Origin of the sequence: Alicyclobacillus sp. TC (assembly GCF_016804365.1) — a bacterium.
In the GTDB taxonomy this organism is placed as follows: Bacteria; Bacillota; Bacilli; order Alicyclobacillales; family Alicyclobacillaceae; genus Alicyclobacillus_I; species Alicyclobacillus_I tolerans.
Genome location: NZ_CP044434.1, coordinates 978,397 through 1,036,067 on the forward strand (window position 1 = coordinate 978,397; position 57,671 = coordinate 1,036,067).

Below are 57,671 nucleotides of genomic sequence, written 5' to 3' on the forward strand. Positions count from 1 at the left end.
CGACGAAACCTCGTCGTCCTTGGGATTCCCGAGGAATGGGCAGTCCTGATAAGCGGTTCACGCAAGGGCTACTGGAGACTCTCAAATACCCCACAAATGAATAAAGCCCTCGGTCTTGCCTATTGGCGTGACCGAGGACTGGTTAGCTTAGTTGAGCGATACGATGTGATTCGTTCCACAACATGAACCGCCGTATACCGAACGGTACGTACGGTGGTGTGAGAGGACGGGGGTTAGTCACCCCCTCCTACTCGATTGGATGAAAATGCCAGTTTTTTAAAACAGAAAGGAGCAAGGTGAGTTTATCGAAAGATTTCAGTATGCATGTACATCCAAGCATCAGTTGCGGTTTTTTGTCCTTGTAAAACACAATCTGGAATACCTACACCGCCATCGTAAGAAGCACCAGCTACCAGAAATCCTGGTGTATGAGTTGCTATGTGTTGCTTAAATGTGCGAATTCTCTCGCGATGCCCGACCAGATATTGTGGCATCGCTTCTTGCCAACGAGTTATATGTGTAAAGTATGGTGACGCCTGAATCCCCATTAAATCCTCTAAATCTCTGCGCACTTTTTGTAAGATTTGTTTGTCATCTAGTTTTAGAATTTCCTGTTGACCGCTTCTTCCCACATAACAGCGAATCAATGAAAAACGTCCTTGAGTAGTATGAGGCCATTTGCTAGATGTCCAAGTGGCAGCCGTAATCGCTCTATTTTCTAGACGTGGAACAACAAAACCAGAACCATCTAAAGAATGATTAAGTTGATCGGGTGTGTAGCCAAGTAAGATGGTAGCTGTGGAAACAGCAGGGACATTTAGCCATTGGTTGCTGCCGACTGGAAGTAGTTTGTTTGCCGCTTTGAGAAGATTTTGAGTATCCGTTGTCCATAAAACGCAATCAAATGAAAAATGTTCATAAGCAGTGGACAGTTCATAGCCACCTGTTTCTAGACGCTGAATTTCAAGAATCGGAGTACGGAGATGAAATTGAGCGCTGTCGGAAAGTACCTCGGAGAGCCTGTCAATTAAGGATTGCAAGCCGCCGCGTAACGTGATAAAGGCACTTCTTCCACTTGTCGAAGCAGTGGTAGGGTGAGCAGTTTTACGTAATCCTAAAATAACACTTCGATATTTTTTTTCTAGATCTGCAAACTGGGGAAAAGTAGCTTGTAAACTCAAATCGTCAACTCTTCCTGCATAAATACCTGCTAAAAGAGGCTCGCAAAGCGAGTCTGTCAATTCATCGCCAAACCTGCGTCGAAGAAAGTGACCTAGTGATTCGTCTGATGGGTCCTCGCGTTTAGGTAAAACGAGATCGGAAAAAACACGTGTTTTCCCGGCGGCAGACAGCAGAGGGGTTTCAAGGAAAGGTGTGAAATGAATAGGTATGCCCATTTGTGTGCCGCCTGGCATATGTACCAATTGTCCGTTTTTGACAATATAGGTTTGGCGAGCGTTTGGATTTTGTTCAATAATCTCGGATTCTAGCCCTAAGTCACGAATGAGCTGAACACCCGCTGGTTTCCGGGCCAACATGGAATCAGGACCGGCTTCGAGAACAAGATTTTGTTCACGATAGGTGAGAATTTTGCCTCCTAGTCGTGAAGAAGCCTCAAAAATATGACAATCTATTTCCTCTTTCGCCGCGTCCGCCAGCTTGAGCAGTTGGTAAGCGGCCGTCAGGCCGGTGATTCCACCGCCAACAATTGCAATTTTGCGGCGCATCAGGCTGTTTCATCTCCTTTATTTTCGCGTTCGCGCACGACTGCTGCCAGAGCTTTTAAAAATTCTCTATCATCGTTCATTTGATGAGTGCGTTCCAGTCGAATACCGAGTTGCGCAGCGAGTTGTTTGGCTTCAATGTCAATGTCGTAAAGTACTTCTAAATGATCGGCGACAAAACCTTGTGAGCAGGAGAGAACATTACGACAACCTGCTTTGGCAAGTTCGCGCAACTTGTCCAGAATATCCGGTCCAAGCCATGGTTCGCCAGTTTGACCGGCACTTTGCCAGGCAAACGTATAATGTTTGAGTTGTAACATACGTGCTACTGCTTCACCTGATTCTTTCAGTTGATCTGGATATGGGTCTCCGATTTGAAGGATTTTTTCAGGTAACGAATGAGCGGAAAAAATAGTGGTTACTTCTGCGTTGGAAGAAAATTTTTGCAACCCTTCGGCAACCCGGTTGGCTAAAACTTGCAAAAAAAGTGGGTGCATATGCCATGAATCAATAAGCCATAATTTTGGGCCACCGAGCGACGCGGAGGCTGTCAGGGCTGTTTTTTGGTATGAGCCGATGCTCATTGTTGAATAGTGAGGAGCTAGGACTATTCCCACGGCTTCTTCAATACCATCATGGTTCATAGCTTTCACGGCATCTTCAATAAAGGGAGACGTGTGTTTCAGGCCAATATAAGGTCGGACCTTTCGCCCACCATCAGCATTGAGTATCTCCGCTAAGCCATACGCTTGGCGTTCTGTTATGGCTGCTAACGGTGAAACGCCGCCTATGGCTTGGTAACGTCTTGTCAAATCATCTAACTGTTCTTGACTGGGTGGTCGACCGCGGCGAATGTGCGTATAATAGGGTAAAATCTCTTCTGCCGATCGCGGTGTTCCATAGGCCATTACCAACAAGCCTAACGCTTCATTTTTAGCCATTCGTGCCAACTCCTCTACTATTTTTTCTATTGAGCAGAAGATGTCAATTGTTGAGCAAGCCATTCCTCACTATAAGTGTGAACAAATTCTGTGAGTCTTTTTAAAATTTGTATGTCTACTGAAGGTCGCACACCATGTCCTAAGTTGAAAATATAGCCGGGGTGTCGTAAGCCTTCTTCCAGAAGTTTACGAGTTTCTGCTTCGAGTACGTTCCATGGCGCCTGCAATAGAGCAGGATCGAGATTTCCCTGCAGAGCAATTTTCGTTCCGAGTCTCTCACGAGCTCTACGAATAGGAACTCTCCAGTCTACACCAATGACAGACGCACCCGCACGTTGAAACTGAGTCAGCAATTCACCTGTTGTGACACCAAATAGAATTAACGGTACACCAAGCGGACGTAATTCATCAAAAATGTGTTTCATGGTTGGGTATACATAAGTTTCATAAGCATCGGGAGACAGTGAACCGACCCAGGAATCAAATAACTGAAGAGCCTGCGCTCCTGCTTTGACTTGCGCCTTACCATAAAGGATGATCATCTCGCCAAGCTTGTCCATCAGCATTTTCCAAACATCCGGTTGGCTATACATGAGCCGCTTTGTTTCAATGTATTCACGCGATGGACCGCCTTCTATCATATAACTTGCCAATGTAAAAGGGGCACCTGTAAATCCAATCAGAGGAACATGTAATTGATGACGAAGTCGTTCAATGGTTTCCAATACATACCAAAGATCTTGGCCGGGTTCAAACAGACGTAAACGATTGACATCTTCCTTACTGCGAATCGGGGTTTCAATGACAGGACCAATATTTTCTTTGATTTCAAAATCTAATCCCATGGCACCAATCGGGATCATGATATCAGAAAACAAAATGGCAGCATCAACGCCCAATTTTTCAACAGGCATCCGTGTAACATCAGCACAAATTTGCGGACGTTGACAAATTTCTACTAGTGAGTATTGTTTGCGAATTTCTCGATAGTCGGCATCATAACGGCCAGCTTGGCGCATATACCAAACGGGTGCGCGTGAAACTGGTTCACGTACGCAGGCTTTGAGAAAAATAGAATTTGAGATAGACATCGAATTTTAGCTCCTCTAAAGAATTCCTCTTTTCGTTATACCGTTTGTAAGCAATGCTCCGCAACTTAAGGTATCTGACTTTATTCGTTTCCTCATCTGGTTTCGTCAAACTGTCATCTTTGTCTGGAGTGAATCCATCCAATCTTTTTACTTGCAGTTCTTTAGGAGATAAAAAAACATTTGCAGTCTGCAGCGGGCATTCTATAATAAGGGAAGAGGTTATCAGGCAAATTGTCTGAAGCATTCTGGTCATGATCCGGTGTGCCTACTTGAGGGCCCGCAAAGCGAGGAGGATTCCTATGAGTTTGGAATTGGATTTTTATGCAATGATGGTGCAGCCGATGCGGGATGAATTGACGCAGCTTGGCTTTCAAGAGCTTCGCAATGCACAAGAAGTGGACGAAGCTATGAAGGATAAACAGGGTACCATGTTGGTGGTGGTCAATTCTATTTGCGGATGTGCGGGTGGAATTGCTCGTCCAGCCGTTGCCCTAGCTTTGCATAATGATAAAAAACCTGATCGTCTGGTGACGGTATTTGCTGGACAAGACAAAGACGCAACAGCACGTGCCCGTGAATATTTTGAAGGAATGCCACCATCATCACCGTCTATGTTTCTCTTCAAGGACGGAAAGTTAGTAGGAGTTTTACACCGCAGTAATATTGAAGGCAGCGATGCACATCATGTTGCAGCTCACTTAGTGGCTTTGTTTGACGAATATTGTGCCTGACACAACTTGAGCTTTCTCCATACCCATTGATATCCGATAGGGCGGCAGTTATGCCGCCTTTTTCTGTTGAGTGGTTTGGATAATGATTGGACAATTCCCTTCTATTGAACGTAAACTATAGGAAAAACAATGAGGTGACTATCAGTCTATGCGCGTTCTGGTCGCACCAGACTCTTATAAAGGTACTTTATCAGCCGTCACTGCAGCTGAATTAATGGCAAAAGCGCTGAAACGTGTGCAAAAAACAATGGAAGTTGATCTTGCACCCATGGCTGATGGCGGTGAAGGAACGCTGGAAGTTTTACAAAAAAAACTTCATGCTCAAGTCATTCGAATTCATGCAATGGATGCATTTGGAGAACCACACAGCTCGTATTATCTGATACAGGACCACACGGCCTACATTGAACTTGCCAATATCTGTGGTTATGTTCCTCTGAAGGGAAGTGAAAAAAGCAAATTAGAACGTGCCCTGCAGGCCAATACTTATGGGTTGGGCCAGGTCATTCTTGATGCCTTGATGCGTGGAATCACAGAGATTGTGCTCGCGCTTGGAGGAAGTGCATCGACGGATGGAGGTTATGGGTTGCTTGCAGCGCTCGGGGCGCAGTATCTAGATGATACTGATGATCGGCTTTCTGGTAAAGACGCACGAGAGCTTGAACGAGTACGAACCATTTCGCTCCAGGGAGTTCATCCGGCTGTCTACCATGTGAATTTCACAGTATTGGCCGATGTGCAAAATCCGTTGACAGGTATCAACGGTTCAGCTACTGTCTATGGCCCACAAAAAGGTCTTACTTCGCCTGAAGCGATTCAAAAAAGAGATATGGAATTGTCACGTTTTGCTAGTTTGTTGGAAAATAGTCTACATATCTCGCCGTTAGCGCAAGAACCTGGCATGGGTGCTGCTGGTGGAGCAGCTTTACCGTTATTTGCCTTCGGCAAGGCTACTCGTGTTGCAGGAGCGAATTATGTGGCAGAAAAACTGGAGATTCCTGATAGAATAATGAATGCGGATTTTGTGATTACAGGAGAAGGACAAGTAGATGCCTCTACCAGAGAAGGCAAAGTGCCTGCCTATATGGGACAGCTAGCCAGCCAAATGAATAAAAGTTGTGCTGTGGTTGCAGGACGTTTTGGAGAGGGGCATGAACGCCTTTTTGAATGCGGCGTCAGTTATATGGTAGAAGCTGCACCCACTCATAGTGAAGATGATTCCCCGGCGCTTCGCCTGCAACAAGCAGTCATTCAGGTAGCTCAAGAAATGATACGTGAGCTGGAACATAGTCAGCGCACTAAGAAAGGAGACCTCACACATGAGTAATGCACCGGTTACCTTGGATGGTTGGTATGTATTGCATGATTTTCGGAGTATTGACATTGCAAGATGGCAAGCGGCTTCTGCTGCTGAGAGAGTCAACGCATTAACTGGGTTTCATTCACTTATCCAGGAGTATGAGCGTGTCAATGAATCACAGACTGGAAGTTTTGGCATGTTTCGTGTTGCTGGGCATAAGGCAGATATACTACTATTGCATTTTCGCCCAACCATTGAAGAAATGATAGAAACAAAGGAACATTTGCAGCAAACCGCCATTGCCTCCTATCTTGAACCTGTTCATTCCTACTTATCAGTGGTTGAGCTAGGAGGGTATCTGGCCAAACCTGGGGTTGATGTAGAGACAGATCCCTATCTGCAGAGCAGGCTGAAACCAGCCATGCCAGACATGCCCTACCTTTGCTTCTATCCTATGTCGAAAAAACGTGAAGGACAAGATAATTGGTATACTCTTGACAATGAGGAACGTGTCCGCTTGATGCGAAGCCATGGCCAAATTGGCCGCGAATACGCAAATAAAATTAAGCAAATCATCAGTGGTTCTATGGGTTTCGACGATTGGGAGTGGGGTGTAACTTTATTTGCCCATGATCCGCTTGAGTTTAAGAAGATTGTTCAAGAGATGCGTTTTGATGAAGTCAGTGCAAAATACGCAGAGTTTGGACCCTTTTGGGTGGGGAAACGTACCGATGCTCCGACCATGGTCCAGGTATGGAGAAATATGCCGCAACGCATGATGGGTCGAAAAAATTTTGAATAAGGTAGATGATTTGCGTGAACCGTGTCATCCATTGGAAACAACCTTGGTTAAAAGTTGAGGATGCTCTGGGGCAGATTAAAAATATCTTCTGTGTAGGCAGAAATTATGTCGATCACGCAAAAGAACTCGGCAATGACGTGCCTGAACAACCCATGATTTTCGCCAAATCGACACATGCTCTGCATAGTGCCCACGAGCTTTTGCAGTTGCCTACAGATATGGGAAGTGTTCATCATGAACTGGAGTGGGTGTTGTGGATTGATTCAGATATTCACTCGGCTGCAGATTTTCCTTCCGCTATTGGTGGTGTTGCACTTGGACTTGATTTAACTTTGCGCGATGTTCAGAGTCGCTTGAAAGCGGCAGGACATCCTTGGGAGTTAGCTAAAAGTTTCCCACAATCAGCTGTGCTGACAGATTTTTATCAAGTGGAAGATTGGCAGGAATTGTTGCATACCTCTTTTTCATTAGTGCGTCAGGGTCAAATTCTGCAGCAAGGAAAAGCTGAGGATATGATCTTTGATTTTCCGACTCTGCTTGAGTACGTGGCCAGGTATTTTGGGCTGGCAAAGGGAGATATTCTGTTTACAGGTACACCAGCAGGCGTGGGGCCAGTGCAGCCTGGTGACGAATTGGAATGGCGTATCGCAGAGAAAACGATTGCCAAGACGAAGGTGCAAGAGAGGTAGTTCATGAGCAGAACACGGGGAATAGAATCGTATTTAGAGGCTGTATATATTTTGGAGAGCGAAGGAGAGGAACCTTTACCGTCCAAAGTAGCTGACTATTTGTCTGTAGCCAGGCCAACTGTCACGCAGACCATGCAACGGTTGACCGCTCTTGGATTGGTAGAAGCGGGGGACGGTAAGCCAATTTCTCTCACGGAAGAAGGTCGTCGACGGGCAGAGGCGATGGTTCGCCGTCATCGCCTTTTAGAACGTTGGTTAACCGATCATTTAGGTCTCGATTGGGCTGATGCTCATGTAGAAGCAGAGCGCTTGGAACATTCTATCTCTCCAATGGTGGAAACACGTCTTTTTGAATTACTTGGACGTCCGACTACTTGTCCACATGGAAATTTGATTCCAGGTACGGGTGCATCTAAAGTAGCAGGGATCCCCATTACAGATTTGGAGCCTGGAGAAGAGGCTGTTGTTGTAAGAATCATGGAACTTGCTGAAGAAGATCTTAATTTGCTGCGATATTTTCATCAGTCAGGCGTTGTTCCTGGCGCGTTGGTGACTATGGAGCAGCCAGCCAGTCCTTATGACGTGGGAATTACTTTGGTCACTCGTCAACATCCAGGTGCCACTCCACAATACGCTTCTTTAAATCCGCAGGTTGCAAGACGAGTCATGGTGAAAAAGCAAACAGCCGAATAAGTTTTATGTTTTTCGCAAATGCTCCTCTCGTCTACAGTTGCGAGGGAGTGTCGGTATGAGAATTTATAAAGATCATCGCAAAATTGGTTGGCTAAGGCGGTTTGTTGCCGCCTTTAGCCTCATGATTTTTGCTCTCTTTTCATCAGGTTTTTTATCTTCTTCTCAATACGCTGTTCATTCATCGTTGGTTCAAGCTGCCTCGCGTCAAGCGCGTGCAGAACGATTGCACCCCCCCATGTGAATGCGCGTGCAGCAATTGTTTACGATGCAACAGACGGACAAATTCTGTATGCTAAATCGGCTGACCATCCTTACTATCCGGCAAGTACAACCAAGTTGATGACGGCCATTCTCTTGGTCACGCATACACAGCCGGACGATCCGATTTATCTTGGTCCTAAAGCGGCTCGACAAGCCAAAGTGCGGCTTGGTGTCAAACCAGGCACCACCATGACATCTGATGAAGCGTTGCGAGCTATTTTGATGAAAAGCGCGAATGATGTGGCCTATGCTATTGCTGAGACAGTTGGTGGTTCTCAGGAAGGTTTTGCTCGCATGATGAATCTCAAGGCGCGCTTGATTGGCTGCCGTAACACCTCTTTTGTAACTCCAAACGGATTGCATGATGATGATCATCGTTCTTCAGCGCATGATATCGCTCTGATTTTAGCGGAAGCTATCCGTTATCCAAGAATTATCAATGCTATGCAAACCACGCATTGCACAGTAGCAGGGAAATTGGTGCAAAATGGAAATCGTCTAATATATGTAAAACAAGCTCCCTTTGGTGAAATCATTGGTGGTAAAACGGGATTTACTTCAAAAGCGATGTACTGCCTTGCTTTTGCAGTTCGCCAGCACGGCCATGTGCGAATTTCTGTGGTTCTTGGCGCTCCCCGTAAGAGCCTTATGTATTCGGAAACTCGACGTCTTTTGACTTGGTCTAATAAAATATTGCCATCTCCCAGTCGTTCATAGGGAATCGAGACAGGCTAAGAACACATACGCTTTGCTAAAGGCGCACTTGAACATTCGGGAATGGAGGTTCAGCATGTGCAGCGTTCAGTGGCAATTGCGTACGTGTTGTGGTTTTTTCTTGGATATTTAGGAATTCATCGGATTTATTGTGGAAGAGTTGGCAGCGGAGTCACGATGTTGATACTCTCAGTTTTGGGTACACTTACGGTAGGAGTTGGTATAGGTAGATTTTTACTTTTTATCGTAGGTGTGTGGTGGCTCATTGATTTATTTCTTACAGCGGGAATGGCTATGTCCTACCGAAAATAGAAATGGAGAGGTTGATGGCCGAGGGCAAGCTTTGACATACTGGCAACATAAGCTTGCCCTTCAAACATGAATTTGCTAATCTACAACACGGTAGTCTTCGTTGGAAAGGAGGCGTTACCGTGCTGAAAATTAGAGATGTTCAACTGGACAATCCTGTTATTCTTGCCCCTATGGCTGGTGTGTGCAATCCGGCTTTTCGCATATTGGCCAAGGAACTAGGAGCAGGGATGGTTTGTGCGGAGATGGTCAGTGATAAAGCGTTAGTTCATGGAAATCAAAAAAGCCAAAAAATGTTGACCATATTGCCAGATGAGCATCCTGTCTCTCTACAACTGGTGGGTTATGACAAGGAGTCAATGGTAAAGGCGGCTGAAATGGTTGGCGAAACGAATGCAGATATCATTGATATCAATATGGGTTGCCCAGTTTTGAAAATTTATAAAAACGGATCGGGCGCAGCATTAGCGCGTAATCCTGAATATGCCGCATCCATTGTCAAGGAAGTTGTGGAGCGGGTAAACAAGCCTGTAACAGTAAAGTTTCGCAAAGGTTGGGATGATGACCACGTCAATGCTGTGGAAGTTGCACTGGCTGTAGTTGAGGCTGGGGCGTGTGCGGTTACTTTGCATGGTCGCACTGCTAAACAGATGTATACAGGTTATGCAGATTGGTCTATTATTGCCAGTGTCAAACAGGCTGTCAATGTACCGGTTATTGGTAACGGAGATATTGCTTCGCCAGAAGACGCCTATCGTATGATGATGGAAACTGGATGCGATGGAGTCATGGTCGGTCGAGCTGCGCTTGGTAATCCGTGGATATTTAGAGAAATTGCACATTTTTTAGAAACTGGTCAAAAAATTGAAAAACCTGGGGTGGATGAACGCATAACAGTTGCCTTGCGCCATTTAGAATTGCTAGTGGCTGAAAAAGGTGAAGTTGTGGGTGTCAAAGAGATGCGTAAGCATGCTGCTTGGTATATCAAAGGTCTGCCCGGCTGTGCAGAAATGCGTAATTTTATTAATGAACAGACAACTTTAGCAGGCATGCGCAATACCTTATTGTCCTATCGACAGGAAATTCTGGCGGTAAGTTGAGTTGCTGATTTGCACATAAGGAAACCGCGACTCTTAAGAACTGCGGTTTTTTGTCAGTACCCCCTGCATTGGCGGGAATCTAGTGGTGTGAGAGGTTGGGGGGCTATGCGCCCCTCCTACTCGATAGTCTTAATATACAACGCCAGGCGCAGTGGTTGCTGCAGCTGCAGCTGTGTAACCAGGAACCAAAAGGAAGAAGAGGACAAAGATAATCAAAAATACGACTGCCCATTGTGTATAACCACCAAATGCTCCATACATACTGATATCATCCTTTCTAAGTTTAGGTTTGAGGGTGAACAGCGACTCTGTGAAGAACTTTGGCGTTTACAAAGTATTCTTCGTTGTCGCAGAGTCTGGTATATAGTATGGAGAAGGTGTAGAGTTGGAGTGGGCGACGGCCTGCATCAGTTTGATTTCTACTCGTCGAGAGCTTTTCCCCTTGTTTCCCGGCCAAAGAACAGTACAATCAAAAAACCAAACAACGTCACTAAGAAGAACAACCCAAAGATATTCTCAAACGTAACGTGGGTGGCGAGCAGATAACCTGTCAAGAAGGGAGCCACTACCCCACCCAGTCGTCCGAAACCAGCTGCCCAACCCATTCCGGAAGCACGGGCGCGAACAGGAAACTGTTCAACAGTAAACACATAGGTACCGGCGAAGGCGGCCAGCATAAAAAAGGATAACAGTAATCCAAACAGAATTAACATGGCCGTTGATTGAGCAAAACCAAAACCGAGCGCAGATAGAGCAGCGAGCAACATAGCAGGCAATAATGTCCATTTTCTCCCGATTTTTTCGACAAGCCAAGCAGCGGTAAGATAGCCGGGAACTTGAGCAAGTGTCATAATAAGTACATATCCAATCGAGTGGACTAGCGAATAACCATGTAAGGCCATGACGGATGGCAGCCAAAGAAACATACCATAATAGGCAAAGTTCATGACAGCCCAGAGGATCCATGTGACCATGGACTGTTTGGCTAGATGTCCGCTCCAAATAAGACGAAATGTTTGTCTAATGTTTAGACGTTTTTCTAATTTTTGATATTTCGAGGTTTCTGGAAGTGCTCGGCGTAAAACAAGTGTGTAAAGTGCGGGAAGTGCTCCAAGTGCAAATACAATGCGCCATCCGAGTGTGGGTAAGACAAAAAAAGACAAGAGTGCAGCTACCAATGAGCCTACAGCCCAAAATGTTTCCAAATAAACCGCTCGACGAGCGCGTACTGATTCAGGAGACATTTCTACGACATACGTCGTCGCCACTGGTAATTCGCCACCGAGGCCAAGGCCAACAAAAAAGCGTAGTACAAGAAAGATGCCAACTCCCATAGCCAAGGCAGAAAGTCCTGTAGCAAGACTGTAGATCAGCAAAGTAATCATAAAAAGCGATTTTCTTCCAAATCGATCAGCCATTGCTCCAGCCAATGCAGAACCTATTGCCATACCAATTAAGGACATACTGCCGAGTAATCCGGACATCGTTGGGGCCAAGTGCCAATTTTTCTCCAATGAGAGTAGAACATAGGAGAGCAGGCCAACGTCCATGGCGTCAAACAGCATACCAAGTCCAGAGACAGTAATCATTTTTCGAGCCGAAATGTTTGGAACGGCCAATCTTTCTGCCATATCCAGCATCTCCTTTCTGTAGTTTTCCGTCCCAACCGTTGGTCTATTACAGCGCATTTTGGCAAACGCATTGGGGGATATACCGTCATATGAATATTGGCTGAGAAACGTGATTTCTGCCTAAAGATAAAAATGCTGCACATGGTTTATAAGTAAGACGAAAAATGGTCGGAGATAAAGGAATGGATTCTTATGACTACAATTGAGTTGTGGATTGGCCCGGCCGGATCGGGAAAAACAGAAGAACTTGCCAGAGTTGCGGCTGAACAGCAGAACCAATTTCCGTTCGGTCCGCCTGTATACTGGATTACACCAACAGCAGTGGCCTTTGTGGCGGAGCAGCAGTTATTGTCCACAGTCAAAGCTGCAACGCGTGTCCAGGTATTGCCATGGGAGCGTTTTGTGGAGACATTATTTTTGCGATCCGGCAAAAAACCACCACGTTTCAATCAAACTGGACGACGGCTATTGCTGAGGCAGGTTTATGAGCAGGTAGCACCTTCGCTTCATCTGCTCCGTCGTGTGCAACCTTCTATTTCCTATCTTGATGCCATACTTGCAGTTTTTGAAGAGTTGACAGCATACGGCGCTCCATTGCATCGAATGGATGGCTGGTTAGAGTCGGCAGCGACTGAACTGGCATCTGTAAGTCATAGAGGTATGCGTCAACGAGGTCAATTGTTGCTTGATAAATTGCGTGAATTGACGATTCTCTATCGTGGATATCAGTCGGCTCTAAATCATTTGGGAGAAACTCAATTTTCAGAAGTGATTCCCTTAATAAAGGAAGCATCGTGGATACAAGGAGGAAAATTTTATTTTGACGGGTTTCTGGAATGGACACCAGCCATGCTGGCAGTGCTTCAGGAATTAGCGGAAAAAGCGGATGATATAGTCATCACCTTGCAAGGAGATGAACGTTTTTTCCAATCCAAAGAGGTACAAGCAGAGCTTGACAAAGTACGCAAAGGAGAAATTCCGCTGCACTCTCTGATGGATACCTTGCTTTCTATGCCAGAAGAAACAGCATGGCAATGGTTAAATCTACGTTCTTTGCTTTTAATGGAGGATGCCTTTACGGCAGAACGGGTGCGTTTTCGGTTTTTTTCTGATAAAGCTGAAAATCGTTTGGGTGAAGTGATGAGTTATAACAGTGTCGCAGAGGAATTGTACGCTGTAGCAGGTCGAATTTTACAACTTGCGGTGGAGAAGGACGCAAATTTTTCTGACATTGCCGTAGTTTTACCAAGAATGGATGAATATCAAGCGCAACTTGAAAGAATTTTTTCTTTGTTCCAGATCCCATACAACTTAGATGTTTTTTCTAAACTTTCTTCCCATCCTCTCGTACGCTATCTCATTTCATCTTTGCAATGCTTTCAATACGATTTCTCTTATGAATCTATGTTGAATTGGGGACCTGCTGAATTTTCCGGGATGAGTGACGAGATGCTGGATAGGCTCAAGAGTTACATCGAAACTTATCGTGTTTCTGGACAGGACATTTGGTTTTGTTCAGAACCTTGGCGGTTTGCATCCTTTCGAGAAAGTGTGAATAGAGAAGATTTTGCGGCTCAAGAAGATGCAAGAATGGACGAGTTGCGCCGTAGAGTGGTTGAGAGGCTGACGCCGCTTGCCGTATTTCGTCAGGCTGAACTCACGCCACATCAAGCTGCGCTTGCCATTTGGGATTTTCTGAATACTTCTGGTGCAGGATCTGTGATGGCGCAATGGATTACGGAACCGAAAAGTACGGAAGAATTACAAGTTGCTAGCCAGCACGAACAAGCATGGGATAAGCTGATATCCTTATTGGATAATCTTCACGTTCTATCGACGGAACATCCAATTTCCAATTCAAGCTTGCAAACGATTCTCTTGACTCATTTGCAAGAAGAGCCTTTGGCTGGCATCCCTGCTGGGCTGAACCGTGTATTGGTCACAACATATGAGCGGGCACGTTCTTGGCGCAAACCCTATGTATTTGTACTTGGATGCCATCAAAAAAATCTACCTGCACAGCGAGATAAGCAAAAATTATTGCAAGATGAAGATCGTTTGCTCTTTTATCAACTCTTCCATCATTCGCTTGGCTGGACAAGTAAAGAACAAAGAATGGCAAGTCAGGAAGAAGCTTATCAATTGATGACCCGTGCGAGTTGCAAAACCACTTTTACATGGTCTCGTTTTACAGAGGATGGAAGTGAGACGAGCCTATCCAATTATCTTCATCCAGCATTCTGTAAAGCTTATTGTCATCTACAAATCGGCGTGACAAAAGCTGAAAAAGAACATGCGGATGTTGTTCAAACCATCTGGTTGACACCTAATGCCGCTCAAGAAAGATTGTTTCGTGAATTGAGTGCTGCGTCGCACGGAGAGTCTATAGGCAGTTTGCCGTCGCTTCTGGAATGGTATATTCAGCAATCTCCCGATAGAGAAACCGAGAAATGGCAGGGCTTTCGATTTCAACTGGCATCCAAAAACTTACCTGAGGAACTTATGGAAAAACTTTGCGGCAGTGTTTTGGAGACTAACGCTCACGCGATTGAAAGCTATTATGCTTGTCCCTATCAACACTTTTCTCGTTTTATTTTGCGACTTCCAGAACCTCGCCTTTCGCTATCACGGGATGCGCGCGAGCGAGGCAATCTGTTGCATGAAGTGCTTTCTGTATATACTCAAAAATTCACAAAGAGTCCGGAGTTGTGGCAATCACTGACCCGTGAACAATCCTTGTTTTTTATGGAAGAGACATTACAACAAGTGTTGCATACCGCTCTTTATTCGGTATGGGAAAGTGAGCCGTTGAAGCAGGCAAACTTGCCGCATATTCGAAAGGTTTTAGAACTTGTTGCTGAATTGCAGTCTGAGGCTTCAAAGTACAGTTCTTTTAGACCGGTGTTGAGTGAAGCTTCGTTTGGTATGCCGAACGAAGCTGGCAGCATCATTTCTCCTTTACAAATTGTCGATGAGCAAGGTAGATTGACGAAAATTCGTGGTCGGGTCGATCGCGTTGAAGTAGATCCAGCACGTCAACTGTTTCGGGTTATCGATTTTAAAACCGGAAAGAAAAAAATGGATTTTAATTTATTTTTTCATGGTTTGCAATTACAGTTGCCACTTTATGGTCTGGTCTTGGAAAAAGCTAGTCAGGACTGGTGGAGTGAACCGCTTAGCTTGGCAGCCTTACATTATCAGCCACTTCATGTTGAGAGTAAATTATTGTGGGTTCCAGAAGATACGGCAAAAGCACGGCAGTCTATGATTCAATCTTTGCGCAGTTCTGGTTGGATTAAAGGTGATAAAAAAGTAGTAGAAGCTCTTGACCGACGTTTGATGCAAGGTGCTGCTACCCCGCTGTTTACAAAAGTTATGACTAAAAAAGAAGAATTTGATCAACGTGCACCGATCTTTTTGGAAAATATGTGGGATTGGATGAAAGAGCATGCCATTGAGAAGGTCAGCGCTTTTTCTCGTGAAGTGCGGCAAGGGAGTGTGGCTGTGACGCCTTATCGTCTTCCTGGTGGTCAAATGGCATGTCGCTATTGCAATTTCCAGCCGCTTTGTCATTTTGAACCTCATCATCACGGAAATGTAGTGCGACGTTTAAGTCAAGTGACGAAATCTTCATTTTTCCTAGACGAAAATCAACAGGTCCTTGGGAAAGAGAGTGAAGCGGATTGAATTCCTGGTTACTGCCGTCTTTTACCACCAGTCAACTGCAAGCCATCACAGCTAAAGAAGGCGATACCCTGGTTTTTGCGGGAGCCGGATCGGGCAAAACTTCGGCGCTAGTGGAGCGAGTGCTTTATATGTTACTGAACGAACCGGAGATGAGTATGGAGAGAATGCTGCTCGTGACTTTTACAGAAGCAGCAGCGGAACAGATGAAGGCACGAATTGGCAAACGTCTGCAGGATTGTCTGCAAGGACCATTGACAACAAGTGAACGCCGCAAAGTCTTGCTCGCCTTGCGGCAGTTACCGTATGCGCAAATCTCCACTCTTCATGCTTTTTGTAACGAAGTCGTCAAGAAAAATTTTTTATTACTTGGTATTAGCCCTGATGTACGTTTGATGGACGAAGCTGAGCAACGTTATATGTGGCATCAGACGGCGAATGTTGTGGTGGAAGACCAGTTGCAGAATCCGCCGGTGCAACTCCTCATAGATTCTCTAGGTCTTCAAGCGGAAAAGCTTGCTGAAGTCTTAATGGATTTGTATCGTTTGGCGGTCAGTCAACCTGAACCTATCGCTTGGTTGACGCGAATTCAAGAACAATTCGCTGCAGGTGAACAATTGGTAGATGAACCTTGGTTTAAAGATTTTTTTCAATGGGTAGCTGATGGTGTGGAAGAATCTGGTATTTATTTACGCAAAGCATGCGATTTGGCGTCTATGGATGAATCTTTGCAGCGTTATCATGATTCTCTTGAGCAAATGCTCCTGCTTTGGCCCTCCTTGTCGAAGGCGCTTACTGACAGGAAGATAGAGGACGTTTCTGCGTCTATCGAGGAAATGCTCAACCGTACTGGAAGACCGGCTGTCAGAGGAAGTGCGCCTTATATTGAAGAGATAAAACTGTTGCGCAATGAAGCTATGAGCTTATTGAAAAATCGTCTGGAATTGTTGAAGCGAGGCAGCATCGCACTTCATAGTGATCTGATGATTTTAAAACCAGCCGTCGACCAGTTGATCGATTTGACAAAGTTGTATGCTGAACGGCTTTGGAAAGAAAAGTTGATCTTGAATGTATTGGATTTTCATGATTTAGAACAATTAGCGTATCAGGTTTTAAGCAGATCGGATACCGCTGAGCGCCATCTTCTCCAGGAACAGTTTATTGCCGTGTTTATTGACGAATATCAAGACACGAGTCCTATACAAAATCAGATTCTCCAAGCGATTCGTCGGCCTGATGGCAACCTTTTTATGGTTGGAGATATTAAACAGAGCATATATCGATTTCGTATGGCAGAACCGAGTTTATTTCTGGAAGCTTTCACTGAAATGCGTCGTGATCGACCGTCGTCAGTGGTTTATTTGCAAGAAAATTTTCGCAGTCGAGTGGAAGTTGTAGAATTTGTGAACTGGTTGTTTCGTCATTTGTTTCAAGAAGATACCGTAGGGTTTGTTTATGACGAACAGGCCGAGATGCGAGCGGCAGGTCAATATCCGGATGGTCAAGGTAGTGTAGAAATACATTTGATTGAAAATACTCATCAGCCAGAAGATCGAGAGGCAGACCAAGATGATGAAGAGGGTTCTGCAGATTGGCAAGATCTTTTGAACTTTGAGAAGGAAGCTCATTATGTGGCTTGGCAAATTGCTGCCATGATTGGCAAAATCCCTGAACAAATGCCTTATAAAGTTTGGGATGGCGAACAGCAGCAGTTGCGAACAGCGCTTGCTTCAGATGTTGCCATTTTACTGCGTTCACCAAAGGGACGAACGGGCGCGCTGGTCGATGCGTTATTCAAATATGGCATTGCTGCACAAAGTGACGAACAAGAAAGTCAAAAAACTGGACTTGAGATTGTCTGGTTACATGCTTTAATGGCAGTTCTGGTCAATGCTCGCCGCGAGTTTGATCTCGCTGTACTCTTGAAATCGCCGTTTGTACGTTTACAGGATCAACAATTAGCGGAAATCAGGACGTTACCATTTCGCCATCTGACAGAAGCAGTTCGTCTGGCAGCTTCGGCGCAGGAATTGCCTGACGGTAGTCTAATCAGCGAGCAGACACGAAGTGACCTCAGGCGTTTTCTGAGTCAATTACAATCATGGCGTCATGCCTTAAAGGAACGTCCCTTTTCTAACGTACTTCGTCAAATTGTTGCCGAGACCAACTATCTCGAATATGTCCTTGGAATGCCTGATGGTACTTTTCGTGCTCAGCAAGTGGAGGCTTTTCTGAAACGTGCTGATAAATTTGTTGAGGGGCATGCCGATCATCTTAGTGATTTTTTGGCTGTAGAGGAGCGTCTGCAAGGCATGGCTTCTCCATCGGTGACACAGATGGGTGAAGGAGAAAACAATGCGGTACGAATTCTCTCTATCCACAAAAGTAAAGGACTAGAGTTTCCAATTGTTTGGATTGCTGGGCTAGGCTCTGGTTTTAACCGTAAAGATTTAAAACGATCGCTGTTTTTGCACCGACACTATGGGATTGGTCCGCAGATGCGCGATATATTATCGATGCAACGCTGGAAAACAGCCGTCCATTTGGCTATGGAGCATCGAGAAGAGGCCGAGATGATGGCTGAAGAAGCGCGTATTTTATACGTTGCTATGACAAGGGCAAAAGAGCATTTGCGTATTTCTGGTTATTTACCTAAAAGTGAGAATCGTATAGCAGAGTTGTTGCTGCAATCTGAATCTAACAGTTTCTCCGCCGCTTTTCGCCACGCAGCAAATATGGGGGAATGGTTTCTTTTAGCCTTTTGTCGAACTGCTCCCTTGCGAAATCTTGTCGAGAGTCAATTGGAACAATCAGGAGAAGCTAAGAGCATGCAGTGGGAGAATTTTAGAGTTAAGGTGATTCCACAGTCCTCTCTGGAATCCATGTTTGTCCATCAAATTGAAGAAAAAGGGAAAAATTCCAACCCGTCGTTGCGACTGAAGGATTCAGAGTCAGTGAGTGATTGGTTGCACCGCTTGAAAAGTCAGTTCACTGATAGAAATTCCTTGACCGTTCGAGTGGTTGAACCGCCCCAATCGTTTGATTTTGCAGCCAAAATTTCCGCCACGGAGCTGCGGAGGTTGGTCCGAAAGCAAGAACAAACACTTTCGAGTGGGAGAGCAGAGCAACTTTTAGCCAAACCCATTTTTGCTATGGATGGCACTATAAGTGGGCGCCATCGCGGTACAGCATTCCATCAAGTCATGTTGCATTTACCGTTTGCTGAAAAACTGTCAGAAGAGAAGTTGTGTGAAGTTTTAAATGATCTGGTGGCCGAGGGTAAAATCACAGAAGACATACGTTTATCTGTAGATCTTTCGTCCATTCAACAGTGGTTGAACAGTGAATTGGCAACTCGGTTGCGTCACGCTGAAATCGTATTGCGAGAGCAACCGTTTTTCGGCAAATTATCTCTTTTCTCTCAAGGCACTTCAGATGTAGATCCGTTTGTCATTATTCAGGGTGTGATGGATGTGTTGGCAAAAGATAAACGGGGTTGGTTTGTGGTGGATTATAAGACCGATCGCGTTCAAAAACAGGGTATACAACACTTGCTGAAAGACTATCAACCGCAGATTGAAGTTTATCGACGGATCGCCCAAAATGTAGTTGGTGAAGATGTTCAAGCTTATCTGTATTTCGTGGATGCAGCCGTTACATGGGAGGTACTGCCTATTTCACTGGAGCAGATGCTAGGAAGTGGTATTCTGAGAGAGGATATTTAGGTAAAACAGAGGACGACATCACATAAAATAGGGCAGACATGAAAAGTCCGCCCTATCCGTTCGTTGTCCTACGAGATGTTTGTTAGCCTCGGTTTAAGAAGAAGCAAGTTTTGTGCGCAACATCTCATTTGTAGAAATTTTGTCCTTTAAATCAGAAAGCAGACTTTCGGCAAGAGAAGGAACAGCCATAGCGAAGGATAGATTCGCGCGCAACCATCCTTCCAGGTTTCCAATATCGTGACGAGTGCCCAGAAAAGGATAAGCTTCAACCAAATTTTTTTGCGCCAGAGTTTCAATGGCGTCTGTGAGTTGAAGTTCCCCTCCCAGTCCAAGCGGTGTCTCTTCAAGGATGTCAAAAATACTGGGTGGCAAGACATATCGTCCTAGTACAGCCAAATTAGATGGGGCATTATCGGAGTTTGGTTTCTCGATTACAGATTGCACGGCGAAAGTACCACTGGAAGGGTTGACGACTCCAGATGGTTTGACGATTCCGTATTTGGATACATCTTTCGCTGGCACTTGTTGCACACCAAGCAATGCCTTGTCGCCCTGTGTATAGTTAGATATCAATTGGGCAGTGACAGGCACTTCTGCCTGAATAATATCGTCTCCGAGGAGAACAGCAAACGGCTCTTGCCCAATGAATGATTTGGCGCAAAGAATAGCGTGTCCCAGCCCGAGTGGAGTTTTTTGACGCACATAATGGATGTCCACCATGTCTGAAATTTTTTTGACCTCTGTCAGCATGCTGGATTTTCGGCTTTGTTCTAAATGAAATTCCAATTCAGGAGAACGATCAAAATGGTCTTCAATAGCTTTTTTCGCTCTGCCAGTAATCAGCAGGATTTCTTCAATACCTGCGTAAACAGCTTCTTCAACAATATATTGAATGCATGGTTTATTCAGGATGGGCAACATCTCTTTTGGAACAGCTTTCGTTGCTGGCAACATGCGAGTTCCAAATCCGGCAGCAGGAATGACTGCTTTCCGCACTTTCATGCCCGCACACCTCCTTCGCGCATTAAAAAAATGAAGAAATTAATCCATGGATTGGTTGTTCATTTTGATATTCACTGAGCATCATTATACTGCACCAAAGACGTAACAGCTAATTCTAGGCACTTCGACATGATTGTGGAGAATCCTGCAATGGTAGTTTTTCATTCAATTCAATGGATACTCTGCGAGTTTTCAATTTTGAACTTCCATCAAAGGAGACAAAATAATGTCTGAATGGACATGGTTGCATCAATATTTTCCTATTGCTGATATAGAGTTGATGGGTCCACCCATTCCTGCCAAAGCGGCTAATGTTTTAGTCCGAACGGTACGACAAGTGAGTTCAGGGGAGGAACGTACATTTACAGTTCGTGTGGCCCCGCATCCAGTCGCTCCATTTCAACATCATCCCTGGCTACAGTCATTTTCAGAAAATGAATTGTTATTCCCCGGAAATGCAGTGCGGGATTTTCGCATAAATATCTATAAAGATTTGAAGGAATTGCCGCCTTTTCGAAAATAATCAGTCACAAATAGATAAATGTGACCTATAATATGATATAAATACTGGATCGACACGATATATTGTGTCATAATTAAATTGGGAAACAAATAGAACCATTGATGAATCAGGAAGGTGTGGATGCGCTCAATGAGGACGCAGCAATTGCAACCCGCTCAATTGGTGGAAGAAGCCATTCGCAGAAATGAAGGTGTACTTTTGTCGAATGGTGCACTATGCGCAGAAACTGGTCAATTTACCGGAAGATCGCCGAAGGATAAATATTTTGTCTCTTCTCCAGGTTTTAGTGCTCCTCCGGATATGCATCGGTGGTTATCTGAAGAGGTTTTTGAAAGTCTTTTGCAACGAGCCATTCTTCACCTTGAAAATACAGGTGCGTATCAATTTGATGCGATTGTCAATCAGCATCCTAAATATGCGGTACCCATTCGCTTCTATACAGAATTTGCTTGGCATAATCTGTTTGTCCAAAATCTATTTTTGCCGGGTCAACCAGATGCGGAACCAGTCTATACGGTTTATGGTGTACCCAATATGAAAGCCAATCCAGAATCAGACGGTACTCAGTCTTCCACATTTATTGTGATTCATCCAGGTAAAAGAATTGTTTTAATTGGTGGTACAGAGTATGCTGGAGAATTGAAAAAATCCATTTTTACACTGATGCATCATGATTTGGTCAGCCGTGATGTACTTCCTATGCATTGTAGCGCATCGTTAGGTCAACATGGAGATGTAGCACTCTTTTTTGGTTTGTCGGGTACTGGAAAAACAACACTCTCCGCTCATCCTGAGCGCTCGTTGATTGGCGATGATGAGCATGGCTGGGGAGACGATGGTGTATTTAATATGGAAAATGGCTGCTATGCAAAGTGTATTGGATTGTCAGAAGAGAAGGAGCCGGATATTTACCGCGCCATTCGTTTTGGAACTGTACTTGAAAATGTGGTTTACGACGAATATCGCCATCCGCTCTATCATGATGATTCAAAGACGGAAAATACGCGCGCAGCCTATCCACTAGAATTTATCGAAAAATCTACTCCCGAACCGAGAGCAGGCCATCCAAGCGCTATTGTTTTCCTTTCTGCTGATGCAACGGGTGTGCTTCCCACAGTTGCTCGTTTGCAACCCGAAGATGTGAAACGCCATTTCTTGCTCGGATATACAAGTAAATTAGCAGGAACGGAGCGGGGGGTAACGGCTCCGGAACCTACCTTCTCTGCTTGCTTTGCAGCTCCCTTTATTACAGATTCTCCTAGTCGATATGCGCAAATGCTGATGGAACGTGTGCAACAGCACCAGGTTCCTGTTTATCTATTGAACACAGGCTGGCCTGGTGGCGGCATTGCACGCACAGGCAGAATGCCTCTCGTCAGTACACGCGCTATAGTGGATATGATCCTGAGCGGACAGTTAGCAAATGTGGAATACCGCCGAGACGATGATTTGATGATGGATATCCCTGTTGCTCTCGACGGTATTGAGTCGCGCTATTTACATCCTGAGGAAGGTTTTACAGATAGTGACGCCTACATGAAGGAAAAAACGAAGCTTGTTCAAGCGTTTCAATCTCGATTACAAACGCTATTGCCGAAAGGAACGGGAGAGTGGACAGAGACAGGGCAATTGGCGTCTATCAAAGCTTAAATTTTGGCGGCTGAGAAACCTTTCATCACATGGAAATCCAGACCTGACAGCTTGGTTAGCTGCTGGTCTGGATTTTTCATTCAGTGTGCTATATTTCAGTGAGTGATTTTAGGAAAAGGCAAGAGGAAGAATTTGTATATTTACCCAACTTTCTTTCTTTAGCTGAGATTCTTGACTTTTCATGATAGCTTGACAGTCAGCTAAACCACGTACTAAGCCTGGTGACTGTTGTTCACTTGGCCAAACATGCCATACTCCGTCTATGATGCGTGCTTTAGAACGCAAAAAACGCACATGTGGAACAGATTTTAAATGAATATCTTCGGCCAGTCGCGCACGTGTTTCAAAAAGGTGGATTTGTTCGCTTTGGCTGTACAAAATGGCCGGACGAAGAAGCACATGGTACTGGATATACATAGCAGATGGATTGCCAGAAAGACCAATCAGTTTACACTGGTTCACTTTTCCTGCTACAAAGGGTCCACCTGGACGCATAAGCACACGAGAAATCGATAATTTGCCTGCTATATTTTCTAGAATGCTTGGTACAAAGTCAAAATCGCCTTTGGAAACACCGCCTGTTAGAATAACCCAATCTGACGTATGGACGGCATTTTCAATCGCCTCTTGCAATTTTTCACGCTGGTCGGGAATGTGAGCGTGTCTTACAATGTGTGCACCGTCGGCCCGCAAAGCGTTTTCCAAAAACATGCCATTAGAGCCATAAATCTTTCCTGGTAGAAGCGGCGTTCCAGGTGAAATAAGTTCAGATCCGGTAGTGAGAATACTGACACGGGGCTTATGGAAAACTCTTACCCGTTCTTGACCAAAGGCTGAAAGAATGGCTAAGTGCTCAGCGTATAGGCGAGTGCGTGCCGGAATTAACAGTTCTCCAGGTTTGCCGTCCATCCCCGCGTTTTGAATGGATTCACCGCGAGCTGCAATCTCCAGTATACGAATCATATTTCCCTGTTTAAGCACTTCACACCATTCATGACGAACTACAGCAGCTGTTCCTTCAGGTATAGGTGCACCCGTCATAATTTTATAGCAAGTACCAGGTTGCAACTTCTCCGTCGGCCAGTCTCCTGCCGCCAATCGCCCCATCACTTTCAAAGGTTGATTGCCTTGTCGATCCGCTTCTGTGACTGCATAACCGTCCATCATAGCGCGGTGGAATGGAGGTACATGGGTCTGCGAGAAAACTTCTTCTGCTGTAATTCGCCCTAAAGCTTGAGCAATAGGTAGAGATTCCGCCTCATTTTGGCTGGAAGCTGCAAGTTCCAATATACGTTGTAAAGCTTCCTCATAGTCTATGGGAACCATTTTTGACATATCTATTCGTCCCCGAATTCAGTTGGATAAAATCTCTTCAATTCTCTCCAATGCGTCCGTTGGCAGAGTGCGTCCAACGGCTTTAACATTTTCTACAATCTGTTCAGGGCGCGACGCACCAATTAAAGCAGAACTTACGCTTGGTAAGCGCAGTACCCAAGCAATCGCTAATTGTGCTAAGGACATGCCTAGATCATTGGCGACCTGAATCAAAGACTCAATTTTCGTCAATTTATCCTCAGTTAAGTAGCGTTCTACAAAATGGCTCACTCGTTCCGTTGTGGCTCTTGAACCAGAAGGCAATGGCTGTCCTTTTCGATATTTTCCGGTCAATACTCCTTGGGCAAGTGGAGAAAAGACAACTTGTCCAATACCCGCTTCATCACAAACTGGAATGACATCAGATTCGATGTATCTCTGGAACATGTTGTAGACAGGCTGGCTCGCAGCTAGTTTATGTAAGCCGAGTTCTTTTTGGATGCGGCGTGCGTTTGCGATTTCCACGACGGGCCATTCACTGATACCAGCATAGCGGACTTTACCTGCTATAACGAGATCGTCCAGAGCACGAAGCGTTTCTTCTAAATCAGTGTTAGGGTCGAAACGATGGCAATACAAAATATCGACATAATCAACACCGAGAGACTTTAAGCTTTCATCGATTTGAGCCATAATATGCTTGCGGGACAATCCACTTTCGTTAGGGCGTTTGCCAATTGGAAAATAAACTTTGGTTGTGAGTACATAACTTTCTCTTGGATAAGGTCGCAACGCCTCACCCAGTACAACTTCTGCGGCGTGTGGCACAGAGCCGTAAACATTTGCGCAGTCAAAATGGTTAATCCCCTGCTCGTAGGCTTCTTTCACACAGGCCATAGATGCTTCACGTTCGGTGACAGTTCCGTATGTGAGCCAACTGCCAAGCGCAATTTCTGACACTTGCAAACCTGATTTTCCTAATCTGCGATACAGCAACGCTGACATCCCTCACTTTTGGGGTCAAACATGCTCAATAAGCGCTCGAACCCTCTTTTGAATAGGTCTCTATTTTAGGTATGAAAAAAGACCTTGTATTTATTTTAGCGAAGTTATGTAAGCAGGCGCAAACAAAAAACAGACTTCGCAACGGATTGGCACTTTGCGCATCAGCATGCCCTGTGGTAGTGTACTGGTGAAAAGAGGTAATCTACAAAAGGAGACAGGATAAATGGCTTCATCTTATCAACAACCACCAGCAATGCAACTTCAAGATGGCTCTCGATATGAAGCTCTCGTTAAAACGAATAAAGGTGAATTTACCATTGAGTTGTTTGCTTCGAAAACTCCTTTAACTGTGAATAATTTTGTTGCTTTGGCGCGGGACGGATATTATAATGGAGTAATTTTTCACAGAATCATTCGTGAATTTATGGTGCAAACAGGTGATCCGACAGGTACGGGAGCTGGTGGTCCAGGCTATCGCTTTCGAGACGAGTTGCCGCCTGTAGAACCTTATGGCCCAGGAATAGTGGCGATGGCCAATGCTGGTCCAAATACAAATGGCTCGCAATTTTTTATTTGTACCGGCTCTCAATGTCAACATTTAAACCGCCAACCGAATTATACGGTATTTGGCAAAGTCGTTCATGGCATGGATGTAGTGCTGAAAATAGCGGCTACACCTGTAAGACGATCTCGTTCAGGTGAAATGAGTGAACCGGAAGAAAAAGTCATGATGGAATCAGTGGAGATTTTGCAGTACGACGCTTGATGGGTTGCTTCTCACGCGACACCCTATGCGCAAGGTAGGAAACGTGAAGAGCAAGGAGATGAGGTAATCTGAGCAGAGTCGCATTTGTGACAAGCGGCGGCAAGGGTTTAGGTCATGCAACAGTTCGCTGTCTGTTACGGGCTGGTTTTGATGTCGCTTTTACATATGGCAAGAGTCGTAAACAAGCAGAAGAACTTGTTGCAGAAGCTGAATCTCTGGGTCGGCGGGCAATGATGATAGAAACGGATCTGTTTAGTCGAGCAGAGACGGTAGCAGCGGTACACAAAGCTATTCAGGCGTTTGACAGGATCGATGCCTTGGTTCACAATTTTGGTCCTTTTGTTTTTGAACGAATTCCCCTCTCTGATTATTCGGATGAGAGCTGGCAAAAGTTGCTTGATGGCAACTTGAGTAATTTTTTGTGGATTTATCGTGAGGTATTGCCTGGCATGCGGAGTCGAGGTTTTGGACGCATCGTCACGATTGGCTTTGCCGGTGCTAAAGATGCAGTGGGATGGCGTTATCGAGCGCCCTATGCGGCCATAAAGGCAGGTTTGGCATCACTGACACAATCGATTGCTCGAGAAGAACGACAAAATGGCATTACTGCCAACATGGTTTGTCCCGGAGATATTCGTGGGGCCAATAAAAGTAAGCTGATTGAAGAAGTGTTCGAATCAGATAATCCTTTAGCCCGACCGCCTGTGGGAGAAGATGTGGCACGTGTGATTGCTTTCCTTTGCGCAGATGAGAGTGCGCAAATCAACGGCACCATTACAGAAGTAACCGGAGGCTACGATATACTTGCCTATGATGATGGCACGGATGTAGTTACCGAAACCATTCAATATATCGAAGGAGATAAGGTTTGGGTGGTTCCTTGGCAGAAAACTGCCCATATAGAAGAAGTGATTAAGATTCCCAATCGCCTTACTACTTACAAACTGAAGTCAGCAGAGGGGATGTCTGGGCAGTTTACAGCATACCAATTGCAGCCCGTGTAGAGATCCATTTCTGTGCAACGGCCATGCTGTCTTCGGCGAAAGCATCTTAAACATGAAGCAAATTCCCGAAAAGGCAAAGACTTTTTCGGAGCACCTGAAAAGAGGTGGCAACGATGGCCCATGCGGATACTCTACGGCGCTATTTTCCGGCTGTTCAGCAACAAGTCTATTTGAATACAGGCTCCAATGGCGCTCTGCCGGAAAGCAGCATACAGGCTATGCAGTCGGTGCTTGAATATCTGTTGCACAATGGTCGAAAGAATACGGTTTATGCTCGTGAAGTACAGCGGGTTTCAAGTACCATTAAAGAAATGCTCGGTCAAATGTTGGATGTGCCGAGTCATAGTCTCGCTTTAACGGAGAGTACTACACATGGTATCAACATTATTCTTTGGGGCATAGCGCTGCAACCAGGCGATGAGATCATTGTGAGCGATTTAGAACATGAAGGTGTTCTGCTGCCACTCTTTGTCCAGCGGGATAGGCGTGGAGTGGTTATCAAACGCTTTTCAACTGCAGGAAGAAAAGAAGATTGGCTTCCATCGCTGACTCGTATGATTACTCCACGTACGCGAATGATAGTTGTTTCACATGTTACCCATCTGATGGGAAAACGCTTGCCGGTTGAAGAAATTTCCAAAATTGCGCACGATCACGGTATCTATTTGTTGGTAGATGGTGCGCAGGGAGTAGGGGCAGAGAGAGTCTCCCTGCGTCAGATGGGCTGCGATTTCTATGTGTTTCCTGGACATAAATGGTTGTGTGGTCCTGATGCAACAGGAGCCTTGTATATCCGACCTGACTTGCAAATTGAGATGTTTCAAACGTTTGTCAGTTCCTCGTCTTTGGCAGGCTCTTCGGCACAATCTTTTTCAGCTGACGGAAGCTATCTATGGGCAGAAGGGGCGGCGCGTTTTGAGCACTTGCATGCAGATTTACTTCGTTTGTCTGGGTTGCTAGAGAGTCTAAAAGTCATTCATATTCAAGCAGGACTCGATTTTATTCAAGCTCGCATTGCTGGATTGACATCTCGATTCATGGATGGATTATTGGAGCTCCCTGAATGGCAGATTCTTACCCCCAGAGATGCTCGAGCTGGATTGATTCACGTCCGGTTACCCAGAAATGTTTCTTTGGACGCTTTGCAACAGATGTTTCATCAGCGCGATATCGATGTCAAACTGTTTGCGAAAGAACGAGTTTTGCGTGTAGCACCGTCTTTTTACAACAATGAAGACGATGTGGATCGATTCTTACATGCACTGTTTGAATTTACGGAAAGTAAATAAGACCATGTTTTTAGATGGCTACTCGTGAGAGAATTTTTTCTTACCTCGTTAGGCAGGTAAAGGACTGTGGGGGCTATTACCTGCCATTTGCGTCATTTTAAACGAACACATATTTCGTAGATTATTTTCGTCCCGGGTTGGATATCGAACTAAGTGCAATTGAACCGTTGTTTGTGCGACAGAAAATTTCTGTATGTGAAGAAGTATCGGATACTAGACGATGAAAACGTACAGAGTTTTTAAACGCTCCTAGCTCTCTCTCAGATGTAAATTCGTTTTCATCAAGTTGGATAGAACCTACAGATGTGCGCAGAGTGCCTGACACTTGTCCTTGATGATGTATACCTGAAATCTCTATTTTGCCGTTTTTGGTATTTGCAGTAAGATGTTCTGTTTTGGAATGAATGGAATCAAACAACTGGATACGACCATTAAAACTCTCCAATCGAATCTGTTCTGCATTTACACCCTGCAGTATAATCGCCCCGTTTAAAGTTTCTACATGCATGGTCTTTACATCGGTATTTAGCGCATCAATTGCACCGTTATGAGAGTGAATACGCAAATGCATTTCCACGTTTTTAGGTACAAAAATATCGATATGAGCACGTAGAAGTAAATTTTTATCACGAGTGTTGGCTAAACGCAATCGGCTAGAACTCTCTGTTTGAGTATTTTCCAGGCACTCTGCAAGATATGTTTTGGCATCTTCTTGAGTTGCCTGGCGCATAGTAGCATGGATATAGACACGCGAGTACGGCTCTGACCACCCCTCCACATGTACTTCTCCATTTTGCAGAGAGAAAGAGAGATCTTTTATGGATGGTGGCAGATGTAACTCATGAACGGCTTTGACGGTGTTTTGCCAAAATAGCCATTCTTCGCCCTGTTGTTCGATATTTCGCCGCAAGTCGGTCATAGAATCGGCAAGAATGGTTTTCAGTTGGGAACCCCACTGTTTCCATTCCTGTGTTGCCTTATCAATGTGTGTACTAAGAGGCGGCAGTGTGAAAGTGCGGACAGTTTTTTGATCGATTGCTTGCAGTAGACGATGTGCTTCATCGGCGTTGATTTTACCATTTTCGAGCATCTCGAGAATTTTCATGCGTTCTGAGTCGTGTTGAGCCATGTTCAGTTGTCTCTCCTCTCAGTTCTTCCAGCGCTTCTTCAACAGTAACTTCACCGGCTTCCAGGCGTTCTAGAACAGATATGGTTTCTGTGGCCGGAAACGTTTGTTCTGAGGTCCAACCGAGATCTTTAAGAATTTGATCTAATCGTGATCGGACTGTTGGGTAAGAAATGTTTAATGATTTTTCTACTTCTCGTATGTTGCCACGACAGCGGAGAAATGTTTCCACAAAATGCAGTTGTTCTTCACGCAGGTTCCACAAAGGAGAGGCGTAAAAGTCTCCTTGAATGCGGGTTGCGCAATGAGGACAGGCGAGTTCTGTCACACGCAAACTGCCATGGCAGGCGGGACAGGATTTCGGCAAAGTGTACGGCATAGAATCCCTCCTGAAGAGATATTAACAATGTATTTAATAATATTCAATATCGTCATTGAATTTGTTTATAAATGACCCTGTTTAAAGTTTGTTTTTAAATGAATAAAAGCCAATTCGTCTAATTTGCCATAGTACAGTACAATGGAGAAGTAAATGATTGAAATTGAGTGAAAAAAGAGGGATAACTATGAGCGGTCAAAGAAACGTTTGGATTCTTAACGGAATGCGTACGCCGTTTGGCTCGTTTGGCGGCTCGTTAGCCACCGTGCGCGCTACTCAACTAGGTGTCATCGCAGCCAAAGCAGCATTGGAAAAAGCGAATGTGGAGCCGCAAGATGTGGATAACGTTGTCTTTGGCAGCGTTATTCAAACGGATGGTGGATCAGCTTACCTAGCTCGCCATATTGGATTAGACGTTGGGGTTAAACAAACTGTACCTGCTTTAACGGTCAATCGTCTCTGTGGTTCAGGTTTGCAAGCGGTTGTTTCCGCAGCAGCGAGTATTCAGCTAGGCGATAGTGAAGTAGCGCTTTGCGGCGGTGCAGAGTCCATGAGCCAGTCACCTTACGTCTTACGCCAGGCTCGTTTTGGTTATCGTATGGGTGATGCGAAAGCAGTCGATATGCTGTCGGAAATTTTGACAGATTGTCGAGGAGATTTACCTATGGGCATTACAGCTGAGAATCTTGCTGAGGACTATGGGATTACGCGTGCAGAACAAGATGAATTTGCTCTTTTAAGTCAGGCAAGAGCTGCGCAAGCACAAGCATCAGGGCGTTTGGCTCAAGAAATTGTCGGTGTACCAGTTCATACGCGTAAAGGCGAGATGATAGTGGATCAGGATGAGCATATCCGTCCCGATACGACACTTGAGGCTCTTGGAAAATTGCGTCCTGCCTTCCGAACGGACGGTACGGTTACAGCGGGTAATGCTTCCGGCATTAATGACGGTGCAGCTGCTCTTTTAATCGCTTCAGATACGGCGGTGGATGCCCACGGATATCAACCGTTAGCCAGACTGGTAAGTACAGCAGTTGTGGGGGTCGATCCGTCACGCATGGGTATTGGTCCTGTGCCTGCCATTCAGCTTGCTCTGGAACGTGCAGAGTGGAGTTTGTCGGATGTTGATTTATTTGAGGTTAATGAAGCTTTCGCTGCTCAGTATTTAGCAGTCGAGAAAGCTTTACAACTTCCGCGTGACAAAACCAATGTAAACGGTGGTGCGATTGCATTGGGACATCCTGTAGGAGCGAGTGGGGCACGCGTATTGTTGACACTTATCCGTGAGCTTCAGCTTCGCGGACTCAAACGTGGTGTTGCATCGCTTTGTATAGGCGGTGGGCAAGGGATTGCCGTAACTGTTGAACGCGTATAGAAGAAATTAGCTGTTTAGTACCCGGCGTAATCCTTTTGGATACAAATTGTTAAGTCGCCCCGGTACAGCCTTGGCAAAACCAAGGGGTACGGCATCAAGCCAGGTTAAAAGCAAGTACCCCCTTTGATTTGTAGAGATAGCCATGGCCTCTCCGCGTAAATAAGCCAGAGCTTCTTGCCCCGGTAAATCTAGAGACTTTGCAAATGCGCTAGGATGTGCGCCGCTTGCAAGAGCTTGGTGAGGTATAAGCTTTCCCTCTCGAAGATGCGCCAGGGCAAGACCGGGGCGCAAGGTTTTGACAGGGACTAAGGGTTTCGGCAATGGAGATTGGGAAAAGAGTACATTTCCCTGTTGGATGGGGAATCTCCATTCATCAGGTATGGATGCTTGCCAAGTTTCGTTAAGAAAGTCGAGCCATAGATGAGTCGAGTCCTTTGGGTTCGACTTTGTTTTTTCTCTTTGCGGTGATTTCTTTATAGAATGATTGAATGATGTAGTTTGAGACGGAGCTACTTTTTCTAAAAGAGCAATAAAATGTCCTTCTCCTGCTAGCAAATGAGGCCAGCATCGACGCACATGTTTGACAATGCCCGGATGAATACCGGGAATATCAAGCCCCAAACTCCAATTGGGTAAGTTGTTAATCGGCAATAAGCGTAAGGGAAAGTGTTTCAATAGCCAGTCTATCATCCACTCGTTTTCTATAGGGTTCAGAGTACATGTGGAGTAAACAAGTCGTCCACCAGGTTTGAGCAGTTTGACTGCTTCATGGAGGATGTTTTTTTGTCGTTCAGCGCATTTGGCAGGTAGTTCTGGATTCCATTCTTGGCGTGCCTCCGCAGATTTGCGAAACATTCCTTCACCAGAACAAGGTGCATCTACCAGAATAGCATCGAATATTTCTGGCCAAGCAGCAGCAAGAATCGAAGGATCGGATTGGGTAACGGTTGCCTGAACGCCACATCTTTCTAAATTTTCTGCGAGTACCGTGACACGTTCAGGATGTATTTCATTAGCGACTAACCAGCCACTCCCGTGCAATTTTTTTCCTATTGCTATGGATTTACCACCAGGAGCTGCACACAGATCGAGAATCCATTCGCCTGGCTTAGGCTGCAGAACTTCAACAACGCCCATGGCTGACGGTTCTTGGACATAGAAGCAGCCAGTTTGGTGAACGAGGGTCTGACCTATCTTTACTTCTTCGGGGAGATAAAATCCATCTTTACACCAAGGAACCTGATTTTGTAGCCATGTTGTCAATTCGTCTGGTAAAGTCGGTAATTTTTCCATGGCATATATAGGGATTTGCTGATTTCCTAATGGCTTCTCAGCAGTTTCGATTTCAAACCGTTGCAAACGTGCTCCGCGAATGCGCGGCATATATAAACTTTGCGTAAAATCTTTGAGAAAATTCAGGGAAACATAAGGAGCTAACGTTTTTGTAAACGTTTGGATAACATCGTCCATTCTTAGTGGGAACCAACCTTTCTTTGGCTTGAGTATTTGTAGAAGACCTATTCTATCTCGTGAAAAACGACTTGTCTTCACCAAATGTGGCGTGTATCATGTTGCGGTAGATTTTAATACGCACCAATATGTACAAAGATTGTACACTTTCAAGATGAGTGAAATTGTTATCTTGTCGTCCGGAACGCTTTGTGAGAGGAGAATGCAGCATGTTGACTCAACCAACGCGTGAACTGGTTGTGGTTCCTAATCCACATCCAACGCGTGTTTATACGGTAGAAATGGACTGCCCAGAATTTACTACGCTTTGTCCTATGACAGGACAACCTGATTTTGCGACCATCTATATTCAATATCAACCTGGAGAACATCTGGTTGAACTCAAGTCGCTTAAACTTTATCTTTGGTCATTTCGAAATGAAGCTCACTATCACGAGGACGTGACCAACCTCATTCTAAACGACTTCGTGGCTGCTGCCAAACCGCGCTATGCCAAAGTGGTAGCAGATTTCACAGTGCGCGGGGGAATTCATACAAAAGTAACTGTGGAGTATTCAGAAACAAATTGATTGATATTGGGATGAATGAAAAAATTGGCCCCGATTCATCTGCTAAACGACTGAATCGGGGTTTAATTCATAGTTTTTACCTATCGATAAAGTACATGTTCAGTTCTCTTGCGGAGCATCAAGACTATACTCAGGTGGCCATGGATGATGGCGGACTATTGATTGAATGTGGTTCTGCTCATCAACAAAAACGACTTTGGCCTCCAGTGAATCCCATTCTTCATCGGAAATCCATGCTGTAGAAAGCACGATAATCGTATCACCCGGTTGAAAATGCCGAGCCGGAGGACCATTGAGGCAGACAGTACCAGCGCCTTCTGTACCTGGTATGGCATAAGTGTGCCAGATAGTTCCGTTTTGCAAATTAGTAATTTGAACCATTTCATGTGGGCGAATGTCGGCCGCTTTCATTAACAGCGGATCGAGCGTAATAGAGCCCATATAATTTAAATCCGCCTGTGTGACGGTAATTCGGTGTAGCTTGCCTTTGCAGACATGACGAAGCATGAAAATCCTCCTTAAAAAATAGGTTCACCGACAAAGTTGGCTTCTATTTACTGACTCTCCTCAACAACACTCCTCTGCATATACTGTGGCGATGTGACGGCTACGGTACGAAACGGAGTGTGGGTTCTCAATGCTCAACAATCAACCGGTGATTGGCGTTGCCACCACCACAGGATGCAGAAAACAAGCAGATGGTCACATTCGCCCCGCCTCTTTTTATTGTCAAATAGCTGAGCGGGCAGCCGAATATGGAACACAAGTTTGTTTGTTCGATCCGGCTCAAGCGCATTGGAAAGCAGAAAAAATGGAAGCTTATTTTCCTGTTTCAAAACGTGCGCCCTATGGACATTGGAACAAAAAAGAGGTTTCGTTGCCTAGTGTAATTTATGAAAATATCTTTGTCCACTTGAATATTCGCGGATATTCAGATGAACTGAGACGTCAGGCAACTTTGCGGGGAATACCTCTTTTTAATCCAGTATTGCCAGGCAAGTGGCGTATGGCGGAGTGGATGCGGTCGTCTGGTTTAGACAAATACATGCCAGAAACAGAAAAGTTGAAATCGACTGAACAATTGCTGGATCGTTTGCGGCATTGGGATACAGTTTACATCAAGCCGACAGGTGGATATGGGGGGGTTGGAGTCACTCGTGTCCGCAAATTGGGACACAATAGATTTGCCGTAGCTTGGGATCGTTCACAAGGAAGTATTGCGCAAGTGCGTAAAGAGATGGATGAACGCAAATTACGGGATTGGGTCACAACCCGACTTCGACGACCGCATCTGTTGCAGGAAGGAATTAATCTGTTAACGATTGAGCAACGGAAAGTTGATTTCCGTGTGGTTTTGCAGCGTAACTTGCAGGGGGAATGGAAATTGGTCGGTATCGTACCTAAGTGGGCGGCAAAGGATGGAGTGGTCACAAACGTCATTGCTGGCGGCGAACGCGTGTCTTTGCTTCAAATCCAAAATGCAGCACATGCAGAAGGAAAAGAAATTTCAATCCAACCTATGCAGCAGGCTGCCTTTGAAATTGCTCGGATGATGGAGAGAAAAAAACCTTTTATCGGCTTGGTAGGTTTTGATATGGGAATAGACGAAAAAGGAAATCCTTTGATGATTGAAATGAATCCCAAGCCTGCGCGTAGCTTGCTGGATTCAGGCATGCGGCGCAAAGCGGCGTTTCTTGCAGCGGAATTCGCCATTTATTTGAATAACCAGAAATGATTTATAAGTGAAATGGTTCGTAGGAAAGTCAAAACGTTGCTATAAGTTGTTATAATGAGTGAGCGCCAAACGGGCTCACTTTTTTGATACCCATTCTAGCGGTTAATGGAATCTGTAGGGACTTATGATTCAAATTGGGAGAATCGATTTTATGGACAATCGTCAGGCAACTTTACGATGGAAACAAGCGGTTCCTCGCGAATCGTATACGTTTGTAGCAGCGAGTCTTGTCAATTCTATTGGCTCATCGCTACTCTGGCCACTGATAACGATATACGTTCATAATGTGCTGCATCGCAACTATGCTGAAGCTGGCTTTGCTCTACTTTTGCAAGCGCTGATGGGGGTATTAGGCCAGTTTGTTGGTGGGGCGCTTTATGAAAAAGTTGGACCCAAACGTCTGATTGTAGGTTCACTTCTGATGACCGGTTTCGCCCAGTTTAGCCTGATATTTGCCAAGGCTTGGGTTCCTTATCTGATTGCGATGATGATTATAGGTTTTTTGAATCAGACAACGATGCCAGCCGTCAATGCGTTTGTTGGATTCCGTTGGCCACAGCATCGTAACCAGCTGTTTAACCTGATGTATGTGAGCAATAATATAGGAGTAGCAGTAGGTACTTCTCTGGCGGGCCTCCTTGCTTCCATTTCGTTTAATTTAACCTTTCTTTTCAATGGGCTTACTACCATTTTTTTTGCTTTATTTTTTTATCAATATCTACGCAAGCTTGGGCTTTCGCTCGATCAATTCATACCGTTCTCTGGGCAAGCTGGTGAACAAAGCAGTCTTTTCAGTTTGCTCTTAAACATGCGTCTCTATCTCTTTTTGGCTATTGGCAGTCTTTTGACGTATTTAGCCACATCTGCCTGGAATTCTGGAGCTGCTCCATATCTCAATCAACATGGGCAACCACCGAGTATGTATAGTTGGCTGTGGACTGTCAACGGATTGGTTATTCTTTTAGGTCAGCCCTTTACGTCCATGTTGAATCGTTGGCTCACCAAGTCACTGAATTCGCGACTGATTGCAAGCGCTCTATTTTACGCTTGCGGGTTTTCTGTCATATGGATAAGGCACTCTCCTTACATTTGGCTTATGATGGGGATGATTATAGCCACTTTTGGAGAAATGCTCATGAGTCCTGTTGTGCCTGCCATCATCACCCAGACGACTGGTCGCAATGCTGCTTTTTATCTTGGAGTAGTAGGTAGTGTGGGAACGGTTGGACGCTTGGTTGGACCGCCATATTTTGGCTATTTGTTTGATCAAAAAGGAATTTCACCAATCCTTTTGGCGGCGACAGTCAGTTCATTGCTTGCCGCTTTCTCTTTTATAGTTTTTTCCTGGTGGCTAAAGCAGGGAACATATGCTGGCGAAGAGCAAAATATCCCGCAATCCATGTGAGTCATATCTAAAAGCAACGTATTTTTGTCACAGAGAAGATGCTTCAAATCTGGGTTTTAGATTTACACTTTTATAAAGTATAGAAAAAAGGACAGAATGCTATCAAAATTGAACTATTTATTGCAAACAGTTTGAGCAACGTGATATAGCTTTGGCAATGGCTGGAGTAGTGATGACTCAGCAAATGGATTGGGTGCGTTAGGATGGTTTATCAATTTTGGAAACAAAACGTTGGATTTTGGAGACACAAGGTTCTTGTCTCTTTTTTGCTGTTTTTTGCAGTCGTCATTACGACGTTTTCTGTGCGTATTCCTGTTGCTTTGGCGGCAAATGGCACAAGCCTTTCAGCATCGGTGGGGTTTTCTGGTTATTTTGCAGAAGACGACTGGGTTCCTGTCACATTGCGCATTTCTCATCAAGGTCCTGCTGAATCAGCGGTATTAAAAGTGAGTATCAACCAATCTATGGGAAACAACACCAACGCTATAGGTACATTTCAATGGCCGATTGAATTACCGGCCAATCAGAACGTGATCAAACAAATCAGCCTGCCGGGAGATGTAGTCAATGGAGCTGAGGTCGATCTCGTTTTATACAACGGCAATCGTATCGCTTCCACGTTTTTAAGTGGAAATGCGCTCGGACATGTAGCTCTGGTCTCTGTAATCTCAGATTCTCTGCAAACTGCCGCTTATTGGACAGGCAGTAGCGATGGCGTGAATCCTGTACAGCCGGTTGTCGTCTCCCTTTCTACTTTTCCGGAAACTGCTGGCGCGCTAGGTGGAATTCGAGCTGTGGCTGCTTCCCCTGACTTATTGGCTAAACTTTCACAGGCTCAAACAGAGGCTTTGATTACATGGGTGCAACTCGGTGGACTATTGGTAGTGACTGGGACCCACGGTACCGCTTCAGACTGGCGAGGGATTTTACCCATTAAACCAGGAAAGGAAGAAAAAGTATCTGCGGATGGTCTGGGAGCTTTCACCAACACTATACCTCCTTCTGGGAATTTGATGGTTGCTGCGAATGGCATTTCTCGTTCAGCAGAGGAATGGGCGAGTGAAGGCAACACACCGCTTATTGCCAGTCGATTATTGGGGCGTGGTGAGATTTGGCAGACTTCCTTTTCGCCCAATGAGGGAACTTTGCTCGCTTGGTCAGGGAATCCGGCACTTTGGACGACGATTTTACGCAACAGTACTCTTCCTGGGCAATCTGCTTTGGTGAAGCCTTTAAGTCCGAATGGAGTTTTGTCACTGACTTCAGTACGCGACGCTTTGTCGCCTATGCGCGTACCCTCGCTCAAATTTTGGGCTATGGTTTTTTTGCTTTATTTGTTGGTCATTGGCCCACTTCTCTTTACCTGGCTAAGAAAATCTGGAAGAGCAGCTTGGGCTTGGTTTTTTCTACCCTCTATTGCCTTAGTTGTGACAGTTGGTATGTACACGTTTGGTTTGGCGATTCGTCCACCAGGATTGTTAAATGAGGCTGTTGGGGTGTTGGAATTAACAGGTAATGGGATTGGGCAGGCGTATAGTATGCAAGCATTGATGTCGCCCTTTCGTAATCAGATGACCTTTGCTTTGCCGCCTGGGACTTTTGCGCTTACATTGGAACCGAGCAATAGTACGAATCTCAATACAAATTTGATCACGCACGAAGCAAATCATACTCTCGTAAGTTTTGGGACTTCACCTCGTTGGAGCGTGCGTTATCTTTATGCGGTAGATACACTTTCTAAACAAGGTAGTTTGAGCTGTACTTTGTCTTCTTCCTTTGGACTGCTACTTGGAGCAGTAACCAATAATACCCCTTATCCATTACATGATGTCGCGCTTTTTTGGCAAGGCAGATTGTATAATCTGGGAAATTTTTCGCCCGGACAGACCAAGAGTGTGGATCGCGCTGTAGAATCGGCACAAAATTACAGTAATTGGTTATTTGCTTATAGTAATTACAACCATACCATTACTCACAGTATTGGCAGGAGCCTGATTCAATTTGTCAGTTCTGAAAATTGGACAGACGATGATAGTTCGGGCAATATGGCTATGCTTATTGCCAGTACGAGTGCACGTATTCCTACATTGCCAATGGTGTCTAATCGACAGAAAGTGGCTTCAGCAGAAACACTGGTGCTCATTCGTCAATACACCACGGTTTCCACAGATTCGGGGGGGCCGTTTGTATGATACAAACCCAACATTTGACCAAGAAATTTGGCCGATTTACAGCGGTAGATAAGTTGAATTTATATGTACCAGAGGGAACAGTTTTTGGGTTGGTTGGTGAAAATGGCGCAGGTAAAACGACAACCTTATCTATGTTGGCTACATTGTCTACGCCAACATCAGGTAAGGCGGTTATCAACGGTTACGATGTGGTTCGCCATCCTTCGGATGTCCGCCGTTCCATCGGGTTTATGCCGGACAGCTTTGGTGTATATGACGATTTAAGTGTAGATGAGTATTTGGAATTTTATGCGGATTGTTACGCTGTACCGCGTGCTGTCATGCAAAAACGTCGGCAGGATTTATTAGAGCGAGTACAGCTTGTGGACAAGCGGCACACGTATGTCAACGCCTTGTCACGAGGTATGCAGCAAAGATTGGAAATTGCTAGATGCTTAATGCACAACCCACCCGTTTTAATTTTAGACGAACCTGCCTCAGGGCTTGATCCACGATCGCGTATTGAATTGCGCAGCGTACTCAAGGAACTAAAAGCATTGAAAAAAACGGTTGTTATTTCTTCTCATATTTTGTATGAATTAGCGGAGTTTGCGGATGAAATTGGTATTTTGCGACGTGGTCAAATTGCTGCAGTTGCTTCTGTGTCTGTCATGCTTCAACACAGTAGTTCACAACGTACGTTATGGATTGCCACTAAGTCCTCACAGCATGTACTTGAACAGGCTTTGCGCGATGTGCCAGAGGTGAGTTCGGTTACCTACTTTCCTGAAGGAGTAGAAGTTATCTACCAAGGTACACTTGAAGAGCAATCAGAATTGTTGCTTAAACTGTTGCGACGGGGCGTCAGGGTAAGTCAATTTGCAGAACGGCCAACTGACATTGAGGCGTTATTTTTACGCCTCACCAGTGAACGGGAAGAAGGGGGGAGCGCATGAAAAATCCGATATTGCTGAAAGAGTTTCGACAACGTATGCGAACTTCCAGGGCGCCTATTGTAGTTACAGGATATGTGGCGAGTATGGGCATACTAACTTTTTTTCTTCTATACGAGAATGTACAGGGGCAGCTCTATCTTTTTCAGCCAGCGCGAAGTCAACAAGTCTTTACGATTCTCTCACTGATTCAGATGATTATTGTCGCTTTTCTAACGCCCGCTTTTTCGGCAGGGACAATAAGCGGTGAACGAGAAAGGAGAACATTGGCTGTTTTGTTGACCACGCCGCTTTCTCCTTTTTCCATTTTATTCGGAAAAATTATTGCTTCGAGCGCGCTTCAATATCTTCTATTGCTGGCTTCTCTACCACTGTACAGTTTAGTTTTCCTGTTTGGTGGTGCTGTTCCGCAAGAAGTCCTGGCAGTGCTTGTTTTTCAATTGTTTACGATTTTTATAATTGCGACGATCTCGGTCATGTGGTCTACAGTTGCTTTGCGTTCTGGTTGGAGTACGGTGTTGTCCTATGCTACGGTCTCCTTTATGATTTTTATCACAGGCTCCATTGGCTTAGGGCTTCAATCTCTTGCTTCGAATCCGGTGGACGCTGATGTCGCTCGCTACGGACAGTTTTTTTTGTCGCTCAATCCGCTCTGGATTGAAGCTGAATTAGAGAATGCTGTACATTCTGGAAATGCAGAATGGGTGTTGTTTGTGATTTTTTATTTTGCTGTTGCCTGTTGTTTATTACCTTTTTGCATATGGCGCTTACGTCCTCAGTGGCTATGGCGTATTCCAGGCTTGACGAGGGTCAACGAAAGAAATTACCAATAAGAAGGAACCGTGATTAACTGCAGATTGATGAGTTCAAAAAGGTCTTTTTGTGATTCAAACCATCTGCTTCGGGAGGTTTAAGAATGCACAACCTGTTGGGGTGGATTTTGGGAATTATCGTCTTGCTTGTGTTGGTACTTGGTGTTGTCAATTTATCCATATGGCGTCAACGCGATACCCAACAAAAGCGTTCATCAGCGCAAGCGTACCCGTTAGAACATTCAATCAACAACGGAAATGTATGGCAGGAAAAATATTCAGTCCATCTTAACAAGGAAAAATCCAAAGATGAGCAAGGTATACATGCGGTATTACAAGCGGAGAAATTGTCGCCTGCAACGGTCATTGAAGAATCGGGCGACCTGGATGAATCCGCTTTAGTATGCAAAAAATTGGCACGCATACCGGGCGTGTTAGGGTGGGTAATGGTTCGCAATCAGCGTGTCGTTGCATCCGATCGTCCTTATGATGATGCGCTGATGACCACACTTCGTCAGTATTGGATGGCGGCTCGACAATTGCGGAGAGAGTTGGGTGTCAGTATGTCCATGGAAGCCAGTTTGTTTGGTGCAGAAGGTGGCGTTCGTATTTTCTCAAAAGACAATCAGTGGATTGCTGTTATCGTTGAACCGGAGGTCGCATTGGATGATTGGCTATTTAAGGATTGGAATCGTTTGTCCTAAATCACGAATATCTTTGGTCTAGTTTGGTTCCTCCCCACGTAAAAATAATTGGGACAGGGCGTGGGGAGGGGAAAAAGTGACTGCAGTAACCACTCTGTTTGCGCTGGCGATGATATTGTTTGGGGCAGAACTGTTTACCAACGCGATTGAGTGGCTAGGCGTTAAACTTCAGCTTGGCCAAGGCGCAGTCGGCAGTGTATTGGCAGCCATAGGTACTGCTCTTCCTGAGACGGCAGTGCCTGTGACAGCCATTTTGTTTGGCACATCGAAAGAAGCAGCGGATGTAGGAATTGGCGGCATTCTTGGTGCACCATTCTTGCTCTCAACCTTAGGCTCCTTAGTCATGGCACTCGCTTTGCTCAGTTCCCGTAACCGAACTATTCGTTTACCCCTTTCGATTGAACAGAAATCGTTTATGCGTGACATGGGCTTTTTTATTTGTGCCTATATTTGCGCTATGGTTGCGGGATGTGTGCCGATTGTATGGGTACATCATCTGAGCGCGCTCTTGCTCGTGTTTCTATATGCTCTGTTTGTCTGGCGAACTTTGCGTGACAAACCCATAGCGTCCGAAGAAGAGCCTGATCTACACGCTTTGTACCTATCTTTTTCTAAAGATGAACCGAAACTTTCACATATTGTTCTTCAGGTATTTTTATCAATTGCTTGCATAGTGGGCGGTGCCCATTTTTTGACCAACGCGGTAGAACACATGGCAAGCGTCTGGAGATTACCCGCATTTGTTGTATCTGCTCTCTTGATTCCGCTTGCTACAGAGTTGCCGGAAACTTTGAACAGTGTGATGTGGATTCGCCGATCGCGAGATAGTTTGGCAGTAGGCAATATCACAGGTGCTATGGTCTTTCAATCCACTTGGGTGCCAGCACTGGGCATTTGGATGACACCATGGTCGCTAACAACAGACGCTCTTCTGACAGGTTCACTGACCTTGGCGGCTGCCGCTTTCTTATATGGCATGTATCGACTTTATGGCGGACTTTACGCCTGGATGCTCTGGATTGCCTCTATTTTCTATTTTGTCATGCCACTGCTGTCGATCCCGGTAGTACGTCATAGCCCGCACTGGTTCTTTATATTTGTCTTCATCATCTTCTTCTTGCTCTTTTTGGCGTATGTTTCTTTTCGCAGGTCTACCAATCAGGAGATCGTGTAGTAAACTGAACATAAGGATACAAAAATGCGGCCTCAATGACGCATTTTATAAAGAATATTGAAAGAATGGCTAAAATGATTGTTCGCGAAGTGAGGGGTTCATTGTTTGACAGAGTTACAGTGTATTACCTCGGAAAACGTGTCTGTCTTGGCGGTTAAGCATAGTCATCTTTTTTTATTGGCTGACGCTGATTGGTGTGAAGCGTCACAACTGTTTCGAAAAGTAGTGGACGAAGTTAGAAAAGAGTGTCCGGACCAATTTTTTTGGGCCCGCATTCAGGCGGATAAAGAGGAAGATTTTTGCAATCGCTACGGTGTTCAAGCTGTTCCAAGTCTACTGATCTTTCTTCAAGGTTCATTATTTCGCCGTATGGTTGGCTATAAAAGCAAAGAAGATTTGATTTCTCAACTTGCAGATGTCTGGATTCAATAAAAGGGCTGTTTACCATTAGGTGCACAGCCCATTCCCAGTATAAATAAAATCATTGTGTATTTTGCATAGCATGAAAGCTTTCATCCACCGCTTGCAATGTTTCTTCAATATCGGTTTCTGTATGGACAGCAGAAACAAACCAAGCCTCGTATTTTGAAGGAGCAATAAAAATTCCTCTTTGAATCAATTCGTGAAAAAATTGGGCAAATTTTACGCCGTCCGTCGCTTCAGCGTCTGCATACTGGCGAACAGGTTGAGAACCAAAAAAGATGGTAAAGGCTCCCCCAAACGATTGATTGTAATTGTTTCATGATAGTGATGGGCTAGTTCAAGAATACCTTGAGTCAATCGTTTGGCTAGGTCTTCCATTCTTTCGTAGATGCCTGGTGTTTTTAACACACTCAAGCAAGCTAGACCCGCTTTCATGGATAAAGGATTACCTGCCATAGTACCTGCTTGATAAGCTGGACCGAGTGGAGCTACTTGATTCATGATATCGAGTTTGCCCCCATACGCGCCAATTGGCAGTCCGCCGCCAATAATTTTACCAAGTGCGTAGAGGTCAGCGTGAACCCCATAAAGTTGCGCTGCTGAACCGTAGTGGAAACGAAAACCTGTAATCACCTCGTCAAAAATAACCAAAGCGCCGTGTTGGTGTGATATGTCAATCACTTTTTGTAAATAATTTTCAGATTCAGGAGCTACAATACCAAAATTCCCTACAATGGGTTCCACTAAAACGGCAGCAACTTCCATTCCATGGCATGCAAGTGCTTTTTCCAGAGATGATAAGTCATTAAAAGGAACCGTAATAATTTCGGCCGCCGTATTTGCGGTTACGCCTGCACTATCCGGCACGCCTATAGAAGATGGGCCGCTTCCAGCAGCAACAAGCATAGCGTCAGAGTGTCCATGGTAACATCCGGCAAATTTGACAATTTTACTTCTTCCCGTTACAGCCCGTGCTACACGAATGGTGGTCATGACTGCTTCTGTTCCGGAATTGACAAATCTCAGACGTTCTAAATCAGGAATCGCTTGACGCAGTGTTTCTGCAAATTCTACTTCTGCCGGGCAAGGTGTTCCATAAAGTATGCCGTCCTGAGTAGCTTTACGAATGGCATCCATGACGACGGGATGAGCGTGACCTAGAATAGAAGGTCCGTAGGCAGCAAGGTAATCAATATACTCCTGTCCGTCAACATCGATAAAACGACTACCGTTACCCTTTTGCATGACAATAGGTGTTCCACCACCAACTGACTTAAAGGAACGCGATGGACTGTTAACACCGCCAAGAATACTTGCCGTTGCTCGTTCAAACCAAAATTTTGTCTGTGCTCGTTCGCGAGTAAGATGTGACACAATGATCCTCCCCAAAACAATTTACCAGCCCTCAGGCTATCACAATTTGCGGAGTTTGGGCAGACGATTTTATTGTTGTAACTTTCGTATGGCAATTTGCCGACTAGGTAAAACTTTTCTCAACCATACTTGGAATGGAGGAGGAGATGGTGACGAGAAAACTCGACAGCAAATGGCAGCAAGGTTTTCACGCCGCTGCAGAATGGAAGATGCAGACCTCCGATGAGCAGATGCAGAATCTTTCCTTTGGATTTTGTCAAAATATTCACGACAAAACAGCAGAAGGAAGAGTGATGAAAAAATTAACAGCGATGACTATTCGTTAACCTTTGGAAACATTGACACAAGTATACTCGGATTCGTATAATCCCTTCAGACAACGTCCAGTAGGCGAGACGTTCACATGGATTTGCAACGAATGGCGGACGTGAACGCGGAAAACTTCAGGCCTTTTCGTCCCTGAACCATGTGTTCAGTCGATGGGAGGCTTTTTGTTGTTTTTCGCCTATCCAAAATACGTGAGAAGTCTTTTTCCCTGCAGGGCTCGTATTGCAAAATGAGGAGGCCGACCCATGCAAATTCAAAAACCACGCGGAACGTATGACTTGCTGCCTGGCGAAATTGAACTCTGGCAAGCATTTGAAAAAAATGTTTGTCGTCATTTTCATGTCGCTCATTACACAGAAATTCGTACGCCCATTTTTGAACATACCGAGTTATTTGTTCGCGGCGTGGGTGAAACAACAGACATCGTAGAAAAAGAAATGTATAATTTTGTCGATCGTGGTAATCGTTCTTTGACATTGCGTCCTGAAGGTACAGCAGGCGTAGTGCGGGCATATGTGGAGAATAAGCGTTATGGCAAGGTAGATTTGGACAAGCTGTATTACCTTGGCCCCATGTTTCGCTACGAGCGCCCACAAGGGGGCAGAACAAGGCAATTTTACCAGTATGGATGTGAAGTGCTTGGTTCAAACGCGCCAGAATTGGACGCGGAAGTGGTGCAATTGTCATACCGTATTCTGGCGGATTTTGGACTGCAGCATTTGCAAGTCGAATTAAATTCTGTCGGTTGTTCTGTCTGCCGACCACTGCATCGTGATGAGATGTTGGCCTTGGTGTTACCGCGACAGGAAGAATTTTGTTCGGACTGTCAGCGTCGTATGGAAAAAAATCCTTTGCGCATGTTTGACTGTAAACACGAAAATTGTCAACGGTTATTGACAGAACTTCAGGTACCTAGTATTGCCGAACGGTTATGTGCAGAATGTGCAGAGCATTTTACCACCGTACAAGAACATTTGACGGCTATGTCGGTCCCATATCAACTCAATGGAAAATTGGTGCGCGGTCTTGATTATTATACACGCACAGCTTGGGAAGTAACGACTGAAGGTAGCAGTACATTGGCTGGCGGTGGGCGCTACAACGGTTTGATTAAAGAACTGGGCGGGCCTGATATACCTGGAATCGGTTTTGCTGGCGGTATGGAGAGAGTCATTCAATTGGCTGTTGAGCAACAGGTATATGTGCCTGTGTCAGATTCGATAGATGTCTACGTTGCGGTTGCTGATGCTTCTGCCTCCCTGCCTGCTACCGAGCTTGTAGCTGATCTGCGTGCTGAGGGCATTGCAACGGAAAGAGACTTCAACGGTAAAAGCTTGAAATCACAATTGAAAACAGCAGATCGGCTCCACGCTCAGTGGGTTCTGTTGCTTGGCGAACAAGAAGTGGCGAAAGGTGTAGTGGGGATGAAATCGCTCGCCAGCGGTGAGCAGATGGATGTGCCCGCGGACAAGGTTGTAGCGACAATCATCAACAGCCTGAAAAAGGAGAGGGCAAGCCAATGATTTCATCATCACCAGTAGAACGTACAGATTTTCCTCAAAGGACGCATTTTATAGAAGATTTGTTAGAAACTGTTGGACAAACAGTTAAAGTAGCGGGTTGGGTTTCGCGCCGCCGGGATTTAGGAAGTGTCATTTTTATCGATTTGCGTGATCGAACAGGTACACTTCAACTTGTTTTCAATCGCGACTTAGGAACGCCCGAAGAAATGATGCAGTTAGCCGATACACTGCGCAATGAATTTGTTATTGCGGTTACAGGTTGCTTGGTAGAGCGTGACAAGCAGACCATCAATCCTAAAATCGCTACAGGCCATATTGAACTTGTTGTAAAAGAGGTACAACTGGTCAACCGCGCTAAGAATCCTCCTTTCTATATTCAAGAAGGTATTGAAGTAGATGAGCAGGTTCGCCTTAAGTATCGCTACCTGGATTTGCGCCGGCCTGAGATGCAGCGTACTTTACGCTTGCGTCACCAAGTATTCAGCGCTTTTCGGGAATTTTTAAACCAACATGATTTTCTTGAAATTGAGACGCCTATGTTGACTCGCAGCACACCCGAAGGTGCGCGTGATTACATTGTGCCAAGTCGTTTGCAACATGGAGAGTTTTATGCTCTTCCACAGTCACCACAAATTTTTAAACAGCTTTTGATGGTGGCTGGGTATGAACGTTATTATCAAATTGCCCGTTGTTTCCGTGACGAGGATTTGCGTGCCGACAGACAACCGGAATTTACACAATTAGATATTGAAACTTCATTTTTACCCATGGACGATTTACTCAAAATGATGGAAGAGATGTTCGCCTATGTCTTTGCCAAGGTACTTGGTGTCAATTTAACCTTGCCGATGAAAAGACTTACTTATGCAGACGCCATGCGCCTTTATGGCTCGGATAAACCAGATCTGCGCTTTTCCATGGCTATGGTTGACGTTGAAACGTTTGCTCGAGAAAGCAGTTTGGAACCTTTCCACAAGGCCTTGGAGAATGGCGGGATAGTTACTGCGTTGGTTGTTCCTGGCTGTGCTGCTTATTCGCGTAAGCAATTGGATGAATTGACGCAGTTTGTTAAAGACTATGGGCTTAGTGGGCTGGCTACCGTGGCTTGGCAGTCAGAAGGCATCAAATCGTCGATTCAAAAGTTTGTCACACCTGAACAATTGACCCGGCTCATGGATACGGTTCAAGCTAAGCAGGGCGATCTCGTTCTCATTGCAGCTGGTAAGGAGAAAACAGTACGTCAAGCAATGGGAGCGTTACGTCTTAAGCTTGGCCGTGATTTGTCGTTGATAGATGAGGGAGCTTATTGCTTCCTTTGGGTAGTGGATTTCCCGCTGTTTAGTTATGACGAAGAACTGGGTAGATACGTAGCCGAACACCATCCATTCACCATGCCTAAACGAGAGGACTTGCACCTTTTGGAAAATCATCCTGAGCACGTGCGAGCGCAGGCTTACGATTTAGTGCTGAACGGTTACGAATTATCTTCTGGATCCATGCGTATTTATCAAAGAGATTTGCAAGAACGCATGTTTCGAGCACTAGGATTTAGTGAGGATGAAGCGAGAAAACAGTTTGGCTTTTTGTTGGATGCTTTTGAATACGGTACCCCGCCGCACGGAGGAATCGCCTTTGGCCTAGACAGACTGGTTATGCTCATGGCAGGTGGTAAATCCTTGCGTGACTGCATTGCTTTTCCTAAAACCGCCAGTGCCACTGATTTGATGATGGATGCTCCGTCGCCTGCTACACCTGAACAGTTAGCAACACTTGGTATTTCTTTACGTACAACTGTGAAGTAGATTAAAATTTACGTTAATCGGTTGCAAGCCCAACAGCTTCGTGTTAACATAAATCCACAATCGATATTGCCCTGCGGTGTACGTGATGCCCATTGTGTTTTGTTCCAACACTTTTTTAAACGGGAGTTCGGCGTCTCTACCGTAGTAATGCCTGCCTGCTAGTTCAGGACGCATGATGCGGATGAGCAGGACACCCACCTGCGAGAGCAGGATCAAAACCTCGGGTGACACGGCAGTTGCGGGGCGGATGACAGATACCATCAGCGAGACCGCTTGGTCTCGCTTTATATTATGTTTCATTACTGTTTACAGTTTTCAGATTGACGTCAGTTTAAGAAAAGGTATAAAGTTGACTTAATTACTAGGAATTTGTTTTCAGGAGTGGGGGAATTCAGTTCGTGATGGCAACCATTATTGATTTGCGCAGCGATACGGTGACAAAACCGACTGACGAGATGCGTGAAGCTATGTTGCGCGCAGAAGTGGGTGACGATGTCTATGGCGAGGATCCAACGGTAACTCAATTACAAGAAATGGCTGCGGAGATGCTGGGGAAAGAGGCGGCTTTATTTGTGACCAGTGGGACACAAGGCAATCAGGTTGCTATTGCGGCACAAGCAGGTCGAGGTGAAGAAATTATTGCCGAAGCAGAGTCTCACATTTTTTATTATGAAGCTGGGGCTGTAGCTGCAATAGCTGGAGCACAGTTGCGCCAATTGTCAGGTACGAGAGGTTCTTTGCTTCCGGAAAGTGTGGAGGCGGCCGTTCGTCCCCTGGACATTCATCAACCGCCAACACGCTTAATCTGCTTGGAAAATACGCATAATCGTGCTGGTGGAGCGATTTTGCCACTGGCTCATCTGCAGGGTGTGGCGAAAGTAGCTGAACGATATGGAATATCCGTACATATGGATGGAGCACGTTTGTTTAACGCCGCTGTAGCACTGGGGATACCTATACGGGAGATTGCTCAATATGCCGATACGGTGCAAGTTTGTCTATCCAAAGGTTTGGCTGCCCCCATTGGTTCAATCGTTGCTGGATCGACAAAATTTATAGAGGAAGCCCGTGTTTGGAGGAAACGGCTTGGTGGTGGAATGCGTCAAGCAGGCGTCATTGCAGCACCTGGTATGATAGCGTTACAGACGATGGTTGAAAGATTGGCTGTTGATCATGAAAATGCAAAGCGATTGGCGAATGGTCTGAAGAATTTGCCGGGATTGCGTGTGGATGTGGAAAGTGTAGAGACGAATATCGTATTGGTACAAGTTGAAGAGCATTTTCCTATCTCTGCGGAAGAACTCATTCGGAAATTAGCTGCTCTCGGCGTGCGTGTTTCTCAATTTGGGGCACAAACGATACGTATGGTTACGCATAAAGATGTTCTTGAAGAAGATATTGAAGACGTGATTGAACGCGTAACGAACTGTTTGGGAGCGATTTCTCCATGAATGATTTGTTTGCCATGGCCAGTGCTTCTTCAGCAAATCGAGAAGCACCGCTTGCCTATCGCATGCGCCCCCGCTCACTCGATGAAATTTATGGACAGCCAGAACTCACAAACAAAGAGGGTATTTTAGCAAAAGCGATTCGTGCAGATCGATTGATGTCGGTAATTTTGCATGGACCCCCTGGAACAGGAAAAACCTCCATTGCCCATGTGATTGCCAAATCGACTCGGTCTTCTTTTACTGAATTAAACGCTGTTTCTTCGGGTGTTCAGGATATTCGTCGAATTGTCGAGGAAGCTAAAGAAAATCGAGAACTTTATCAAAAGCGCACTTTGGTCTTCATAGATGAAATCCATCGTTTTAATCGAAGTCAGCAGGATGCTTTGCTGCCACATGTTGAGAGTGGCTTATTAGTTTTGGTAGGAGCGACTACAGAGAACCCTGCATTTGCAGTTAATGCTGCACTCCTTTCACGTTCCTTACTTTTTCAATTACGGCCGCTGGCAGAGAAAGATATGGAGCATCTGATTGATCAAGCACTTAAAGATGAAGAACGTGGGTTAGGCAGTTTGGGGATACGTATGGACAAAAAAGCGCAATCTATTTTAATTCGACTCGCCCACGGCGATGCTAGGCGGGCTCTCAACACTCTGGAAATGGCAGCCGTTTCAGCTCATATGGATGCAGATGGTTTCGCAACGATTCGTGAATCGGATATTTTATCTGTGATGCAAGCTCCTGTCGTACTCTACGACCGCGCTGGAGATGAGCATTACGATACGATTTCTGCCTTTATCAAGTCAGTACGAGGCTCTGACGTGGATGCTGCAATGGTTTGGTTGGCTAAAATGATTGTCGCAGGGGAAGACCCTCTATTTATTGCACGGAGATTGATCATACTAGCTGTGGAAGATATTGGGGATGGAGATCCGTCTGCGCTTACTGTTGCAGTATCAGGATTGCATGCTCTGGAAGCTATTGGGATGCCGGAAGGACGGATTGTCTTAGCGCAGGTGACAGCTCATTTGGCTAAAGCTCCTAAATCCAATAGAGCTTATCGGGCTATTCAAGCCGCAATTGCTGATGTGAAAGCAGGTATACCGTTAGCAGTTCCTACACATCTGCGTGGTACAAGTTATGCAGGGGCGAAACGGCTTAGGCGGGGAGAAGGTTATCTTTATCCGCACGATTATCCGGGTCACTACGTCGAACAAAACTATTGGCCAGAAGGAATGTCCAAAAAAACTTATTATCCTGAATAAACCTTTTGCTCGAGGTAAATCGGCAGAGAATAGCGAGGCGAATCAAAAAGTGAAGATTTCTACCAAGGGTCGCTACGGGCTTATGTTGATGGTCGATTTGGCCGTTCATGATGATGGTCAACCTGTTTCCTTAAAATCAGTAGCCGAGCGACAAGGGCTGTCCGAACACTATTTAGAGCAACTGATTTCACCGCTGCGCAATGCTGGCTTTGTCCGTAGTGTGCGTGGCGCTTATGGTGGCTATCAATTGACCAAAGCCGCTAGCGATATTTCTGTTCTGGATTTATTTTCTCTATTGGAAGGACCTTTACAGTTTGCGGAAAAAGACATTGAGGATGGGCTGGGGCAGCTTTGGACGCGAATGGAACAAGCGTTGCAATCAGTTCTCGGCTCTCTTTCTTTGGCCGATCTCGTTTCTTTCCGGCAATCGGACGAGCACGGTTACATGTTTTATATATAAAAGCTCATTGATAGTGATATCTTATGGAGTGAGACGGAAATATGATTTATTTGGACAATGCAGCCTCTACCCCTATGCATCCTCATGTTATAGCCGCTATGCAATCAGCTATGGATTCACTGGCTGGTAATCCTTCGAGTGTTCATCAAATGGGACGCCAAGTGAAAATGCGCCTGACAGAAGCGAGAGAACGGTTGGCCGATTGGCTTCATTGTCAGTCTACGGAAATCGTATTTACAAGTGGAGGAACGGAAGCCAATCATATGGCATTATTCAGCGCTTTTCTAGCTGGACGGAAAAGAACGGATCGACCCCATTTTCTAACGACAGCTATAGAACACCATGCGGTACTGGAAAGTTTGGAACTGATACAAGATTTGGGGGCGGATATAACACTTTTGCCGGCCAGTTTGGGTGGTAGAATATCTGTAGATGCGCTTTTAGATGCCATACGCCCACAAACAGTTTGTGTCAGTTTAATGATGGTGAACAATGAATTAGGCAGCCGCTTGCCGGTAGAAGAAGCGGTTCAGAGAATCAAGTCGATTCGACCAGATATTCATTTGCACACAGACGCTGTCCAAGCGTTGCCCAATTTGCGTCTATCCCTATCTTCTCTTGGAGTAGATAGCGCTGCTTTCTCAGCACATAAGATTCACGGTCCCAAAGGAATTGGGGCGCTCTATATTCGCAAGGGACAACCCTTTTTTAGCAGTTTGCGCGGTGGGCAGCAAGAACGTAAGAGACGTGCGGGGACGGAAAATATTCTTGGGATTATTGGTTTTGCGGAGGCGGTGAAGATGCTTCGCGAAGAATGGGAGATTCGCCAGGAGAAATTATACCGTTTAAACCGACTCATGCGTTCTGTATTCCAACAAATTCCTGATTGTGAAGTTCTCAGTCCGGACGATGCTGTGCCTAGTATTTTATCTACAGCGTTCTCTGGTACAAGCAGTTCGACGATGCTCATGCAACTGGATTTGGCCGGTTTTGCAGCCTCCGCAGGATCAGCTTGTACAGCGGGAGTTATAGCGCAAAGTCATGTTTTATCTGCCTGCGGATACCCCGAGAACATTAGAAAAAGCGCCATCCGATGGAGTTTGTCTGCCATGAACACGGAATCTGAAATCGAAAAATTAAAAGATTGGTTGCAAGGACACTTTAAATCAAGTTGATTTTTCTATGAGTGCAAAATTTGCATTGCTTCCTGTGGCCAAGAAGTGTATGATAGTCATCGGGTTATCAATCGTTACTTTATATATATTTCGTGTATAGCAATTTTCATGGTTTGTATGTCTTTTTTAAAATTTCTGATTTTATTCTGTTTGCCTTGCGGATTTCTTGGTTATCTTGAGAAGTACATAAGGTAAAACGGGTTGGTAAATTTGACAGTTTCTGAAAAGGGGACCTGTTGGATGAGATGTCCACACTGTCATTGTAGAGATATTGGGAAAATTGGAGCTAGCCAATTTTATTGTTGGAATTGTTTTAAAGAGTTTAATGTATCCGGTGAAGAAGTCAAAGTATATGATGTCGCGGAGGATGGTTCGCTCGTCTCTGTTGAAGAAGCACTTGCGGAAGAGCTAGAGTATGGAACAGGCGCCTGAAAGGCGCCTGTTTGATTCAGATGGAATGGAAACATGCTGTTTCCGAATTACCTGCCGGATAGACCAATTCCGTACAAACCGAGTGCCGCTGCGGCTAGTCCAAAGAGCAATGAGCTGAAAACGTACAGGGTTGCTGCTCCATAACGCTCTTCACGGAGCATTGCGAGTGTTTCGTATGTAAACGTGGAAAATGTAGTATATGCCCCACACATGCCTACTCCTAGTATGAGCATAGGAATATCGCCAGCTTGTGGGAAATAGGCGTTTAACGACGAAGTAAACCAACCGAGCAAAAATGAGCCGCTTACATTGATGAAAAGTGTAGGATAAGGGAAGGTCAGGGTCCATCTCTCATTCATAACTGTAGCAATCCAGTAACGAAGCAATGCCCCTATGATGCCTCCAAAGCCCACATATAAAGCGTTCAAGCGTTTGTTCTTCCTTTCTTCTGTTGCCATTCTGCTAAAGCAAAACCAGCAAAAGCAAGTGCTGTACCGAGCAAGATAGAGAGCGCCACATAGAGCACCGATTCAAGCCATAAATCAGCAGTCCAAAGCGACCAAAAATTAATACAAAAAGTGGAGAATGTTGTAAAAGCTCCTACGATGCCTGTCCCTACACCCAGTCGGATTGACGCAGGGAAATGAACCTTACCGCTTGTCCATGTATAAAACCAAGCAAGAAAAAAACTGCCAACCAAATTAATGATTAAAACGTCTGCTGGGAAACCGTGTATGGTGCCCATCCATTCAGAGATTCCATAGCGCAGAATAGCACCAATAAATCCACCTGCAGCAACTGCCAGAAAATTCAATTCTATTCACCCGCCCAGCTTGTCCCAATAGCTTACTCAGTTAGTATAGTGCAGAGCTTTCTTACGTACAAATAGTGCAGGACAAGGTTGCATATACTGAAAAGTAGCTTCGTCTGTATGGGAAGGAGTATGCAGTTGAAAATTCGCCTGTCCCGATATACGCAAGGAGCATTAGCGGTATTGCTCACTCTGCTTTGTCTGTATCTATTAGGCCAATTACGTGGGTTTTTTAACGATATTTGGCTGGTTTTGCGAGCTGTTCTGTTTCCATTTCTGGCAGCATTGATTATTACTTATATTTTGCAACCTGTTGTGGGACTTTTAACAAGACGCAGGGTTCCCAAAAGTATGGCCATTTTAATTATTTATTTGTTCGCGACTATGCTGATTGTAGTGGCATTGTTGCATGCGGTACCAGCCGTAACTCGTCAAGCCAATCAATTAATGAACAATTTGCCCAGTATGATGAACAATGCGAATAGCTGGATTGATGAGATTATGCGGAGAAAGCAGTATTTACCGGATGCTTTGCGAGTAGGTATGGAAAATGCGTTAAATCAGGTGGAATCACGTGTGGCAAGCTGGTTCAGCAGTCTCTTTACGGTAGTCAGCGGCGTGGTCAGTACGGTATTTTCGCTCTTTCTTGTGCCGTTTCTCGTTTTTTATATGCTTAAAGACGGGCGGGGTATGGGGCGAGCCATTGTGAATCTTTGGCCGAAGGAAAAACGTGAGGAAGTACGTGAGCTGCTTGTGCGTGTGGATGAAACGCTGGGTCGCTACATACGCGGTCAGTTACTGGTTATGCTTGCAGTAGGGATTCTCACTTATATAGGCTATCTGATTGTGGGTATGCCCTATGCACTGATGTTGGCACTGTTTTTGGCCATTGCCGATATGATACCGTATATTGGTCCGTTTATTGGTGCTGCACCGACGATTTTGCTTGCTCTGCCGCTTGGCTGGCCCATGGTGCTCAAAGTGTTGCTTGTCAATGTCATTGTTCAGCAATGTGAAGGCAATTTTTTGTCCCCGCAAATCATGGGCAGAACGCTTTCCTTGCATCCCATGTCGATTGTGGCTGCTTTGCTTCTTGGCGGCGAACTCGGTGGTGTGTTAGGGCTGATCGCGGCTGTACCGTTGCTTGCGGTAGGAAAAGTCATTTGGATGCAACTGCGGCCCCAACATTGACAGTACTCCCCAAAGTTCGTTACAATTTCGCCAATCTGATTTATCTGTGTGTCCTACTGGGGCAACCGCTAGATCCAATGATGATAAATGGTGAGCGATGCGGAAGAATCGATGGAAGCTTTGAGATTTGGTTCAGAGAGGACGTCCTTTTGGCTGTAAGTCGTCCCCAAATCGCTTCATCGTGCCACTTCCAAGCGCGTTAAAACGCCGGGTGCGCCCGTTATTGCGCGTATGAGTGACAGTGGAGCAGATAATATTTTGTTCACTGTAAGCAGGGTGGTACCGCGAGCGCCTCTCGTCCCTGACGGGTAAGGGCGCTTTGTCTATTTTATTGAAGGGTTAAAGGAGTGTTTGTATGAAGCCGTTGAGTGGGCAAACCATTCGCCAAATGTACAAGCAGTTTTTTGCGGAGCGCGGCCATCAGGTGATGCCAAGCGCCAGTTTAGTGCCTTATGATGACCCAACACTGCTTTGGATTAACGCAGGTATGGCTCCTCTCAAACCCTACTTCGATGGAAGAGAGATACCAGAAAATCCACGTATTGTTTCATCACAAAAGTGCATTCGAACCAACGACATTGAAGAAGTCGGAAAAACAGCACGTCATCAAACTTTTTTTGAAATGCTCGGAAATTTTTCCTTTGGCGACTATTTCAAAACGGAAGCCATCACATGGGCCTGGGAATTTCTAACTCAACATTTAGATCTCGATCCTCAATTATTATCAGTCACTATTCATGTCGAAGATGAAGAAGCTTTTTCAGTCTGGCATGAAACTGTAGGACTGCCCACGGAACGAATTTATCGTGGCGAGGAGGATAACTTCTGGGAAATCGGCGAAGGACCATGTGGACCTTGTTCAGAAATTTTTTACGATCGCGGTGAAGAATTTGGCTGTGGCTCTCCCGATTGTAAACCTGGATGTGATTGTGATCGCTTTCTTGAAATTTGGAATCTTGTTTTTACACAGTACAACAAGGAATCAGACGGCAGCTATACGCCGCTTCCGAAAAAAAATATAGATACAGGCAGCGGTCTGGAGCGCTTAGCATCTGTATTGCAGCAAGTTCCCAATAATTTTGAAACGGATTTATTTAAACCGCTTCTCGACGCTACGAGTAAAATCGCCAATCGTGTTTACGGATCTGATCATGCTGCAGATGTGCATTTTAAAATTATTGCCGATCATGTACGTACCGTTTCCTTTGCTATAGCTGATGGCGTACTGCCAGGTAATGAAGGCCGTTCGTACATCATCCGCAGGCTATTGCGTCGAGCGGTGCGTAGTGGCCGCAGACTTGGGGTTGAACGTCCTTTTCTTTACCAATTGGCCAACGTTGTAGCTGACATTATGGGCGAGGACTATCCTGAAGTGCGTGATAAGCTCGACTTCATCATACGTGTGATTCGCACTGAAGAAGAGCGGTTTCTTGAAACACTCAGTGAAGGAGAAGCATTACTGGCAGATAAAGTGAAACAACTGGAAACATCTGGACAGACAGAACTGCCAGGAGAAGATGCTTTCATGCTCTACGATACGTTTGGATTTCCAATTGATTTGACGATAGAAATTGCAGCTGAACGAGGCATAACGGTCAACCGTGCAGCGTTTGAAGCTCTGCTAGAGGAACAGCGCGAGCGTGCACGTAACGCACGTCAGCAAACAGAGGGTATGCAGAGCGAACGAACCGAGATCGAACAAATTACTGAAGCGTCTCAATTTGTAGGTTACCATACTCTGCGAGCGGAAGGTTCAGTTTTTGCTTTGCTTGCCAATGGCAGGCGTGTTGAACGGTTGGAAGCTGGGATGGAAGGATTGCTCTTTCTCAGCGTAACTCCTTTTTATGCTGAAAGCGGCGGCCAAGTGGCAGATGAAGGCACCATTACCACAACTACAGGTGCTGCACAAGTTGTAGCGGTAGCTAAAGCTCCGCATGGGCAGCATGTGCATACTGTTCGGGTGTTGACTGGCAGTTTGCAGATAGGTCAGTTGGCAATTGCCCAGGTCGATGAAGAGAGACGGCGCGAAACCGTCAAAAACCATACAGCTACGCATCTTCTGCACAAGGCTCTACGCCGCGTGCTGGGAACGCATGTCGCGCAGGCAGGTTCCCTAGTAGCTCCCGATCGATTGCGCTTTGATTTTTCTCATTTCGGGGCTATGACAGCTGAAGAAATAGAGATGGTTCAAGATTTGGTCAACCGCGATATTCAAGCGGATGGTATGGTTCATATTGAGGAAATGGATATTGAAGCAGCTAAAGCCAAGGGAGCTATGGCTCTGTTTGGTGAAAAATACGGTCAGCGTGTAAGGGTTGTCAGTGCGCTGGACAGTATTGAACTGTGCGGTGGTTGCCATGTGGCAAGGACAGGACTTATTGGTCAATTTATCATTCTGAGTGAATCAGGTATTGGTTCAGGAGTACGCCGCATCGAGGCAGTCACTGGAAAGGCTGCTTATGAAGAGTTTAAACGTCAATCCAATCAATTGGATTATATTGCAAGTCTGTTAAAAGCAGGACGTCATGAATTGGTCGATCGCGTTTCGCGCATGCTCGAAGAGAAACGCAAGGATGAACGCGAACTGGAGTCGCTTCGAGCAAAATTGAGTCAAAATCAGGCGCAAGATTTATTGGCTGTGGTGAAACAGGTCGCTGGCCTACCTCTGTTAGCTGCGGCTGTGGAAAATAGCGATGGTGAAGCGTTGCGTCAAATGGTGGATTCTCTTAAAGAAAAAATGGATTCCTATGTGATTGTATTAGCTTCGGCACAAGGCGCTGATAAGGTGCATTGGGTTGCAGCGGTGTCTAAGGATTTGCAAACTCAGGGAGTGCATGCTGGTAAGCTTGTCAAGTCGGTAGCTCAAATTACAGAAGGCTCTGGTGGAGGGCGTCCTGATTTTGCCCAGGCTGGCGGCAAGAACGCGAGCAAGATAAGTACCGCATTGTCTAAAGTATCATCAATCCTTGAGGAGATGAAGGGAATTCGCGCTTAACAGTCGAATTGCTTAGACAAATCCTGCTGCTGATCAGTACGAGGGGGCTGGTCGGGCTAAAGAGTAGTGAGGTGTTGGTAGGTGGACGGGCAATTGGATGAAACCATGCGATTCCCCACCAAACGGGTGAACGCTGAGGCGCGTTCGGCGTTTCAGTTGGCATATCGAGCGTTGATTGAAAAAGGGTATAATCCAATATATCAAATATCTGGTTATTTAATTTCGGGAGATCCTGCGTATATCACCAGCCATCTTGGCGCTCGCAACGCTATTCGACGCATGGAGCGAGATGACTTGATTGAAGAATTGGTGCGCGCGTATGCGGAGATGGTTCAAGATGAGAGCACTCGGGATTGATTATGGTACAGAACGGATTGGACTTTCGCTCTCTGATCCAAGCGGTTTGATTGCCCAAGCTCATAGTGTATTGCAAAAACTTACTGACAAGGAAGCTATCTCCACCATTGTCCAGCTTGTCCATACTGAGCAGGTCGAGACGGCTGTGCTCGGCCTGCCTAGAAATATGAATGGCAGCGAAGGTGAATGGACCAAGAAGGTGCGCCAGTTTGGCCACCTTTTAGAACAGAATCTGTCAATCCCGCTCGTCTATATCGATGAGCGGTT

Annotated in this window: 53 protein-coding genes, 1 other RNA gene and 1 pseudogene (2 of these 55 only partly in view); 40 read left to right on the forward strand and 15 right to left on the reverse strand. The window is 45.3% G+C overall.

Annotation, left to right across the window (positions count from 1 at the left end):
* Positions 1-186 carry the 3' end of a group II intron reverse transcriptase/maturase gene (ltrA, locus tag FY534_RS04680; protein ID WP_203115324.1) on the forward strand. The gene continues 1,230 nt to the left of window position 1, outside the view, so only the last 186 of its 1,416 coding nucleotides appear in the window; its start codon lies beyond the left edge, outside the window; it ends in the stop codon at positions 184-186.
* A 116-nt stretch (positions 187-302) separates the two neighbouring features.
* On the opposite strand, the gene hemG is transcribed toward ltrA, so the two are convergent.
* The 3 genes from hemG to hemE are packed head-to-tail and all read right to left on the reverse strand — an operon-like array spanning position 303 to position 3,756.
* A complete protein-coding gene (gene hemG, locus FY534_RS04685; RefSeq protein ID WP_203115325.1) occupies positions 303-1,727 on the reverse strand; it encodes a protoporphyrinogen oxidase in 1,425 nt (474 codons plus the stop codon).
* Positions 1,727-2,665 carry a ferrochelatase gene (gene hemH / locus FY534_RS04690; RefSeq protein WP_203115326.1) on the reverse strand — a complete coding sequence of 313 codons (939 nt, stop codon included), beginning with the start codon at positions 2,663-2,665 and terminating at the stop codon, positions 1,727-1,729. The genes hemG and hemH overlap by 1 nt, the downstream gene beginning before the upstream one ends.
* A 26-nt stretch (positions 2,666-2,691) precedes the next feature.
* Positions 2,692-3,756 (reverse strand): uroporphyrinogen decarboxylase, encoded by a 1,065-nt coding sequence (hemE, locus tag FY534_RS04695; RefSeq protein ID WP_203115327.1) that lies wholly within the window; start codon positions 3,754-3,756, stop codon positions 2,692-2,694.
* 299 nt (positions 3,757-4,055) lie between these two features.
* On the opposite strand from hemE, the gene FY534_RS04700 reads away from it, so the two are divergent.
* The 9 genes from FY534_RS04700 (at position 4,056) to dusB (ending at position 10,355) form a co-directional block, all read left to right on the forward strand.
* Entirely contained in the window at positions 4,056-4,487 is a 432-nt protein-coding gene (locus FY534_RS04700) for a BrxA/BrxB family bacilliredoxin (protein ID WP_203115328.1), read from the forward strand.
* 148 nt (positions 4,488-4,635) lie between these two features.
* The gene (locus FY534_RS04705; RefSeq protein WP_072872657.1) at positions 4,636-5,814 is read left to right on the forward strand and encodes a glycerate kinase; all 1,179 of its coding nucleotides are present in this window, start codon (positions 4,636-4,638) and stop codon (positions 5,812-5,814) included.
* Positions 5,807-6,589: a hydrogen peroxide-dependent heme synthase gene (gene hemQ, locus FY534_RS04710; protein WP_072872656.1), complete on the forward strand. Its 783-nt coding sequence runs from the start codon at positions 5,807-5,809 to the stop codon at positions 6,587-6,589. Before FY534_RS04705 ends, hemQ begins: the two co-directional genes overlap by 8 nt.
* A gap of 14 nt (positions 6,590-6,603) precedes the next feature.
* Entirely contained in the window at positions 6,604-7,278 is a 675-nt protein-coding gene (locus tag FY534_RS04715) for a fumarylacetoacetate hydrolase family protein (protein ID WP_238413664.1), read from the forward strand.
* Positions 7,279-7,281: 3 nt separating this feature from the next.
* Positions 7,282-7,971: a metal-dependent transcriptional regulator gene (locus FY534_RS04720; RefSeq protein ID WP_072872655.1), complete on the forward strand. Its 690-nt coding sequence runs from the start codon at positions 7,282-7,284 to the stop codon at positions 7,969-7,971.
* A gap of 55 nt (positions 7,972-8,026) precedes the next feature.
* Entirely contained in the window at positions 8,027-8,212 is a 186-nt protein-coding gene (locus FY534_RS14585; RefSeq protein WP_238413665.1) for a hypothetical protein, read from the forward strand.
* Positions 8,209-8,949, forward strand: a complete 741-nt coding sequence (locus tag FY534_RS04725) for a D-alanyl-D-alanine carboxypeptidase family protein (RefSeq protein WP_238413666.1) — start codon at positions 8,209-8,211, stop codon at positions 8,947-8,949. Before FY534_RS14585 ends, FY534_RS04725 begins: the two co-directional genes overlap by 4 nt.
* A 75-nt stretch (positions 8,950-9,024) precedes the next feature.
* Positions 9,025-9,258, forward strand: a complete 234-nt coding sequence (locus FY534_RS04730; protein WP_072872654.1) for a TM2 domain-containing protein — start codon at positions 9,025-9,027, stop codon at positions 9,256-9,258.
* A gap of 119 nt (positions 9,259-9,377) precedes the next feature.
* Positions 9,378-10,355, forward strand: coding sequence for a tRNA dihydrouridine synthase DusB (dusB, locus tag FY534_RS04735; protein ID WP_072872653.1), 978 nt, complete (start codon positions 9,378-9,380; stop codon positions 10,353-10,355).
* A 129-nt stretch (positions 10,356-10,484) separates the two neighbouring features.
* Here the strand turns inward: dusB and FY534_RS14810 are convergent, their stop codons facing one another.
* Both FY534_RS14810 and FY534_RS04740 read right to left on the reverse strand, forming a co-directional pair.
* Positions 10,485-10,616, reverse strand: a complete 132-nt coding sequence (locus FY534_RS14810; protein ID WP_255567416.1) for a hypothetical protein — start codon at positions 10,614-10,616, stop codon at positions 10,485-10,487.
* Between the two features lie 158 nt (positions 10,617-10,774).
* Entirely contained in the window at positions 10,775-11,986 is a 1,212-nt protein-coding gene (locus FY534_RS04740) for an MFS transporter (RefSeq protein ID WP_238413667.1), read from the reverse strand.
* A gap of 192 nt (positions 11,987-12,178) precedes the next feature.
* On the opposite strand from FY534_RS04740, the gene FY534_RS04745 reads away from it, so the two are divergent.
* Together FY534_RS04745 and FY534_RS04750 are read left to right on the forward strand one after the other, a co-directional pair.
* On the forward strand, positions 12,179-15,673 hold the full coding sequence (locus FY534_RS04745; protein WP_203115329.1) for a PD-(D/E)XK nuclease family protein: 3,495 nt from the start codon (positions 12,179-12,181) through the stop codon (positions 15,671-15,673).
* Positions 15,670-19,395, forward strand: a complete 3,726-nt coding sequence (locus FY534_RS04750) for a UvrD-helicase domain-containing protein (RefSeq protein ID WP_203115330.1) — start codon at positions 15,670-15,672, stop codon at positions 19,393-19,395. Before FY534_RS04745 ends, FY534_RS04750 begins: the two co-directional genes overlap by 4 nt.
* A gap of 93 nt (positions 19,396-19,488) precedes the next feature.
* Here the strand turns inward: FY534_RS04750 and galU are convergent, their stop codons facing one another.
* Entirely contained in the window at positions 19,489-20,397 is a 909-nt protein-coding gene (galU, locus tag FY534_RS04755; protein ID WP_072872650.1) for a UTP--glucose-1-phosphate uridylyltransferase GalU, read from the reverse strand.
* Between the two features lie 226 nt (positions 20,398-20,623).
* On the opposite strand from galU, the gene FY534_RS04760 reads away from it, so the two are divergent.
* A complete protein-coding gene (locus FY534_RS04760) occupies positions 20,624-20,920 on the forward strand; it encodes a hypothetical protein (protein ID WP_072872649.1) in 297 nt (98 codons plus the stop codon).
* Between the two features lie 129 nt (positions 20,921-21,049).
* A complete protein-coding gene (locus FY534_RS04765; RefSeq protein WP_203115331.1) occupies positions 21,050-22,570 on the forward strand; it encodes a phosphoenolpyruvate carboxykinase (ATP) in 1,521 nt (506 codons plus the stop codon).
* 108 nt (positions 22,571-22,678) lie between these two features.
* On the opposite strand, the gene glp is transcribed toward FY534_RS04765, so the two are convergent.
* Positions 22,679-23,905, reverse strand: a complete 1,227-nt coding sequence (gene glp, locus FY534_RS04770; RefSeq protein WP_203115332.1) for a molybdopterin molybdotransferase MoeA — start codon at positions 23,903-23,905, stop codon at positions 22,679-22,681.
* An 18-nt stretch (positions 23,906-23,923) separates the two neighbouring features.
* The gene (locus FY534_RS04775) at positions 23,924-24,880 is read right to left on the reverse strand and encodes an aldo/keto reductase family protein (protein WP_203115333.1); all 957 of its coding nucleotides are present in this window, start codon (positions 24,878-24,880) and stop codon (positions 23,924-23,926) included.
* A 232-nt stretch (positions 24,881-25,112) separates the two neighbouring features.
* Between FY534_RS04775 and FY534_RS04780 the strand changes: the two genes are divergently transcribed.
* The 3 genes from FY534_RS04780 (at position 25,113) to FY534_RS04790 (ending at position 27,948) form a co-directional block, all read left to right on the forward strand.
* Positions 25,113-25,655, forward strand: coding sequence for a peptidylprolyl isomerase (locus tag FY534_RS04780; RefSeq protein ID WP_203115334.1), 543 nt, complete (start codon positions 25,113-25,115; stop codon positions 25,653-25,655).
* 86 nt (positions 25,656-25,741) lie between these two features.
* Positions 25,742-26,659, forward strand: a complete 918-nt coding sequence (locus tag FY534_RS04785; protein WP_238413668.1) for an SDR family oxidoreductase — start codon at positions 25,742-25,744, stop codon at positions 26,657-26,659.
* A gap of 113 nt (positions 26,660-26,772) precedes the next feature.
* Positions 26,773-27,948 (forward strand): aminotransferase class V-fold PLP-dependent enzyme, encoded by a 1,176-nt coding sequence (locus FY534_RS04790; protein WP_238413669.1) that lies wholly within the window; start codon positions 26,773-26,775, stop codon positions 27,946-27,948.
* A 121-nt stretch (positions 27,949-28,069) separates the two neighbouring features.
* Here the strand turns inward: FY534_RS04790 and FY534_RS04795 are convergent, their stop codons facing one another.
* The gene (locus FY534_RS04795; protein ID WP_203115336.1) at positions 28,070-29,077 is read right to left on the reverse strand and encodes an SHOCT-like domain-containing protein; all 1,008 of its coding nucleotides are present in this window, start codon (positions 29,075-29,077) and stop codon (positions 28,070-28,072) included.
* Positions 29,022-29,453: a DUF2089 domain-containing protein gene (locus tag FY534_RS04800; protein ID WP_072872641.1), complete on the reverse strand. Its 432-nt coding sequence runs from the start codon at positions 29,451-29,453 to the stop codon at positions 29,022-29,024. Before FY534_RS04800 ends, FY534_RS04795 begins: the two co-directional genes overlap by 56 nt.
* A 187-nt stretch (positions 29,454-29,640) precedes the next feature.
* Here FY534_RS04800 and FY534_RS04805 point away from each other — a divergent pair, with 187 nt between their 5' ends.
* Positions 29,641-30,828, forward strand: a complete 1,188-nt coding sequence (locus FY534_RS04805; protein ID WP_203115337.1) for an acetyl-CoA C-acetyltransferase — start codon at positions 29,641-29,643, stop codon at positions 30,826-30,828.
* 6 nt (positions 30,829-30,834) lie between these two features.
* Here the strand turns inward: FY534_RS04805 and FY534_RS04810 are convergent, their stop codons facing one another.
* A complete protein-coding gene (locus FY534_RS04810; protein ID WP_203115338.1) occupies positions 30,835-32,298 on the reverse strand; it encodes a methyltransferase RsmF C-terminal domain-like protein in 1,464 nt (487 codons plus the stop codon).
* Positions 32,299-32,507: 209 nt separating this feature from the next.
* On the opposite strand from FY534_RS04810, the gene queF reads away from it, so the two are divergent.
* Positions 32,508-32,867, forward strand: a complete 360-nt coding sequence (queF, locus tag FY534_RS04815) for a preQ(1) synthase (RefSeq protein ID WP_072872638.1) — start codon at positions 32,508-32,510, stop codon at positions 32,865-32,867.
* Positions 32,868-32,966: 99 nt separating this feature from the next.
* Here the strand turns inward: queF and panD are convergent, their stop codons facing one another.
* Positions 32,967-33,374 (reverse strand): aspartate 1-decarboxylase, encoded by a 408-nt coding sequence (gene panD, locus FY534_RS04820; protein WP_072872637.1) that lies wholly within the window; start codon positions 33,372-33,374, stop codon positions 32,967-32,969.
* A gap of 130 nt (positions 33,375-33,504) precedes the next feature.
* On the opposite strand from panD, the gene FY534_RS04825 reads away from it, so the two are divergent.
* The 8 genes from FY534_RS04825 (at position 33,505) to FY534_RS04860 (ending at position 42,253) form a co-directional block, all read left to right on the forward strand.
* Positions 33,505-34,602 (forward strand): YheC/YheD family protein, encoded by a 1,098-nt coding sequence (locus FY534_RS04825; RefSeq protein WP_203115339.1) that lies wholly within the window; start codon positions 33,505-33,507, stop codon positions 34,600-34,602.
* Positions 34,603-34,753: 151 nt separating this feature from the next.
* Positions 34,754-36,007 (forward strand): MFS transporter, encoded by a 1,254-nt coding sequence (locus FY534_RS04830; protein WP_072872635.1) that lies wholly within the window; start codon positions 34,754-34,756, stop codon positions 36,005-36,007.
* A 203-nt stretch (positions 36,008-36,210) separates the two neighbouring features.
* A complete protein-coding gene (locus FY534_RS04835; protein WP_203115340.1) occupies positions 36,211-38,199 on the forward strand; it encodes an FAA hydrolase family protein in 1,989 nt (662 codons plus the stop codon).
* Positions 38,196-39,134, forward strand: a complete 939-nt coding sequence (locus FY534_RS04840) for an ABC transporter ATP-binding protein (RefSeq protein WP_072872634.1) — start codon at positions 38,196-38,198, stop codon at positions 39,132-39,134. Before FY534_RS04835 ends, FY534_RS04840 begins: the two co-directional genes overlap by 4 nt.
* Complete coding sequence (locus tag FY534_RS04845) at positions 39,131-39,964, forward strand: ABC transporter permease (protein ID WP_072872633.1); 834 nt, start codon at positions 39,131-39,133, stop codon at positions 39,962-39,964. The genes FY534_RS04840 and FY534_RS04845 overlap by 4 nt, the downstream gene beginning before the upstream one ends.
* A gap of 83 nt (positions 39,965-40,047) precedes the next feature.
* The gene (locus FY534_RS04850; protein WP_072872632.1) at positions 40,048-40,647 is read left to right on the forward strand and encodes a hypothetical protein; all 600 of its coding nucleotides are present in this window, start codon (positions 40,048-40,050) and stop codon (positions 40,645-40,647) included.
* Positions 40,648-40,723: 76 nt separating this feature from the next.
* Complete coding sequence (locus tag FY534_RS04855; RefSeq protein ID WP_238413670.1) at positions 40,724-41,821, forward strand: sodium:calcium antiporter; 1,098 nt, start codon at positions 40,724-40,726, stop codon at positions 41,819-41,821.
* Between the two features lie 105 nt (positions 41,822-41,926).
* Entirely contained in the window at positions 41,927-42,253 is a 327-nt protein-coding gene (locus FY534_RS04860) for a thioredoxin family protein (protein WP_203115341.1), read from the forward strand.
* 49 nt (positions 42,254-42,302) lie between these two features.
* On the opposite strand, the pseudogene FY534_RS04865 reads toward FY534_RS04860, so the two are convergent.
* A pseudogene (locus tag FY534_RS04865) lies at positions 42,303-43,618 on the reverse strand (glutamate-1-semialdehyde 2,1-aminomutase).
* Between the two features lie 149 nt (positions 43,619-43,767).
* Here FY534_RS04865 and FY534_RS04870 point away from each other — a divergent pair.
* The 9 genes from FY534_RS04870 (at position 43,768) to FY534_RS04910 (ending at position 52,050) form a co-directional block, all read left to right on the forward strand.
* Positions 43,768-43,944, forward strand: a complete 177-nt coding sequence (locus tag FY534_RS04870) for a hypothetical protein (RefSeq protein WP_165611912.1) — start codon at positions 43,768-43,770, stop codon at positions 43,942-43,944.
* A 246-nt stretch (positions 43,945-44,190) separates the two neighbouring features.
* Positions 44,191-45,468: a histidine--tRNA ligase gene (gene hisS / locus FY534_RS04875; protein ID WP_203115343.1), complete on the forward strand. Its 1,278-nt coding sequence runs from the start codon at positions 44,191-44,193 to the stop codon at positions 45,466-45,468.
* The gene (gene aspS / locus FY534_RS04880) at positions 45,465-47,270 is read left to right on the forward strand and encodes an aspartate--tRNA ligase (RefSeq protein ID WP_203115344.1); all 1,806 of its coding nucleotides are present in this window, start codon (positions 45,465-45,467) and stop codon (positions 47,268-47,270) included. The genes hisS and aspS overlap by 4 nt, the downstream gene beginning before the upstream one ends.
* Positions 47,271-47,335: 65 nt before the next feature.
* A non-coding RNA gene (ssrS, locus tag FY534_RS04885) (6S RNA) lies at positions 47,336-47,519 on the forward strand.
* A gap of 152 nt (positions 47,520-47,671) precedes the next feature.
* Complete coding sequence (gene ltaE, locus FY534_RS04890; RefSeq protein WP_203115345.1) at positions 47,672-48,721, forward strand: low-specificity L-threonine aldolase; 1,050 nt, start codon at positions 47,672-47,674, stop codon at positions 48,719-48,721.
* Positions 48,718-49,983: a replication-associated recombination protein A gene (locus FY534_RS04895; protein ID WP_203115346.1), complete on the forward strand. Its 1,266-nt coding sequence runs from the start codon at positions 48,718-48,720 to the stop codon at positions 49,981-49,983. The genes ltaE and FY534_RS04895 overlap by 4 nt, the downstream gene beginning before the upstream one ends.
* Before the next feature lie 49 nt (positions 49,984-50,032).
* Complete coding sequence (locus FY534_RS04900; protein WP_072872626.1) at positions 50,033-50,443, forward strand: RrF2 family transcriptional regulator; 411 nt, start codon at positions 50,033-50,035, stop codon at positions 50,441-50,443.
* A gap of 41 nt (positions 50,444-50,484) precedes the next feature.
* Positions 50,485-51,618, forward strand: a complete 1,134-nt coding sequence (locus tag FY534_RS04905; RefSeq protein ID WP_203115347.1) for a cysteine desulfurase family protein — start codon at positions 50,485-50,487, stop codon at positions 51,616-51,618.
* A gap of 240 nt (positions 51,619-51,858) precedes the next feature.
* Positions 51,859-52,050, forward strand: a complete 192-nt coding sequence (locus tag FY534_RS04910) for a hypothetical protein (RefSeq protein ID WP_072872624.1) — start codon at positions 51,859-51,861, stop codon at positions 52,048-52,050.
* Between the two features lie 47 nt (positions 52,051-52,097).
* Here FY534_RS04910 and crcB read toward each other — a convergent pair whose 3' ends face one another.
* Both crcB and FY534_RS04920 read right to left on the reverse strand, forming a co-directional pair.
* Positions 52,098-52,478, reverse strand: a complete 381-nt coding sequence (crcB, locus tag FY534_RS04915) for a fluoride efflux transporter CrcB (protein WP_165611911.1) — start codon at positions 52,476-52,478, stop codon at positions 52,098-52,100.
* Positions 52,475-52,864, reverse strand: a complete 390-nt coding sequence (locus FY534_RS04920; protein WP_072872622.1) for a fluoride efflux transporter FluC — start codon at positions 52,862-52,864, stop codon at positions 52,475-52,477. Before FY534_RS04920 ends, crcB begins: the two co-directional genes overlap by 4 nt.
* Positions 52,865-52,999: 135 nt before the next feature.
* Between FY534_RS04920 and FY534_RS04925 the strand changes: the two genes are divergently transcribed.
* From FY534_RS04925 to ruvX, 4 genes are all read left to right on the forward strand, one after another.
* Positions 53,000-54,052 (forward strand): AI-2E family transporter, encoded by a 1,053-nt coding sequence (locus tag FY534_RS04925; RefSeq protein ID WP_238413671.1) that lies wholly within the window; start codon positions 53,000-53,002, stop codon positions 54,050-54,052.
* 355 nt (positions 54,053-54,407) lie between these two features.
* Positions 54,408-57,047: an alanine--tRNA ligase gene (gene alaS / locus FY534_RS04930; RefSeq protein WP_203115348.1), complete on the forward strand. Its 2,640-nt coding sequence runs from the start codon at positions 54,408-54,410 to the stop codon at positions 57,045-57,047.
* A 105-nt stretch (positions 57,048-57,152) separates the two neighbouring features.
* Entirely contained in the window at positions 57,153-57,404 is a 252-nt protein-coding gene (locus FY534_RS04935; RefSeq protein WP_072872751.1) for an IreB family regulatory phosphoprotein, read from the forward strand.
* Positions 57,385-57,671, forward strand: partial view of a Holliday junction resolvase RuvX gene (gene ruvX, locus FY534_RS04940; RefSeq protein ID WP_072872619.1) — the 5' portion only. 133 nt of this gene lie beyond the right edge of the window; only the first 287 of its 420 coding nucleotides appear in the window; its start codon is at positions 57,385-57,387; the stop codon falls past the right edge of the window. The genes FY534_RS04935 and ruvX overlap by 20 nt, the downstream gene beginning before the upstream one ends.

Bases quoted from the DNA above. Each gene is read 5' to 3' on its own strand.
- FY534_RS04850 (WP_072872632.1), top strand. From the start codon at position 40,048: ATGCACAACCTGTTGGGGTGGATTTTGGGAATTATCGTCTTGCTTGTG.
- FY534_RS04790 (WP_238413669.1), top strand. From the start codon at position 26,773: ATGGCCCATGCGGATACTCTACGGCGCTATTTTCCGGCTGTTCAGCAA.
- FY534_RS04825 (WP_203115339.1), top strand. From the start codon at position 33,505: ATGCTCAACAATCAACCGGTGATTGGCGTTGCCACCACCACAGGATGC.
- FY534_RS14585 (WP_238413665.1), top strand. From the start codon at position 8,027: ATGAGAATTTATAAAGATCATCGCAAAATTGGTTGGCTAAGGCGGTTT.
- ltaE (WP_203115345.1), top strand. From the start codon at position 47,672: ATGGCAACCATTATTGATTTGCGCAGCGATACGGTGACAAAACCGACT.
- FY534_RS14810 (WP_255567416.1), bottom strand. From the start codon at position 10,616: ATGTATGGAGCATTTGGTGGTTATACACAATGGGCAGTCGTATTTTTG.
- alaS (WP_203115348.1), top strand. From the start codon at position 54,408: ATGAAGCCGTTGAGTGGGCAAACCATTCGCCAAATGTACAAGCAGTTT.
- FY534_RS04795 (WP_203115336.1), bottom strand. From the start codon at position 29,077: ATGGCTCAACACGACTCAGAACGCATGAAAATTCTCGAGATGCTCGAA.
- glp (WP_203115332.1), bottom strand. From the start codon at position 23,905: ATGTCAAAAATGGTTCCCATAGACTATGAGGAAGCTTTACAACGTATA.
- FY534_RS04895 (WP_203115346.1), top strand. From the start codon at position 48,718: ATGAATGATTTGTTTGCCATGGCCAGTGCTTCTTCAGCAAATCGAGAA.
- panD (WP_072872637.1), bottom strand. From the start codon at position 33,374: ATGCTTCGTCATGTCTGCAAAGGCAAGCTACACCGAATTACCGTCACA.
- FY534_RS04745 (WP_203115329.1), top strand. From the start codon at position 12,179: ATGACTACAATTGAGTTGTGGATTGGCCCGGCCGGATCGGGAAAAACA.
- FY534_RS04805 (WP_203115337.1), top strand. From the start codon at position 29,641: ATGAGCGGTCAAAGAAACGTTTGGATTCTTAACGGAATGCGTACGCCG.
- FY534_RS04935 (WP_072872751.1), top strand. From the start codon at position 57,153: ATGCGATTCCCCACCAAACGGGTGAACGCTGAGGCGCGTTCGGCGTTT.
- FY534_RS04760 (WP_072872649.1), top strand. From the start codon at position 20,624: ATGTCTGAATGGACATGGTTGCATCAATATTTTCCTATTGCTGATATA.
- galU (WP_072872650.1), bottom strand. From the start codon at position 20,397: ATGAAAGTGCGGAAAGCAGTCATTCCTGCTGCCGGATTTGGAACTCGC.
- FY534_RS04765 (WP_203115331.1), top strand. From the start codon at position 21,050: ATGAGGACGCAGCAATTGCAACCCGCTCAATTGGTGGAAGAAGCCATT.
- FY534_RS04705 (WP_072872657.1), top strand. From the start codon at position 4,636: ATGCGCGTTCTGGTCGCACCAGACTCTTATAAAGGTACTTTATCAGCC.
- FY534_RS04800 (WP_072872641.1), bottom strand. From the start codon at position 29,453: ATGCCGTACACTTTGCCGAAATCCTGTCCCGCCTGCCATGGCAGTTTG.
- hisS (WP_203115343.1), top strand. From the start codon at position 44,191: ATGCAAATTCAAAAACCACGCGGAACGTATGACTTGCTGCCTGGCGAA.
- FY534_RS04840 (WP_072872634.1), top strand. From the start codon at position 38,196: ATGATACAAACCCAACATTTGACCAAGAAATTTGGCCGATTTACAGCG.
- hemH (WP_203115326.1), bottom strand. From the start codon at position 2,665: ATGGCTAAAAATGAAGCGTTAGGCTTGTTGGTAATGGCCTATGGAACA.
- FY534_RS04845 (WP_072872633.1), top strand. From the start codon at position 39,131: ATGAAAAATCCGATATTGCTGAAAGAGTTTCGACAACGTATGCGAACT.
- hemE (WP_203115327.1), bottom strand. From the start codon at position 3,756: ATGTCTATCTCAAATTCTATTTTTCTCAAAGCCTGCGTACGTGAACCA.
- FY534_RS04720 (WP_072872655.1), top strand. From the start codon at position 7,282: ATGAGCAGAACACGGGGAATAGAATCGTATTTAGAGGCTGTATATATT.
- FY534_RS04740 (WP_238413667.1), bottom strand. From the start codon at position 11,986: ATGGCAGAAAGATTGGCCGTTCCAAACATTTCGGCTCGAAAAATGATT.
- aspS (WP_203115344.1), top strand. From the start codon at position 45,465: ATGATTTCATCATCACCAGTAGAACGTACAGATTTTCCTCAAAGGACG.
- FY534_RS04905 (WP_203115347.1), top strand. From the start codon at position 50,485: ATGATTTATTTGGACAATGCAGCCTCTACCCCTATGCATCCTCATGTT.
- FY534_RS04910 (WP_072872624.1), top strand. From the start codon at position 51,859: ATGAGATGTCCACACTGTCATTGTAGAGATATTGGGAAAATTGGAGCT.
- hemG (WP_203115325.1), bottom strand. From the start codon at position 1,727: ATGCGCCGCAAAATTGCAATTGTTGGCGGTGGAATCACCGGCCTGACG.
- hemQ (WP_072872656.1), top strand. From the start codon at position 5,807: ATGAGTAATGCACCGGTTACCTTGGATGGTTGGTATGTATTGCATGAT.
- FY534_RS04830 (WP_072872635.1), top strand. From the start codon at position 34,754: ATGGACAATCGTCAGGCAACTTTACGATGGAAACAAGCGGTTCCTCGC.
- FY534_RS04780 (WP_203115334.1), top strand. From the start codon at position 25,113: ATGGCTTCATCTTATCAACAACCACCAGCAATGCAACTTCAAGATGGC.
- FY534_RS04810 (WP_203115338.1), bottom strand. From the start codon at position 32,298: ATGGACGATGTTATCCAAACGTTTACAAAAACGTTAGCTCCTTATGTT.
- FY534_RS04835 (WP_203115340.1), top strand. From the start codon at position 36,211: ATGGTTTATCAATTTTGGAAACAAAACGTTGGATTTTGGAGACACAAG.
- FY534_RS04700 (WP_203115328.1), top strand. From the start codon at position 4,056: ATGAGTTTGGAATTGGATTTTTATGCAATGATGGTGCAGCCGATGCGG.
- queF (WP_072872638.1), top strand. From the start codon at position 32,508: ATGTTGACTCAACCAACGCGTGAACTGGTTGTGGTTCCTAATCCACAT.